Genomic DNA, 42,825 nt, shown 5'->3' on the forward strand with positions numbered 1-42,825 from the left:
GCAATAAAAATTTTCTGAGGGAATTTCCAATTTGGTGTTTCCAAAAATGAAAACCCCCTACCGAAAAGTAGGAGGAATTCAATATTGATGGTTCAAGCAAAGTCTTGAACCATCTACCTCGGCGAATGCCGAGAGGCTATAGCTTATTTTTAAGGAGGAACTAATTCATGACAACATTATTAGAGAAAGCGCGCGCAATCAACAAGATTATCCAAAGGGCAGCCGGGCATCCTGTCGACTTTGAAGAAATGGCCCAAGTCTTAAGTGAAGCTATTGTCGCCAACTGCTACATTATAGGGCGCCGGGGAAAAATTATGGGATACAGCTTTATGCCGGATTTTAATTGTGACACGATGGAAGATATAGTCGTTCATTCCGAGCGCTTCCCTGAAAGTTATAATGAAGGCCTGATGAAAATCACAGAAACAACGTCAAACGCTTCTCAAGTCGCGAATGGATGTGTCTTCAACAACAACGAACGCTGTCATTTCAACAATAAGATTTCAACGATCGTTCCGGTTCTCGGAGGCGGCGAAAGAGTAGGTACTTTGGTATTGGCTAAATTTGATGAAGAGTTTACAGATGAAGACCTTGTTTTGGCTGAATACGGCGGAACGGTGGTCGGGATGGAAATCCTGCGCGTAAAAGCGGAGCGTGCCGAAGAAGAAGCCCGTAAAAAAGCAGCCGTTCAGATTGCGGTTGGAACACTCTCCTATTCTGAACTTGAAGCAGTTGAACATATTTTTTCCGAACTGGGGGGCGGCGATGGATTACTGGTCGCCAGCAAGGTTGCGGATCGCGTGGGGATCACTCGTTCGGTTATTGTCAATGCTCTCCGTAAGTTTGAATCCGCAGGCGTCATTGAATCTAAGTCCCTGGGAATGAAAGGAACCTATATTCGTGTTCTCAATGACTATCTATTGGATGAACTTGACAAAATAAAGCATAACAAGTAAGAAAAAGGGCGGGATGTTTATGCAGGAAGAGGAGCATGAATATCGATATCAACTTAAACCCTTGATTTTACCAGGTATCCTATTTTTAATAGGATACCCTGTTATTCTCTTCATATTAACGGCCGTTTTCAAAATTGCAATGCTTGAACTCTATATTCTGTTAGGACTGTATACTGCGACGTTTTTAAGTCTAATCGCAGTGTGGATTTATGGTCGCAGCAAACATCTGAGGATTGATGAAGAGAGTATTATTTTTTATTCACTAACAGGAGAGCATCAACTGTTTCCGGAGGATATCCGGCGGGTGGCTCTTTATACCCTGCCTAAAGGGAAAGAAATGGTGCGGATTAAGACTAAACGGAATCAGATCTATTATATATCCGAACTTTACTTTCCTTTTCCGGAGCTGATGGCTGAGCTTGAGTATTTCGTTAAAAATCATACGATACGCTCAAACCTGAGTTAATGAATTAACGATCTATATTTGAAAAAATTCAGCGGATTTTCTTGCAAAGAAAAACGGGTTATGGTATTCTACTAAAGGTGTATTACACACGCAGTGGGATTTGCGATTCTGTTCCCTATTAGGGCGAATCGGAAGATGAACCTGCGGAGGAAAAAACAAAGAGAGGAGGTGCAACACAATGGCTGTAATTTCTATGAAACAATTACTAGAAGCCGGTGTTCACTTCGGTCATCAAACACGTCGCTGGAATCCTAAGATGGCTCGTTATATTTTTACGGAGCGCAATGGTATTTATATCATTGACCTGCAAAAAACCGTAAAAAAAGTAGACGAAGCCTACAATTTCGTGCGTAATCTTGCTGCGGATGGGGGAACGATGTTATTCGTCGGAACCAAAAAGCAGGCCCAAGAGTCAGTGAAAGAAGAAGCTGAACGCTGCGGAATGTATTATATCAATGAGCGTTGGCTCGGAGGTATGCTAACAAACTTCCAAACCATTCAAAAACGTGTAACTCGTCTCAAAGAGTTAGAGCGGATGGAAGCCGAAGGAGTATTTGAAATTCTTCCGAAGAAGGAAGTTGCCAATCTTCGTCATGAGATGGAAAAACTTGAGCGCTTCTTAGGCGGAATTAAGACAATGAAGAAACTTCCTGATGCATTGTTCATTGTTGACCCCCGCAAAGAGCGTATTGCAGTTGCCGAAGCACGTCGCTTGAATATTCCTATCGTAGGTATCGTTGATACGAACTGCGATCCGGATGAGATCGATGTTGTCATCCCGGCTAATGATGATGCTATTCGTGCGGTTAAACTTTTAACAGCTAAGATGGCTGATGCAATTATTGAAGCTCAACAAGGCAGCGTCGATGAAGAAGCTCCTGTAGAAGAAGCACCGGTTGAAGAAGTTACTGCTGAATAATTATCCCTCAAAGATTAAGGATAGGGAATAAAAAGAGGGGCAGGGTGAAGAAGGGTTGGCTAAACTTCCCTGATGCTCATCCTGCCCTTTTTTGGTGTCAATGAATTAAATGTACATATAGATGGAGGTTTTATTAATGGCTGAAATAACGGCAGCTCTTGTTAAGGAGCTTCGCGAGCGCACTGGTTCGGGAATGATGGATTGCAAAAAGGCACTGACAGAAGTCGGCGGAGATCTGGAAAAAGCAATTGACTTATTGCGTGAAAAAGGTTTAGCAGCCGCGGCGAAAAAGGAAGGCCGAATTGCTGCGGAAGGAATTGTTTATTCTTATATTCATGGCGGCGGCCGGATTGGGGTTCTCCTTGAAGTAAATTGCGAGACTGACTTTGTTGCCAATACTGAGGATTTCCGACTTTTTGTTCGTGATATTGCCTTGCACATCGCTGCAGCAAAGCCGGAGTACTTAACTAAAGAAGACGTTCCCGAAGATGTTTTGCAACATGAAAAGGACATTCTAAGAGCTCAGGCTCTCAACGAAGGAAAACCCGAAAAAATCATTGAAAAAATGGTTGAAGGACGAATCGGCAAATTCTATAAAGAAACGTGCTTAATGGATCAAGAATTTGTTAAAGATCCTGAGAAAACAATCCATGATCTCGTTGTTGAAAAAACGGCTAAAATCGGTGAGAAGATTGTTATTCGCCGTTTCACTCGCTATGAATTAGGCGAAGGAATCGAAAAGAGACAAGAAGACTTTGCAGCTGAGGTTGCGAAGGAAGTAAGCCGCTAAGGAAAGCGTATAGAGAACACTTAGGTGTTCTCTTTTTCGAATCGCTGCAATTTGCATTAGGAAATTACTAGGCTGATGTAGTATTATATAAGGGAGGTTAATGATGGAGACACCACGATACCACAGAGTTATTCTAAAACTGAGTGGTGAGGCCTTGGCTGGAAGTCAAGGTTTTGGAATTGCTCAAGAGATGCTGGTAACAGTTGCACAACAGGTTGCCGAAATTCGTAGTCTGGGTGTGGAAGTGGCCCTAGTCGTTGGCGGGGGAAACATTTGGCGGGGAATCTCGGGAAGCTCCCAAGGAATGGATCGTGCGACAGCCGATTATATGGGAATGTTGGCGACTGTGATGAACGCACTTGCCCTCCAAGATGCTCTTGAAAAGGTAGGAATGGCAACACGGGTTTTGTCGGCTATTGAAATGAGACAGGTGGCTGAACCGTATATTCGTCGACGGGCGATTCGCCATTTGGAAAAAGGGCGGGTTGTGATTTTCGCCGCAGGTACGGGAAATCCTTTCTTTTCAACAGATACAACGGCGGCGTTAAGAGCAGCGGAAATAGAAGCTGAAGCCATCCTGATGGCGAAGCAGGTCGATGGTGTATATGATTCTGATCCCGTAAAGAATCCTGATGCGGTTAAATTTGATAAGCTGAGTTATTTAGAAGTTTTAAGCCGGGGTTTAAAGGTGATGGATTCTACGGCAACCTCATTATGTATGGATAATAATATTCCTCTCATTGTTTTTAATCTCAAAGAGAAAGGTAACATTTACAAAGCGATCATGGGTGAGCCGATTGGCACTTATGTAGGGAGGGAAATTTAATGATTAACGAGGTCCTAAAGGATGCGGAAGAACGCATGCACAAAGGTGTGGAGTCCCTGCGGAGGGAATATACGGTTATACGTGCGGGGCGGGCTACTCCCAGTCTGTTAGATCGAGTTATGGTTGAGTATTATGGAACACCGACGCCCATCAATCAATTAGCTAATATTTCGGTTCCCGAACCGCGGATGCTTGTTTTACAGCCCTGGGATAGAAGTGTTTTGCCGGCAGTTGAGAAGGCAATAATGAAATCTGATCTCGGCTTAAATCCCTCCAGCGACGGTAATGTTATTCGCTTGATAATTCCGCAGTTAACGGCGGAACGCAGAAACGAATTGGTCAAGACCGTTAAGAAAAAAGCGGAAGATGCAAGAGTCGTGATTCGAAACATACGAAGAGATGTAAATGATCAAATTAAAAAACTGGAAAAAGATCATACCGCCTCCGAAGACGATGCGAAACGTGCTCAAGAAGATGTTCAGAAAATGACAGACAAGTTTATTAAAGAAATTGATCGCATCATGGACACAAAAGAACAGGAAATCATGGAAGTGTAAATATGACCCCCTCATTTGGGGGTCTTTGACCACCCAAAGCCGGCCAAAGGGAGGTGGAGAAGATGTGGCTCAGTTTTAGGAATAATAAAGATAAGTCTATTTCCACAGAGGAAATTGATCTTAAACGTCTGCCGCGCCATATCGCAATCATCATGGATGGAAATGGTCGGTGGGCACAAAAGAGGGGATTTCCGCGCGCAGCGGGACATCGTGCAGGAGTGGAAGCAATTCGCAGCATCGTCAAAACGTGCTCTAATTTGAAAGTTGAAATATTAACGGTTTATGCCTTTTCAACAGAAAACTGGCGAAGACCCCAAGAAGAAGTCAGTATCCTGATGCGTTTACTGACGGAATACTTGCGCAATGAACTCCGTGAGCTTCATGAGAATAATGTCAAAATTATGACGATGGGGGATATTACCCTTTTACCGCTTGAAGCCCAGAAGGAATTATCGAAGGCAACCGATCAAACCCGTCATAACACAGGTTTGATCCTTAACTTAGCTTTAAATTATGGAGGGCGCGCCGAAATTACGCGGGCATTACGCATACTCGGGGAAGAGATCAAGCAAGGAAAGCTAGCCCCGGAGGATATCGATGAGGAACGAATCAGTGCTTCATTATTCACAGCGGGTTTACCTGACCCTGATCTATTGATTCGTACTTCCGGGGAAATGCGTTTGAGTAATTTTATGCTCTGGCAGCTGGCGTACACGGAGATTGTAGTAACCGAGCAGCTATGGCCGGATTTTAATTCCAATTTATTATTGGATGCTATTAAAACATATCAACATCGGGAACGCCGCTTCGGCGGGCTCAAAAAGAAATAAGGGAGTTCTATATGTTAGTTAGAACCATAACCGCTTTAATAGGTGCGCCGCTCCTGCTGGGTTTAACTTACCTTGGCGGATCTTATACGGCACTATTGACCGCGGTAATCGGATTATTGACACTCCATGAATTCCAGGAGATTGCCCGTAAACTGGGAGTGAATATTTGGACGAAGGCAACTTACTTGGGTGCTGTTGTTTGGCTTGTGCTTATAACTTCGGGTCAAAGAGAGTGGCTGTTTCCATTTTTAATTTTTTGGTTACTAATATGTCTGGGACGGATGGGAATTCAATATCCTCAGGTTCGTTTTTCTGAGGTCGGTATGAATTTCCTCAGCATTGTTTATACCGTAATTCTGAGTTCGCATCTTTTAATGCTTCGTTCTTTGGAACAAGGGAGAGCTTGGGCATTTTTAGCGTTCTTTTTGGTATGGGCGACAGATACCTTTGCATATATTATTGGGAGAGCTATAGGAAAGCATCCTCTTGCTCCTCAGGTCAGTCCGAATAAAACGGTTGAAGGTTCTGTCGGCGGACTGGTCGGGGCAGTCTTGACCAGCTTGATTGCCGCACAGGTCATGGATGGAATACCTTGGACCTTCTTTTTGGGACTGGGTTTAATTATAGGTCTTAGTGCTCAAATTGGTGATCTGTTTGAATCGGCTTTAAAACGAAGCGCAGGTGTTAAGGATTCGGGCAAATTACTACCGGGTCACGGCGGCTTTTTAGATCGTTTTGACAGTATGCTTTTTGCTTTTCCAATTGTGTATTACTCAGTTTTGTTTTTTATCGTGAGGTGAATAGTGTTTGAATGATTCCCCGAAAAGTAAGTTCATGACCAACCTAAACCGTTTGGTTGTTGTTACAAGTGTGCTTGTTCTGCTTAAGGCTTTTACATATTTTGTTCAAACGTTTCTGCCTGTCTTTGGGAAGTTTATAAGCACATTGTTCTATGCTTTTTTGCCTTTCATTCTCGCTTTTTTAATTGCTCTTTTAATGGAACCCTTAGTAACGCAGTTAATACGGGGCATGAAAATAAAACGCCCTCTTGCTTCAATAGTTGTTCTTATTCTCGTGATCGTGGCTATTATTCTTTTTGTCACATTGATTGTTGTTAGGCTTTATAATGAGTTATCGGCGCTTGCTATGGCTTTGCCTGATTATAGCTATTTTATGGGTTTATTCAATCAACTGATTGATAATGCGGAGAAATTTGTGGTTATTAATCCTAAAATCCAAGCCACGTTAAATTCCTCAATGGGTACAATATTAAACTCCTTACAAAATGGGGCTGCCACGGCAAGTATAGCACTTTTAAATTTCTTAACAGCTATACCCGGCTTTTTTATCATCGTGGTCATCGCTATTATCGCTACTTACATGATGAGCGCGAGCTTTCCCGGAGTTAAACGTTTCCTTCAGGGACTTGTTCCCAAACGATGGCATATAGGGGCTCAATCCGTGGGTCAAGACCTTGGTTATGCCATTGCCGGTTTTGTTCGGGCGGAGACGATTTTGATTACGATTACCGGTGCCATTTTGACGATTGGCTTAGTGTTGATGGGAAATCCATACGCTTTTACGGTTGGTTTATTATCCGCATTTTTGGATCTGATGCCTATTGTGGGAACAGGTTTAATTTACGTGCCTTGGGCAGTTGTTTTGCTTATTATGGGATCGGTTTCCGAGGCAGTCAAGCTTATGATTGTTTGGATTGTGGCCTTAGTCGTCCGCCAGGCTTTGGAGCCGAAGATTATGTCAAGGGGTATTGGACTTCATCCGCTGCCCACTTTGATTTCAATGTATGTCGGTTTAAAATTGCTGGGAGGGTTTGGTTTGGTGCTGGGTCCCGGCTTGGTTATCTTTTATGAGGCCTTACGCAAAGCGGGAGCTTTTTCAGACCCTAAAAATTAGGACGAAAGTGTGATTAGCGTGAAAACTATAACTGTCCTTGGATCAACAGGATCAATCGGAACACAGACATTAGATGTTGTCCGGGAAAATCCGGATAAACTTCAAGTCTATGCTCTGGTGGCAGGAACTCGTGTCGATGAAATGGAACATCAGGTTCGAGAATTCAAACCTCAAATCGCGGCTATGATGGATGAGAAAGCTGCAGGGGAATTGAAGGCACGTTTGCATGATTTACCGGTCATTGTTGAACAGGGCATGAATGGAATTATGCGTACGGTAACGGCCGATAAACCTGATACCGTCGTTACGGCAATCAGTGGAAGAATTGGCCTTGAGCCCACGCTGGCAGCTATAAAAGAGGGAAAAAATATTGCCTTGGCTAATAAGGAAACGCTCGTTGCCGGCGGGGATCTTGTGATGGATACCGCAAAACGTTTTGGCTGTTCAATTATCCCTGTTGATAGTGAGCATTCGGCTATTTTTCAGTGTTTGGAAGAGCCGAACGGACTTCTTGAGAAAATTCTGATCACGGCATCGGGAGGACCTTTCTTGGGGTGGCCCCCGGAGAAATTAAATGAAGTAACTCCGGAGATGGCCTTAAAACACCCCAATTGGAGCATGGGTGCTAAGATAACAATTGACTCAGCGACAATGATGAATAAGGGTTTAGAAGTCATTGAAGCCCATCATCTGTTTGGTTTGGGCTATGATCAAATTGAAGTATTGATTCATCCCCAGAGTATTGTTCATTCCATGGTGCAATATCAGGATGGAAGTATTCTAGCTCAATTAGGTCGTCCGGACATGCGTCTGCCGATTCAGTATGCTTTAAGCTATCCGGTGCGTTGGCCTAATCGCTTTGAAAGACTGGATCTTAGAGGAAAAACGTTGACTTTTATAGAACCTAATTTACAAGAGATTCCCGCGTTGGCCCTAGCCTATGAAGCGGGAAGACGGGGAGGAACTCTTCCCGCAGTCATGAATGCAGCCAATGAGGTTGCGGTATATGCCTTCCTCGAAAGAAAGATAGGGTATAGGCAAATCGTTCATATTGTAGAAAGCATCTGCGAGGAACATGAAGTGTTGGATGCTGCTGATTTGGAAAGTATAATAGAGGCTGATGACTGGGCTCGTAAGCGTGCTCGCGAACGAATTCAGAACGGTTAAAGCAGGGTGCTCACGTTCTGGGACAGAGAGTAATCAGGAGGGGTAGTTGCGTAATGAATAATGCCTTAGCCATTATTTTTGTTTTTGGGTTGCTCGTGATGATCCATGAATTTGGGCACTATATTGTCGCACGTTTAAATGGGATCAAGGTACTGGAATTTGCGTTCGGTTTTGGTCCGAAAATTATCGGTTATAAGGGTAAGGATACGGAATATAATCTGCGAATCATTCCTTTGGGAGGATATGTTCGATTATATGGAATGGACCAAGAGGTTGATGAAAACGGCGAACGAGTTCTAGCTTATTCAAATGACCCCAAAAGCTTTATGAATAAAAAGGTTTGGCAGAGAATGGCGGTTATTGCCGCAGGCGCAATTATGAACTTCGTCCTGGCCATTGTTCTCTTCATCCTTGTCTTTGCTTATTTCGGCATTCCTTCGGCCGCAAAGGGGAATGCCATTGGTTCGGTTGTCGATGGAAAACCGGCGGCACAGGTTGGAATTCAAGCCGGAGCTAAAATTCTTGCCGTCGATGGTGTCCCTACGCCTGAATGGGCAGATTGTGTGGATGCTATTCATGCCAAGCCGAATCAAAAGATTACCCTTACGGTTGAACAAGGGGGTAAACAAGAAAACTTTTCCCTGCTCACTGAACAAGATAAACAATCCGGCTATGGGATGGTGGGAATTTCTCCAGAAATAATTTATAAGAAAACTTCGCTGTCCAATGCCGTGAAATACGGTTGGGATCAAACAGTCTATTTAACGAAACTTATTGTAATCACGATAGCCCAAATGATTACCGGTAAGACTTCAGCAGAACTGGGAGGGCCGGTTGCCATTGCTCAAGTTATAGGTGAAGGGGCAAAACAGGGATGGGCGGATTTGCTCAGTTTAACAGGCATGCTAAGCGTCCAACTGGGGCTTCTTAATCTTTTCCCCATTCCCGCATTAGATGGCAGCCGGTTAGTATTCCTTTTGATTGAAGGGTTGCGCGGAAAACCGATCAATCCCGAGAAGGAAAACTTTATTCATTTTATCGGTTTTGTTTTATTGTTTGCGCTAATGATTGCGGTGACCTATCAAGACATTGTTAAACTCTTTACTGGCAAAGGGTAGGAGGCAAAAGCTGTGCCAAGAAAACAAACAAAAGCGGTTAAGATTGGAAATGTGACTATCGGCGGAGGGGCACCGATAGTTATCCAATCGATGACCAATACGGACACAAGAGATATTGAGGCGACACTCCGACAAATAGAAGCATTGGCGCGGGCCGGCTGCGAGGTCGTCCGCGTTGCGGTGCTTGATCAGGATGCGGCCTATAGTATTAAAGAAATTACCGCCAAAAGCGTTCTCCCCGTGATTGCCGATATTCATTTTGATTATCGTCTAGCCCTGATTGCGGTTGAACAGGGAATTCACGGTTTGCGGCTAAATCCCGGTAATATAGGGGCCCGCTGGAAGGTCCAAGAGGTCGTTCGTGCGGTTAAGGAACGGGAGATCCCGATTCGTATCGGTGTGAATGCAGGTTCGCTGGATAAGGAAATCCGCGAAAAGTTTCAGGGTATTACAGCCGAAGGCATGGTGGAAAGCGCTTTGAATCATATTCACGTGCTGGAAGACGAGGGATATGATAAAATAAAAGTCTCCTTAAAAGCTTCCGATGTTCCGCTGATGCTTAAAGCTTACCGTTTAATGTCAGAGACAGTAGATTATCCGTTACACGTCGGTGTCACTGAGGCGGGAACGGTTCGCTCGGGTTTAGTGAAATCAGCGGTTGGCATTGGAACCTTGCTGGCCGAGGGAATTGGGGATACGATACGGGTGTCCTTAACAGGGGATCCTGTACAAGAGATACCCGTTGCCTTGCAGATTTTAAGGGTTCTGGGGCTGCGGGAAAGCGGTGTGGATCTGATCAGCTGTCCAACGTGCGGACGGACTCAGGTTAATCTTGCCGAACTCGCCGACCAAGTGGAAACAAAGCTTTCAAGTCTTCCTCCCTTGGACAGGCCCCTGAAAGTTGCGGTGATGGGCTGTGCAGTCAATGGTCCGGGAGAAGCCCGTGAAGCCGATTTTGGAATAGCCGGTGGTAAAGGGATGGGGCTGCTTTTCCGCAAAGGAGAGATTGTTGCCCATTTACCCGAAAATGAATTGTTGCCGGCATTGCTCAAGGAAATTGAAGATTACGTAAGAGATCATGGGAAGGATGAATAATATATGCGTGTTAGCCAAGTTCTGAATCCTACACTGCGGGAAGTCCCGGCTGAGGCTGAAGTGGTCAGCCAGAAGCTGATGCTTCGTGCGGGTTTGATCCGTAAAGCAGGTGCGGGGGTTTATACGTATTTGCCTTTAGGCTTAAGAATCCTTAAGAAGATTGAACAGATTGTCAGAGAAGAAATGGATGCTAAAGGGGGACAAGAGGTTTTGCTGCCCATCATCCAGCCTGCCGAGCTTTGGCGGGAAACGGGACGGTGGGATGTTTATGGCCCTGAAATGTTCCGATTAGTGGATCGTCATGAGCGTGAATTTTGTTTAGGACCGACCCATGAAGAGATTGTAACAGATTTAGTACGCGGAGAAGTTCGCTCCTATAAACAATTACCGTTACTTCTCTATCAAATCCAAAATAAGTATCGTGATGAACGGCGCCCTCGGTTTGGTTTAATGCGGGGACGGGAATTTGTCATGAAGGACTTATATTCTTTTGATATTGATGAGGCAGGTCTTAATGTAAGTTATAAAAAAATGTATGATGCCTATACGCGCATTTTCACACGCTGCGGGCTGACTTTCCGGCCTGTTGAAGCAGATGCGGGCGCTATTGGCGGGAGCGGCGGAACTCACGAATTTATGGTACTTGCTGAATCCGGGGAGGCTGCTGTTGTCTATTGTCCGGAATGTGATTACGCAGCCAATGTTGAGAAAGCGGAGTGCCGTCCCCAACCTATGGAGAGCGATCCTGTCACCGAAAACTATAGCTTGGTTGAAACCCCTCAGATGAAAACCATCGAACAGGTTTCCGATTTTCTGGGATTAAAACAGCACGAACTCGTGAAATCCCTGTTATACCAAGGCGATGATCAGATCTTCCTCGTGCTGGTGCGGGGTGATCGTGAGATCAATGAAATTAAGCTCAATAATATGCTCGGGCCATTTCTCAACCTACAGCTTGCAGAGCCCGAGGTTGTTCGTCAAACATTAGGCTGCGAACCGGGTTTTGTAGGACCGATCAATGTTCCCGGCAATTTAAAAGTTGTTGCTGACTTGGAAGTCCCGCTGATGAAAAAAGCGGCCTGCGGTGCAAATCAAGCGGAACATCATTACTTCAATGTCCTTCCGGAACGCGATTTCCGGATCGATCAGGTTTTTGATCTGCGCATGATTGTAGCCGGGGAAAAATGCCCCAAATGCGGAGGCGAATTAAAAGAAGCACGCGGAATTGAAGTGGGTCAAGTCTTTAAACTGGGAACAAAGTACTCAAAAGCGCTTAATGCAAACTTTGTCGATGAGAACGGCCAGGAAAAACCTTGTGTTATGGGATGCTACGGTGTTGGTGTCAGCCGGACAATGGCTGCGGCGATTGAACAAAACAATGACAAGGACGGAATTATTTGGCCAATCCCGATTGCGCCTTACCAAGTTATCGTTGTTCCCGTGAGCATGAAAGATAAGCAAGTTGTCGAAACCGCGGAAAAAATATATGAAGAACTCCGTCAGACAGGCGTAGAAGTGATTATCGATGACCGTGACGAGCGCCCCGGCGTTAAGTTTAAAGATGCTGATCTCGTGGGTTATCCTCTTCGCGTGACGATTGGCAGCAAGACGCTTGCCCAGGGCCAAGTTGAACTTCGCCTGCGTAAATCAGGCGAGATGGAGCTTGTGAACGTTGAGGAACTGACGAGCCGAGTTAAAGGAATTATTGCGGATGCGTTAAAATACTAAACATTTTAGGAACTATTGTTTAGGTCTATGGATGGGAGGAATTTAAGTGTCAAGACCTGTTTTGCTGGGGGAGGTCCCATTTTTGAGTCAACTTCCCCTTGATCGGCAGGAACCATTCCGTCCCTATTTCTCAACAATTGAATTAAAGCAGGTGGAGGTTCTTCCTCAAGAAAGGAAATGGATCCTTCACCTTTCTTCATCCCAGTTCATTCAACATGATTTTTTAGATGATTTCACCTGTTTTCTCAAGGAATTTGTACCAGAGGTTGATGAAATTAATTGTTCGGTTGAATATGAATCAGCCATCCAAAATATTGAGGAACTCTGCCAAAGACATTGGCCGGAGATTGCTCACGATCTTGCGGAAATGTTGCCCGTTTTCAAAGGTTGGCTTGGAGAGGGTTCTTCGTATCAGGCGCGGGGTGAAGAATTAAAGATATTTGTTCCCAATGCTTTGGGAATCGAGTATTTCAATACGAAAAAGGGGACGTTAGAACGGTATTTTATGACGAAATTCGGTTTGAAGTGCTCTTTATGCTGTGAAATGAAGGAAAGTTCCGCCAGTGAGGATATCCTTGCGCAGACGGTGGAAGAAGAACAGAGAATTCTTCAACAGATGCTGACCCAACCTAAGGAAAATGCTAAGGGGAAAGCGGAGCAAAAAGAAACCGATTTGATCTTAGGCAAAGAATTCAATGGTGAAACTATCCCGCTTCATGAAGTCCAGGATGAGGAACGGCAGATTATTGTAGCCGGTGAAGTCTTTGGAATAGAATATCGGCAGCTGAAATCCGGACGGCAGCTTTTAACGTTTAACTTGGCGGATAAGACAGATTCGATTTCCGCAAAGGTCTTCTTGAACGAGGGTGTGGAGAGCCTTAACCTCAAGGAAGGTAAATGGTTTAAAATTCGCGGCTCAGTGCAGTTTGATAAGTATTCTTCTGACTTAACCCTAATGCCCAAGGATATTGTGCGTACGAAGCCCGTAATCCGGATAGATGAAGCTGCAGAAAAGCGGGTCGAGCTTCATTTGCATACAAGGATGTCAACGATGGATGGCATGTCTACGGCCGAAGAACTCGTTGGCCGTGCTAAAGCCTGGGGTCATGAAGCTATTGCAATTACCGACCATGGTGTTGTTCAAGCTTTTCCGGAAGCGGCAGATGCGGGGTTAAAATATGGAATTAAGGTCATTCTTGGTGTTGAAGGCTATTTGCTGGATGATGCGCCGGGGCCATTGCCCTTAAAGCAGCGTAAGGCTCGGCATATTATTATCCTTGCTAAAAATTACACAGGACTAAAAAACCTCTATAAGCTAATCACTGTTTCCCACCTTGAGCATTTTTATCGGCGTCCGCGCATTCCCCGTTCAAAAATCACCGAATTTCGGGAAGGCTTGATTGTCGGTTCTGCCTGTGAAGCAGGCGAATTGATTCAGGGAATTTTGGCAAAGAAGTCTTGGGACGAATTAAAAGAAATTGCCGCATTTTATGATTACCTCGAAATTCAGCCGATAGGGAATAATGCGTTTATGCTGCGTACAAATCAAGTGGAGAATGAAGAAGGGCTAAGGGAGATCAACCGTACGGTTTGGCGGTTAGGACAGGAACTCGATTTACCTGTAGTTGCCACAGGTGATGTTCATTTTTTGGATCCTGAGGATGAATACTATCGGCGAATTCTCATGGCAGGTAAAGGGTTTGAAGATGCTGACCAGCAAGCCCCTTTATTCTTTCGTACGACCGAGGAAATGCTTGAGGAGTTCTCCTATCTGGGTGAAAAAGAAGCCCTAGATGCTGTAGTTCATGCTCCTCAAAAGATTGCCAATCAAGTTGAGGTGCTGAAGCCTTTTCCGGATGATTTGCATTCACCTACGATTCAGGGGGCTGAGGAAAAAATTGAAAGCATGACTTGGCAAAGAGCGAAGGAACTCTATGGTGAAAAACTTCCGGAAGTTGTTAAAAATCGTTTGGATAAGGAACTTAAGTCGATTATCGGCAATGGGTTCGCCGTGCTCTATCTGATTGCCCACTTGCTTGTGAAGAAGTCCAACGAGGACGGTTATCTGGTAGGCTCTCGAGGATCGGTAGGATCTTCACTCGTAGCGACGATGACCGGAATTACTGAGGTAAATTCCTTGCCGCCGCATTACCGTTGTGTAAATCCGGAGTGCTTGCATTCAATATGGATTGAAGACGGAAGTGTCGGGTGCGGTATAGACCTGCCTGATAAGAATTGCCCTAAATGTGGTCAACTTATGGCTAAAGACGGGCATGATATTCCGTTTGAAACATTTTTAGGCTTCAAAGGAGATAAGGTACCTGATATCGATTTAAACTTCTCCGGTGATTATCAACCCCGTGCCCATAAATATACAGAGGAAATTTTCGGGGAAGGCTATGTTTTCCGTGCGGGAACGATTGCAACAGTGGCGGAAAAAACGGCTTTTGGCTATGTCAAAAACTATCTTGAAGAGCGAAAGATACGGGTTCGGCCGGCGGAAATGTCGCGTTTAATACGAGGCTGCACCGGAGTTAAACGAACGACAGGACAACATCCGGGCGGAGTCATGGTTGTGCCTAAGGAATGTGATGTTTATGATTTTACCCCCTTGCAGCATCCGGCGGACGATCCTAACTCCGGTATCATAACAACGCATTTTGATTATCACTCTATTTCGGGACGCCTTGTAAAGTTGGATATCCTGGGCCATGATGATCCTACGGTAATCAGGATGCTTGAGGATTTAACAGGGATCGATGCCCAAAAGATTCCCCTCGATGATTCGGAGACGATGTCCTTGTTCTGCTCACCTAAAGCTTTAGGGGTTACCGAGGAGCAAATTCGCTCAAAAAGCGGAACATATGGTATACCGGAATTTGGTACAAAATTTACCCGCCAAATGCTTGAGGATATTCAACCCAAGACCTTCTCAGACCTTGTTCGTATATCCGGGTTTTCTCATGGTACAGATGTCTGGCTGGGAAATGCTCAAGAGCTGATACGAAACGGGACAGCGGAAATGTCCGAGCTCATTGGCTGTCGCGATGATATCATGGTGTATTTGATTCATAAAGGTCTTGAACCGGGATGGGCGTTTAAAATTATGGAAAGTGTACGGAAAGGGAAAGGACTCAAGCCGGATGATATTGAGGAAATGAAGGCTCATGATGTTCCTGACTGGTATGTTGAATCCTGTTTAAAAATCAAGTATATGTTCCCTAAGGCTCATGCTGTAGCTTATGTGACGATGGCTTTTCGGATTGCTTGGTTTAAGGTTCATTGTCCGGAGGCCTATTATGCGACCTACTTTTCCATTCGCGCGGATGAATTCGATGTTGATTTAATGGTTCAAGGCGCCGATGCTTGTCGGCGGAAGATGGATGAAATAGAAGCAAAGGGCAATGATGTTTCTGTGAAAGAAAAAGGTCTGATGACTATTCTCGAACTGGTTTTAGAAATGTGGTGCCGAGGAATTACCTTGCGCAAAGTTGATCTTTGGGAGTCAGATGCCACTAAATTCAAGATTACGCCAACGGGGATTCTTCCTCCTTTTGCCTCCTTACAGGGGTTGGGCGAAAGTGCTGCACGAAGTCTTGTTGCGCTTCGGGAGAAAGGAAATATCAAGTCAATCGAAGATCTGCGTTCACTAGCCAAGCTAAGCAAAACAGTAATTGAAATTCTTCAAAATCACGGCTGCTTAAAAGAACTTCCCGAACAAAACCAACTTAGCTTGTTTTAGCCTGTATTAACCATTATTTTCTACCGAGAGTGTTGCTAACGATTAAAGGATATGCTATATTTAAAGTAAGAATTTTAGAAACGAAGTGAGGAGTGGGTTTTGGACCCACTCTTTCATTTGCACTGTCAGAAAGAATAATGAAAGAATAACTTTACAATTCCTTCGCAAGACTATGAATAGCAAGGGCCAAAAATAAAGGAGAGATACACATGGGACAGCCAATTGAGCAGAAAGTTGAAGTTTTAGTTACACCCATTATTCAAGAACTGGGACTTGAACTGGTAGCCGTTGAATACATAAAAGAAGGCGTGCATTGGTACCTCCGACTTTATATTGATAAAGAGGAAGGAGTCGACCTAGATGATTGTACAAATGTAAGTCATGCTGTCAGTGATCTCTTAGACAAAAATGACCCAATACCGCAGGCATACATGTTAGAAGTATCTTCTCCGGGACTGGAGCGCCCGTTAAAAAAGGATGAGGATTTTATTCGTTTTCAAGGGAAGCTGGTTCATATCCGCACGAAAGAGGCCTTTCAAGGCTATCAGGAATTTACCGGCTACCTAGCGGGAATCGATAATGAAGCCATTATTCTCGAATATGAAAAAGAGAAGGTACAACTTCCTAAAAATATTATTGAAAAAGCTAATATAGCGTTAGAGTTTTAGGGGAGGAAAAGTTAATAATGAATATGGAGTTCATTGAAGCTATACATGAACTGGAAAAAGAACGAGGAATTTCAGCAGATGTGCTATTTGAAACGATTGAAGCCGCACTTATTTCCGCCTATAAAAAGAACTTTGCATCCTTACAAAATGTAAGGGTCAGCATTGACAGGACGACAGGTGAATTCAAAGTTTATTCAAGGAAAAATGTTGTCGAAGAGATTGAAGACGAGCGTACTCAGGTTACATTAGAGGAAGCCCGTAAAATTGATCCTAATTATAACATTGATGACATTGTTGAATATGAAGTTACTCCTCGCGATTTTGGACGGATTGCAGCGCAAACAGCGAAACAGGTGGTCGTCCAAAGAATTCGTGAAGCCGAACGCGGTATGATTTATGACGAATATATTAACCGTGAAGGTGACATCGTTACTGGTGTTGTTCAACGATACGACCAGAAAAACGTTATCGTGGATCTTGGAAAGGTTGAAGCGATTTTAGCCGCACAGGAACAAATTCCCGGAGAAACATATCAGGCCTTCGAACGGATTAAAACCTATGTCGTCGAAGTCAAGAAGACAACCAAAGGACCACAGATTATGCTCTCGAGAACGCATCCCGGACTTATTAAACGTCTTTTTGAATTGGAAGTTCCGGAAATCCATGATGGGTTTGTTGAGATTAAAGGCGTATCTCGTGAAGCAGGTGCCCGTTCGAAGATTGCTGTTTATTCACGTGATCCTAATGTTGACCCGGTAGGTGCCTGCGTCGGGCCAAAGGGAAGCAGGGTACAAACGATTGTCAACGAACTTAAAGGAGAAAAAATTGACATTGTTAACTACTCGCCTGAACCGGAGGAGTTTGTGGCGAATGCCCTGTCACCGGCAAAGGTCATCGGTGTTTATCCTAAACCCAATGAGAAGGTAGCTCTTGTGGTGGTTCCCGATTATCAGCTTTCTCTGGCCATAGGTAAAGAAGGCCAAAATGCGCGTTTAGCCGCTAAATTGACGAACTGGAAGATTGATATTAAATCCGAATCGCAAGCCTTAGCCCAAAATTTAATTCCGGAAAGTGCCGATGAAGAATCCGTGGAATATGATGAGTACGACGAATATGATGAAAACTACGATGAAAACTATGATGAGTACGACGAATACGATGAGTATAATGAATATGAACAAAATGCCGAGGAATATGATGAGTTCTCTGATTACAGCGACGAATCCGCTGAGTATGATGAGGGTGTAGGTTATGACGCAAATGCCGGTTATGAAGAAGATGAGTCGGGAATAAACGATCATAGTGAAATCAATGAAACAAGCGAAACAAATCACACCCGTGCTTCTAAAGAAGGCAAAAAGAAAAAGGGAAAGCGGTGAGCAGATGAAGGCGCGAAAAGTCCCGATGCGGATGTGCTTAGGCTGCCAAGAAATGAAACCTAAAAAAGAGCTCGTTCGAATTGTGCGAACACCGGAGGGAGCAGTGGAACTTGATCCCACAGGTAAACAGAACGGGCGGGGAGCATATATTTGTCCACAGATCGAGTGCTTTAAAACGGCTGTTAAAGGACATCGGTTTCAAAAAGCACTGGACATCGAGCTTTCTCCCGAGTTAATTCAAGAATTAGAAGGGAAGCTGGCCGGTTCGTGATAGAACGGATTTATTCACTATTGGGCTTAGCCCGCAGGGCAGGAAAAATCACTTCGGGGGAATCTCAAGTTGAAGCTATGTTAAAAAAGGGCAAAGGGAATCTCTTGATTTTGGCGGAAGATGCACCGGGAACGCATAAAAAATACACACAGTGGGCCGGGGATTTACATATACCGGTTCTTGTCTTCGGGGAAAAACAAGAGTTGGGAAAAGCAATTGGCTTATCTCAACGCTCGACTGTTTTGGTCATGGATCAGGGATTTGCTAAAGCGATCTTAAAGGTAAGGAGCTGACGGCCTGGAATAAATATCGGGCGCTGAATATGTGGGGGTGGTTGTATTGAGTATTCGTGTTCACGAATTGGCAAAAGAATTAAATTTAAGTAGTAAGGATGTTATGACAAGATTAGAAAGTATGGGAATAGAAATTAAAAATCATTTAAGTGCTGTAGAAAAAGGCGATGCAGATCGTCTCCGTGCTCAAATTACACAGTTAAAGGGTAAAGAAGTGCCCCACACGGCAGCCCCAGGGGAAAACAAAAACGAAGCTCCTAAACCCCATTCGGGAATAGGAGATCATCCCCAAGGTTTACGTCCGGAAATGGGTAATCGTCCACAAGGCCCACGTCCGGAAATGAGTAATCGTCCACAAGGTCCACGCCCGGGAATGGGAGAACGTCCGCAAGGGCCGCGTCCGGGAGTGGGAGAACGCCCGCATGGCCCACGTCCGGGAACGGGAGATCGTCCGCATGGTTCACGTCCGGGAATGGGAGAACGTCCGCAAGGGCCGCGTCCGGGAATGGGAGAACGTCCGCAAGGGCCGCGTCCGGGAATGGGGGATCGTCCGCAAGGGCCGCGTCCGGGAATGGGAGAACGTCCGCAAGGTCCACGCCCGGGAATGGGAGAACGTCCGCATGGCCCGCGTCCGGGAATGGGGGATCGTCCGCATGGTCCGCGTCCGGGAATGGGAGAACGTCCGCAAGGGCCGCGTCCGGGAATGGGAGAACGTCCGCAAGGGCCGCGTCCGGGAATGGGAGATCGTCCGTATGGTCCGCGTCCGGGTATGGGAGATCGTCCGCAAGGGCCGCGTCCGGGAATGGGGGATCGTCCGCATGGCCCACGTCCGGGAATGGGGGAACGTCCGCATGGCCCGCGTCCGGGAATGGGAGAACGTCCGTATGGCCCACGTCCGGGTATGGGAGATCGTCCGCAGGGCCCTCGCCAATCGGCACGTCCTCAACCTGCACCGGGAGCGGTATCCCTCGAACCGCCTAAGCGGCAAAACCCTGTTAAGAAAAAATCTCAAGATCGTTCATTTGAACGGAAGAAAGAAATTGAGAAAGATATACGAAATTATCCACATCAGCATAAACGGAATAACCGTCATGAGCAGAAGGAGGTTCGGGATACCACTCCAAAGCATATTGTTATCCCCGAGTCGCTCACTGTCCAAGATCTGGCCTCGATAATGAGCCGAAAATCAGGCGAACTGATCAAAAAGCTGATGAATTTAGGCGTCATGGCTACGATAAACCAAGAAATTGATGCTGAAACCGCGACGATTTTGGCTAATGAGATGGGTGTAAGTGTAGAAGTTAAAATTGAGAAACCTTTAACAGAGGTCGAAGAAATTGTCGATGATCCGGCAGATCTAGTTTTACGGCCCCCTGTTGTTACGGTAATGGGACACGTTGACCATGGAAAGACTTCCCTGCTGGATGCCATTCGCGCAACGAACGTTATCGCTTCCGAAGCCGGCGGGATTACCCAACACATCGGTGCTTACCAAGTTGAAATTAAAGGGCAAAAGATTACGTTCCTTGATACACCGGGGCATGAAGCTTTCACAGCGATGCGGGCTCGTGGTGCTCAAGTTACAGATATTGCCGTTCTTGTTGTTGCCGCAGATGACGGTGTAATGCCCCAGACCATTGAGGCAATTAACCATGCCAAAGCGGCAGAGGTTCCGATCATTGTAGCTATCAATAAGATCGATAAGGAAGCCGCGCAACCCGATCGGGTGAAACAAGAATTGACCGAATATGGTCTAGTCGTTGAGGAATGGGGAGGCGATACGATCGCCGTACCTGTATCCGCAAAGGGAAGGCAAAATATTGGTCAACTGCTTGAGATGATCTTGCTTGTTGCCGAGATGCGTGAACTAAAGGCAAACCCAAATCGGCCTGCTACTGGTACGGTAATTGAAGCTGAACTTGACAAAGGAAAGGGTCCCGTGGCCACGGTCTTGGTTTCCAAGGGAACATTGAATGTCGGGGACAGCATCTTAGCAGGTTCCGTTTTCGGAAAAGTACGGGCTATGGTTGATGATAAAGGAAGACGCGTAAAAAAAGCAGGGCCATCTACACCTGTCGAAGTACAAGGACTTAATGAAGTACCGGCAGCAGGTGATATATTTGATGTCGTTGTTGATGAGAAACATGCACGTCAAATCGCTGAAGCGCGCGCCAATGTGAGAAAAGCCGAAGAAGCCCGGCAAATGTCCAAAGTTAGCCTTGAAGACTTGTTTGATCGAATTAAAGAAGGAGAAGTTAAAGAGCTTAACGTTATTATCAAAGCCGACGTTCAAGGCTCGGTTGAGGCCCTAAAACAATCCCTTCTTAAATTGTCCACGAGTGAGGTTCGGGTTAATGCGATTCATGGCGGCGTTGGAGCAATAACCGAGACAGATATTATGTTAGCCGCCGCTTCAAATGCCATCATTATAGGATTTAATGTCAGACCCGACTCTAACACGAAAGCTACGGCAGAGTTAGAAGGCGTAGATATTCGTCTCTATCGTGTTATTTATGATGCGATTGAGGATATTAAAGCGGCTATGTCCGGGATGCTTGATCCGGACTTTAAGGAGCTTGTTCAAGGCCGGGCTGAAGTCCGCCAAGTCTTCAAGGTACCGAAAGTGGGCAGTGTTGCAGGAAGTTATGTTACAGAAGGTAAAATCACACGAACCTCAAAAGTCCGCGTGATTCGTGATGGTGTGGTTGTCCATGAAGGTAATCTAGAGTCCCTCAGACGATTTAAAGATGATGTCAAAGAAGTGCTGGAAGGGTATGAGTGTGGAATTGGCGTGGAAAACTTTAATGATATAAAAGAGGGCGACGTTATTGAAGGTTATATCATGGAAGAGGTAAAACGCGAACTATAATTCAAACCCGGAGGAATGACCTATGGCAAAACATCGAGCAAGCCGTTTGGGCGAGGCCTTAAAAGAAGAAATATCACAAATGATCCGCGAGGAACTAAAAGATCCTCGAATCGGTTTTGTAACAGTGACAAGTGTAGAGGTTGCTGAGGATTTAGGACATGCCAAGGTTTTTGTCAGTGTTCTGGGTGATTCTCAACAAAGCAAGGAGTCTCTGGAAGCACTTAATCGTGCAGCCGGTTTCATCCGCAACGAAATCGGGAGAAGGATTCGTCTTAGATATACTCCGGAGATAACGTTTAAATACGATTCGTCGATCGAACATGGTGCTCATATCGCTGAGCTCTTGCGCGAGGTTCATACCGAAAAAACCGAGGACGAGGATGATTCTCATGGCGAATGATATGTCAAATCCCATTGCAGATGAATTACGAAAAGCGCCGGAAGTGGCGCTTTTCTCCCATATTTCCCCCGATGGTGATTGCTTGGGTTCTATGCTGGCCTTAGGGTTAGCCTTGAAAAGGATTGGAAAAAGAGTAAAACTGTATAATCCGGATGAAATCCCCCATAATTTAGATTTCTTACCGGGGGTTCAGGAAGTTCAAAAAGACCTTCCCGAAAGTCTTCCGCAAACCCTTTGCTTTGTTGATTGTACAGACTTACAGCGTACCAATCTTGTGGCAGATCAATTCCCGGAAAACGTTGTTATTCTTAATGTTGATCATCATATTTCGAATCATAACTTTGGAACGCTTAACTGGGTGGACCCTAAGGCGAGCGCCAGCGGAGAGATCATAATGGCTCTTATTGAAGAACTGGGAGTCCCGCTGGATCATGACATTGCGACCAATCTTTATACAGCGCTGGTTACTGATACAGGTTCGTTTCAATACAGCAATACAACGGCAAAGACGCATCTTTTAGCGGCTAAGCTGATGGACGCGGGGATTGATCTTCTTCAAATCCATCACCTTATCTTTGATCAGAAACCATTAGCTCAAGTTAAGCTTTTGAGCAAAGGGTTGAGCGAACTTGAGCTTTATAGCGAAGGCCGGCTGGCCGTGATTACGCTTCATCAAGAAGACTTCGAAGAAACGGGTGCGAAGGAAAATCTGAGTGAAGGTGTTATTAACAACGCGCGGTGTATCGAAGGTGTTGAGGTCGCTGTTCTTTTTAAAGAAATAGAAAAGCAAAAAATACGGATCGGCTTGCGATCCAATCTTTGGTTTAATGTCAATGAATTAGCCGCACGTTTTGGCGGTGGGGGGCATAAAAGAGCTGCCGGCTGTACGATGGAGGTCTCGCTGGAAGAGGCAAGGAAATCTGTGATTCGTACTATTGAGGAGGAATTAAGCATTGGACGGGGTCATTAATGTTCATAAACCCGTTGGAATGACTTCTTCCGATGTCGTAGTCTTGCTGCGGAAAAGCCTAAAGACGCGTAAGGTGGGACATACCGGAACATTAGATCCTGAGGTAAATGGGGTGTTACCCATTTGTGTGGGTAAAGCAACCCGGTTAGCAGAATATCTCACAGATCAGGGTAAATCGTATCGAGCCGAGATTACATTTGGAATTGTGACAGATACGCAGGACGCGCAAGGTCAAATTTTGCGTTCGACTAAGGCTTTGGTAAAAGAGCAGGATTTTTTGCGGATTATTCCTCAATTTTTAGGTTCCATTCAGCAAATCCCTCCGATGTATTCGGCTATACGCCACGAGGGAAAGCATCTCTATGATTTAGCAAGGCAGGGAATTGAAGTTGAACGGCCACCGCGTACCATTACGGTTCAAAGATTGGAACTGCTTTCATGGCAGGCGGGTGAATATCCCAAGGCCGTTTTTGAAGTGGATTGTTCTAAAGGAACCTACATAAGAACTTTATGCCAGGATATAGGCGATGCTATAGGGTGTGGTGCCCATATGTCAAAATTAGTCCGTCTGCGCTCAGGACCGTTTAGACTTGAGGAAAGCTGGACTTTAGAGCAAATCAATGAAGCCCTGGAACAAGGCAAAGATGATTTTCTCATTCCCCTTAATCGTATTTTGGACTTGCCGAAGGTTGTTCTAACTCCGCAGCGGGCTGAGGCATTTCGGCATGGCCTGCCGACATCACAAAGGGGTTTAGGCGCTGTAAAGCTTCCTGAATCGGGACAAGTCCAAGTCTTTACTGACCATGAATTTATCGGGATTGGCAAATGTATTGACCAATCTCTTTATCCGTATAAAGTTTTTTAATAACCCGGTCGTGTAATTAGAGGAGGTATTAACGGAGTGCAGGTTATCCGACAGTTACCTGAAAAACCGTATAAAGCGAGTGTGCTCGCTCTAGGCAATTTTGATGGTGTACACCTGGGACATCGGCGCTTGCTGGAGAGTGGATTAGAGATAGCCCGGAAAAGAGGAATCGAATTAGATGTACTGCTTTTCGAACCTCATCCTTTGAAACTTCTTTTCCCGGAAAAAATGATTGGGTTATTAACAACCTCGGAAAAACGGTTGGAACTCCTAGAAGAGTTAGGGGTGGACAATGTTTTTCTTCTTCCTTTCACCCATCAAATGGCTGATACAACACCTGAAAAGTTTGTATCGGATATTCTTCTTCAACTCGGGATACAGTATGTCGTCGTTGGCTTCAATTATTCTTTTGGCTGTAAAGGGAGCGGGACGCCGAAAGATTTGCAGCATTTTGGCGAAAAGTTTGGCTTCGGTGTCAGCGTGCTTCAGGCCCAAACCATGGCCGGCAAAGTGATTTCTTCCAGCAGCGTACGCAAAGCTTTGCTTGAAGGGAATATCCGGCAGGCACAAATTATGCTGGACCGATATCCCAGTTTAGAAGGAAAAGTTGTTAAAGGCGAACAACGAGGCAGAACGTTGGGGTATCCAACGGCAAACCTTAAATTCCATGAGGATATTCTTATTCCAAAGCGAGGAGCGTATGCCGTCTGGACTGAGCTGAATGGATCAAAAATCTTTGGCATGATGAATATCGGGATGAAACCCACTTTTCATGACGAGTATGTGACCACAGCTGAGGTTCATTTTTTTGACTTTCAAGGCGATCTTTATGATCAAACGTTAAATATTGAGATAGTTGAGCGGCTGCGCGATGAACGAAAATTCTCAAGTGCGGCAGAGCTATTGGAACAACTACAAAAGGACGCTTTGCAAACGAAAAGAATCCTCGAACAGGAAACGGCAGATAACAGGCTTTACAAATCCTTAAATTTCCGGTAAAATAATTTAGAATCTTAATGAACCGCTGACTCGGATGGCCGTACTCCGGCGGCATCTGGGCTGCAGGCGTTTTGAAAAAATGGAGGTTTGACAAAAATGTTAACAGCTGAAAAGAAAAAAGAAATTATTACAAAGTACCAACAACATGAAGGTGACACCGGTTCACCGGAAGTTCAAATCGCGCTTCTGACTGAGCGGATTGCTTATTTGACAGAGCATTTCAAAACCCATAAAAAAGACCATCATTCTCGTCGCGGCCTTTTAAAAATGGTTGGACAGCGTCGTGCCCTTCTCAATTATTTGAAAGAACTTGATTTTAATCGTTATCGTAAAATCCTTACTGATCTTGGATTACGCCACTAATTAATGGTGGATTATTACGGAGAAAGATGAGAAGCAGAGATATTCTGCTTCTCATCTTTATTATTATTAAGGATTGGCCTTCAAAACTGTATTTCTCACGAATTTAATGCGATTTGCTAGATTTTTTATCCAAAATGCAGGAAATAATAATAACATGTCGAAGTGGAAACAAGTTAAGAAGATGGATAGAATTAAGGAGGTTCCATAGTGCAAGATGGAGTATTAGAACGGTCGATTCAGGTCGGGGGAAGGACCCTGATGTTTCAGACCGGAAAGATTGGAAAGCAGGCCGGAGGTGCGGTCTTTTGTCAGTATGGAGAAACCGTGGTTTCAGCTTTTGCAACAGGAAGTTCCGAACCAAGGGAAGGAATTGATTTCTTTCCGCTGACGGTTGAGTTTGAAGAACGTTTATATGCTGCGGGGAAAATTCCCGGCGGATTTATTAAACGGGAAGGGCGTGCCAGTGAAAAGGCTATTTTATCATCACGGCTTATCGACCGCCCCATTCGTCCGTTATTTCCGGAAGGGTATCGCAATGATGTGCAAGTTATAGCTATGGTCATGTCAGTTGATCAGGACTGTGCTTCAGATATTACAGGTATTAATGCTGCATCGGCAGCCTTAACCATTTCTAATATCCCTTTTGAAGGGCCGGTAGCAGCTGTTACCGTGGGCCTGGTTGATGATGAATTCTGCATAAATCCTACGGTTGAGCAGGCGGAAAAAAGCCGCATGCATTTAACGGTTGCAGGAACTAAAGATGCAGTGATGATGGTTGAAGCGGGCGCTCAGGAAGTCCCGGAAGACCAAATGCTTGAAGCCATTATGTTTGGACATCAAGAAGTACAGAAAATTTGCGAATTTATTGAGCAGTTCCGTGCTGAGGCTTTAGAGATGGGACTTGCTAAAGATAAACAGGAAGTTCAAGTGGATCAAATCCCCGCTCACATCGTGGAAGCTGTAAACACATATGCTTTCGAAAAAATGGATCAAGCCGTTCGTACGGAAGAAAAGAAAGCACGTGAAGTGGCTGTCAAAGCGGTTAAGGATGAGACTTTGGAGCATTTTGCCGAGGAGTTCCCCGAAGAAATCAATTATGTCGATCGTGCTCTTGAAAATTTAGTGCATAGAATTGTACGCCGCTTAATTACCGTTGAACATATCCGTCCCGATGGACGTGCCCTGGACGAAATCAGACCGATTACGATCGAGGTGGGAATACTCCCCCGAACCCATGGTACGGGGCTCTTTACCCGCGGTCAAACTCAGGTTCTGACTGTGGCAACGTTGGGAGCGAGCGGTGACGAACAAATTCTGGATGGGCTGGGACTTGAAAAGTCAAAACGCTATATTCACCATTATAATTTCCCGCCCTTCAGCGTGGGTGAAACTCGACCGATGAGAGGACCGGGGCGTCGTGAAATAGGACATGGGGCCTTGGCAGAGCGTGCTCTCCTTCCGGTTATTCCGGATGAAACAGAGTTTCCTTATACGATCCGGCTTGTTTCGGAAGTATTGGAATCCAACGGCTCAAGTTCTATGGCTTCAGTTTGCGGCAGTACACTTGCCTTGATGGATGCCGGGGTTCCCATTAAATCACCCGTTGCGGGGATTGCGATGGGGCTGATCAGCGAAGAAAACCAAATCGCGATTCTTACTGATATTCAAGGACTTGAAGACCATGATGGGGATATGGACTTTAAGGTTGCCGGAACACGTGAAGGTGTTACCGCACTGCAGATGGATATTAAGATCAAAGGCGTTTCCCGCGAAATCCTCGACAAAGCACTGCAGCAAGCCAAAAAAGGAAGAATGTTTATTCTTGGTAAGATCTTAAACGTGATTGACAAACCAAGAACTCAACTTTCGCCGTTTGCCCCCCGGATCATTACAACGTCAATTCATCCGGATAAGATTCGCGATGTCATTGGACCAGGCGGGAAGACAATTAAGAAGATTATTGACGAGACCGGGGTCAAAATTGATATCGAAGATGATGGGCGTGTATTTATCTCAGCGATCGATGGTGAAGCCGGGGAAAAGGCACTTAAGATCATTGAGGCTTTAACACAGGATGTTGAAGTCGGAAGGATTTACAATGGCCGTGTGACCCGCATAATGGACTTCGGCGCTTTTGTCGAAGTTATCCCCGGTGTCCTGGGATTAAGTGGGAAAGAGGGGCTTGTTCATATTTCTCAACTGGCACATACCCGGGTTGAAAAGGTTGAGGATGTTGTCAAAGTCGGAGATCAGATTCTCGTTAAAGCAACGGGAATTGATAAGCAAGGCCGGCTCAATCTTTCCCGAAAGGAAGCCATTCCCAATCCTAACCCTAACCCTAACCCTAACTCTAACTCTAACCCTGGTGCCGGGACAAATAATAACCATCAGGGAAATCATTTTAACAGAAATAGATAACCGCAAACGAACCCTAACTTCTGCATCGGCCTCCCCTTGCATACATCTTAATGTAAGGGGGTAGGCCGATGTATCTGTACTTTAAACTTTCGCGCAGAACAATAAAAATATTAGCGATAAGCTGTTTATTGCTTTTAGGAGTCTTTTTTAAGCAAAGAATCGCCGCAACTTTAGCGGCGGGACCGCAACCGATCGATCAGGTCAAAACCGAGGAAAAAGTGATCGCTATTACGGTCAATGTGGATTGGGGAGAAGAGTATATCCCAGGCATACTTGATGCATTGGATCAGGGACAAGCAAAAGCAACGTTCTTTTTAACCGGCCGTTGGGCAAGCAAAAATCCGGAATTAGTCAAGGAAATTTTGGCCCGTGGACACCAAATCGAAAATCACGGTTACTCCCATCCGCATCCTGATCGGTTATCCGTAGCTCAAAATGAGGAAGAAATCGTGAAGACGGAAAAAATAATTCAGGATATAACAGGGCAAAAGTCAAAGTACTATGCTCCTCCTTATGGCGAAAAAGGATCATCAGGCTTGAAGGCGGCGCAAAATCTGGGCTATCAAACGATCTTGTGGACCTTAGATACGGTCGATTGGCGACCGGACAGTACTCCTGAAATAATAACCCAGCGGATCTTAAATCCTGCGGTCCGTTTCGGGATAAAACCCAAAAAAGAAGGGGCTATAATTTTAATGCATCCCAAAGAAAATACGGTAAAGGCCCTTCCCAGAATTTTAAACGGATTAAACAGTGAGGGCTTTAAAATGATAAAGTTATCGGAACTGATAACATTGCAGCCTGTCGGAAATACTACCTCATAGCATATAATGTGAGGTGGTATAATGTTCAGTCTAAAGCTTAAGCAAGTCTGTTGGTTTGCTTTGCTTGTTACTATACTGGAAGTTCAGCCGGTACAAGCCATAAATCCATCTTATCCTACTGTAACGGCAGATGCGGCTGTGCTTATGGATGCGGCTACAGGGGATGTTCTTTTTGATAAGCAAGCTCATAAAAAGCGGGCTCCCGCAAGCACTACAAAAATGATGACCGCGATCTTAGGGCTTGAGCTGGGAAAACCCGATGAAATTGTAACGGTCAGCCCTAAGGCTGCAGCCGTGGGGGAATCCACAATCCATCTTGATCCCGGTGAAAAGTCCACACTCTATGAGATGATTACGGGTGCCTTGATCAAATCGGGAAATGATGCGTGTGTAGCCATTGGTGAACAAATTGCGGGGAGTGAGGACCAATTTATCGAGATGATGAATAAAAAGGCCTTTTCACTCGGGGCGAAGGATACCCATTTTGAAAATACGAATGGTTTACCCCATAAAAATCACTATTCTACGGCCTATGATTTAGCCTTGATCGCCCGATATGGATTGAGTCTTCCCGCATTTTCTTCGATTATAAGGCAAAAAGAGACGGAAATACATTTTCTGGAACCTGATTTTTTGATGGATTTACGCAATACCAATAAACTTCTCTGGAATTATCCTTATGCCGATGGGGTTAAAACAGGGACAACAAATGCGGCGGGAAAATGTCTGGTGGCATCGGCAACAAAGGACGGACGCCAATTAATTGCGGTTGTGCTTCATGCGCCTAATCGCTTTGGAGATGCGCAGAAACTTTTCGAATGGGGATTTGAGCAAACGGAAAATGTCTCAGTGGTCAAGGCGGGGGAAAAGGTCGGAGTATTTCCATTGAATCAGTCACAAACGCTTGAAGCTCTGGCCCAATATTCCGTAAACATTAGTGCGTTAAAAATAGAAAAAGATAAAATTGAAACAAAAATTACATGGACGCGTTCGACAGATTTACCGATCTATGCCGGTGAAGAGCTCGGAGTTCTTGAAGTTTGGCTTAAGGGACAGAAAATAACAAGCGTGCCTTTGATTGCAGAACGAGAGATGAGAAACGTTAATCCGTTTCTTCGCTGATATTAAAGATATGCTTTATACTTAGACTGCTGAGGGGATGTGAAAACAGTGTACAAAAAGACTGTTTTGCCAAATGGTGTACGAATTATTACCGAAGAGATTGATTATGTTCGTTCTGTTTCGATCGGATTATGGGTAGGGGCGGGTTCTCGCGATGAGCGTGAGGAGTATGAAGGAATATCACATTTTATTGAACATATGCTTTTTAAAGGCACAAAAAAACGAACCGCACGAGATTTAGCAGAGTCCTTAGAAAGTGTGGGCGGACAGCTTAATGCCTTTACAACCAAAGAATATACGTGTTTTTATGCCAAAGTTTTGGATGAAGATATGGATCTGGCCATTGATGTTTTGAGCGATATGTTTTTCAATTCCTTATTTGATGAAAAAGAAATTGAAAAGGAAAAAAAGGTTGTCATTGAAGAAATTAAGATGTATGAAGATTCCCCGGATGAACTGATTCATGATCTTTTCTCCGAGTATGTTTGGAATGATCATCCCTTAGGTAAACCGATATTAGGCACAGTAGAAAGTATTCATGGTTTAAGCCGGGAAAAAATCATGGACTATCTCGGGCATCATTATGCACCGGAAAATTTAGTCATTGCCGTTGCCGGGAAAATTAACCATGAAGATGTTATTAATAAATTAGCCCCGATCTATGGTGAATTTAAACGAGGCGGAATCCGCATTCTTGAAGGAACACCAAAGGGACAAAGAATTTATCGCTACAACACCAAGGATACCGAGCAAATGCATCTTGTTATGGGAGTACCCGGACTCGGACAGGACGATGAGGATATTTATCCGATGCATATTATCAATAATGTCCTCGGGGGAGGGCTGAGCTCTCGATTGTTCCAAGAGGTAAGAGAACAAAGAGGACTGGCTTACTCTGTTTATTCATACCATTCGACCTATGTTGATGCCGGAATGTTCGCAATCTATGCAGGCACAACCCCTGATAATACGCAGGAGGTTGTTGAATGTATTCTTAACGAGATTCAAAAGATGAAAGCGCATGGCATAACCGCAGACGAATTAGTAAAAACGGTAGCCCAAGTGAAGGGAAGTCTTTACCTCGGACTCGAATCCGTAAGCAGTCGGATGAGCCGTTTAGGTAAAACCGAATTGAGTTATAATCGGGTTATTTCTCCCGAAGAGATGGTTGAAAAACTTGAGAAGGTAACCTTGGAAGATGTTAAAAGGGTCATGAACCGTCTTTGGGTTAAAGACAAACTCAGCATCGTCATGATGGGGCCAAAGGGGCATGACCTTGAATTAGATCAATTATTTGACAAAGCGAATTGGCATTAACCTTAAATGTGGGGGAGAAATATGGATTGTATTCCGGTTAAAATTAAAAACATGAGACCCAAACACGAACTTGTCGTACCGGAATATGCGACTCCGGGTGCGGCAGGAGTGGATTTACATGCAATTTTGGAGCAGGATTTAGAACTTCTTCCGGGCCAGACGGCAAGGATTCCCACGGGGATCGGAATCGAACTGCCTCAGCCTGATATTGTTGCTTTAGTATTTGCGAGAAGCGGATTGGCGTCAAAGTATGGTTTAACTCTGATCAATGGTGTCGGTGTAATTGACTCGGACTATCGCGGTGAAATTCAAGTGGCCATGATTAATCTGGGCCATGATCCTTTTACACTTCATTCCGGCGATCGTATTGCGCAAATGGTTTTTATGCCGGTTTATTTAGTTCAATTCCTTCCTGTGCAGGAACTTGCGGAAAGCGAACGCGGAGAGGACGGATTTGGATCAACGGGAAGGTAATTTAGACAATCGACTCGATTCGTTTTAATAAGTTCTAGGGATGTTTTCCTTGTCATACTATCCCATAGAGGGGTGGTTAAGGATGCAGGCCTTAGGGCTTTTTTGTTTGGGTTTAGGAATCTTAGCCTCGGTTAGGGCGCGGGCCTATCTCCTGATGTGGCGTTCTGAACCGAAGGAAAGCCTGCTTTCAAAGGCGCTTACTCAGCTGGTGGGTACGGCAGGAGGAATTTATCTTTCTTTTGAATTATTGTTTTCCTTCCTAAAGATTCCCGAAACGTGGTGGAGTGAAAACAATTTCATCGTTGAACCGCTTGCCTTAGTTTCTTTAATATTGGCCATTATTCAGCCTTTTGTGATTCAGATCTGGCTTAAAATACGCAAATAAGGGGAGGAAGTAGATATGCTTCTTAGTGATTTGGCAGGAAAAGAAATCATTAATCTATTTGATGGGGCCAAACTTGGTCAAATTGGGGATGCTGATCTGACGATTTCCTCGGGGGGAGCGATTGAAGCGATTATTTTAACATCGCGTTCAGGCTTTGGCGGCTTTTGGGGTAACATAGGGGATAAAGAAAGGGACACTCTCGTTATTCCGTGGCAAGCCGTTAAAAAGATAGGCTCGGAAGTAATTATTGTTGATATAGATAAATAAAACAGAACGAATTAATAAATATTCAATTTGACACGACTTTAACAATTTACTACAATAAAAAGAAACTTAGACGAACCCCGCCTTGCTGTTTTGGCAACGGGGTTTTGCCATATCCTCGTGGATAATAAATGGAGGCGTTATAAATTGAAAAAAATACGCGTATATGTTTCCGGCGCCGGCGGTAAAATGGGCCAAGAAGTAGTCAAAACCATTCTTAAGCAGGAAGATATGCAATTAGTAGGGGCATCGGATACGCGTCAAGCGGGAATGGATGTTGGCTATGCGATTGGTACACCGAGACTCGGAATTGATATGTCCGGTCCGTTGGATGCTGAGATGCTGCGCACAAGTCAGGCGGATATCCTGGTTGATTTTACGAACCCTCAATCCGTTTTAAAAAATGCCAAACTGGCAATCGCTGAGGGTGTTGTACCCGTTATTGGCACAACAGGTCTCGACGAAACCGATCTGGCCGAAATTCGGGAACTTGTGGATCGGGAAAAATCAGGGGCTTTTATCGCACCGAATTTTGCAATTGGCGCTATTCTTATGATGCGGTTTGCGCAAGAAACAGCAAAATACTTTCCTAATGTAGAAATCATTGAGCTTCATCATGACCAGAAATTAGATGCGCCTTCGGGGACCGCACTAAAAACAGCGGAATGGATTTCTGAGGTTCGTAAACCTACGGTCCAAGGACATCCTAATGAATATGAAAAAGTTCAAGGTGCACGCGGTGCGGATGTGGATGGAATGCATATTCATTCGGTTCGCTTACCCGGTCTTATCGCTCATCAGGAAGTCCTTTTCGGAGGGTTAGGACAAACCTTAACGATTCGTCATGATGCTTATTCGCGCGAAACTTATATGCCCGGTGTTATGCTGGCCATACGAAAGGCTCTGGGGCTTACTTCGCTGGTCATTGGACTCGATAATTTCCTTGAATAGGAAATTTCCTCAGGGAACCGCATTCATCTCTCCCTCATATACTGGTTAGTAGTCATGGGACATCAGTCTCAAAGGGGGCATAAAGATGAGTGCGAGTCTGAAAGGAATTCGACTGGCCGTGATCGGAGGGGATGATCGAGAACTTTTTCTAATTCCTGAATTAGAAAAATTAGGGGCCTACATAGTCGGAGTCGGCTTTGAAAAAGCGGCACCGATAAATGGCCTAAATCATGCATCATCCCTGATTGAAGCGGTAAAACAAGCGGATGTTCTGCTTTTCCCAATGTATGGTACCGATGAACGAGGCGTTATCAAAGCGAAGTATGCAAATTATCCAATAGTCCTGGATAGGGAAGTCCTTCAAGCAATCTCCCCACATGTACCGCTGATTATCGGCTGGGCCCGACCGGCTCTAAAGTCTGCAGCAGAAATGATGGGAATTCGGGTTATCGAAACTGCATTTCTTGATGAAGTTGCCATTCTTAACTCAATACCTTCTGCCGAAGGGGCTATTTCAATGGCGATGGATTCCTCCGTGATTACAATTCATGGAAGCCAGAGCTTTGTCTTGGGTCTCGGCCGTAACGGATGGACAATTGCTCGAACATTAAAGGGGATGGGTGCTCAGGTTACAGGGGTAGCTCGCAAACCGGCTGATATAGCTCGGGCAACGGAGATGGGCATCAATGCCCTTCATTTCTCAGACCTTGAAAAGGAAATTGGCCGGGCGGATTTTATATTTAATACGGTTCCTCAACTAATTCTGGATAAGGTCTTGTTAGAGCAAGTTTCCAAAGATGCGGTTATCGTTGATATTGCCTCGATTCCCGGAGGAACGGATTTTGAATACGCGCAGCTGCTCGGAATTAAAGCCATGCTGGCTCCGGGACTGCCGGGAATAGTTGCTCCGAAATCGGCTGCTAAAATTCTGGCTCAAGTCTACCCTCAGCTTATTCTTCGTCACTTAAACACGATAATGAACACTTCTATAAGACTTGAAGTGGAGGTGCGAAGGAATGAGATTTAACGGGTTGAAAGTTGGAATGGCAATCACGGGTTCTCATTGTACATTGCATGAAATTACAGGGGTTTTACAACGTTTAGTCGATGAAGGCGCAGATGTTACCCCGATTATCTCTTACTCTGTCAATAGTATGGATACACGTTTTGGTAAAGCTGAAGATTGGAAAAGAAAGTTTTCCGAAATTACGAAAAAGGATCTGATTTCTACAATCCCGACTGCGGAACCGATTGGACCTCAGAAAAAATTCGATTGTTTAGTGATAGCTCCGTGTACGGGAAACACCCTTGCCAAATTAGCCGCCGGAATTACGGATACACCGGTGCTCATGGCGGCGAAAGCCCATCTGCGCAATCAACGCCCTTTAGTGATTGCTATTTCCACTAATGATGGATTAGGACTTAATGCTCGAAATATTGGAACTTTATTAGCAACAAAAAATATTTATTTTGTTCCATTTGGGCAGGATAGCCCGGTTAATAAATCGAATTCATTAGTAGCGCATATGGATATGGTTCCCGATACCGTTCTGTTAGCGTGCGAGGGAAAACAAATTCAGCCCATATTAGTGGATTATCATTGATTGTTTAAGGCAGGGTCGATTATTTATAGGTGCCATGCTTTTCAATAAGCACGGCACCCTTTTCAATAATTTTGAACATAAATATTCTAAGGAGGGGCTTACATGCCAAATGTTGCTATTGTTGGTGCTACAGGAGCCGTAGGACAAGAGTTTTTAAAAATCTTTGCCGAGAGGAATTTTCCGGTTGACGAATTACGCCTTTTGGCGACAAAACGTTCGGCCGGTAAAAAGATAACGTGGCAAGGACGTGAATTTGAGGTGGAAGAAACGACCCCTCAAAGTTTCAAAAATATAGATATCGCTTTATTTGCGGGTGGATCGGCAAGTACGGTATTTGCCGAAGCGGCTGTTCGTAGTGGCGCCGTCGTTATTGATAACAGTAGCGCATTTCGGCTTGATCCGGAAGTCCCGCTTATCGTGCCGGAAGTGAATCCGGAAGATGTAAAGTGGCATAAAGGAATTATTGCCAACCCGAATTGTTCAACCATCATTGCCAATGTGGCCTTAAAGCCCATTTTCGATCTGGCCGGAATTAAACGTATCGTGGTCTCTACTTATCAAGCGGTTTCGGGCGCCGGACGTGAAGGAATTGAGGAACTTGAAGCCCAAATGAAAGCGATGGCCAATGGTGAAGAGGTTGTAAGCGAAGTTTTCCCTTACCAAATTGCCTCCAACTTGATTCCGAGAATTGACGTTTTCCAGGAAGGTGATTACACTAAGGAAGAATGGAAAATGGTCAAAGAAACACGTAAAATATTCCATGTACCTGATATGGCCATTACAGCCACAACGGTTAGGGTGCCGGTGTTCCGCAGTCATTCTGAGTCAATTAATATTGAAACACAGCGGAAGGTCAGTGCTGCCGAGGTTAAAGAAGCCTTGAGCAAAGCGCCCGGAGTAAAGGTCATTGATGATTCGGCAAAAGATCAGTACCCGATGCCTTTCTATACTTCGGATACGGATGAAGTTTATGTAGGCCGGATTCGAGAAGATTATTCGATCGCCAACGGACTGAACATCTGGGTCGTCGGTGATCAGATCCGTAAAGGGGCAGCTACGAACGCCGTACAGATTGCGGAACTGCTTCTTTAGAAACACCTTATATTGGGGTTGTGTAAGAACAAATATGGAGTGAGTGGGGGAGTTCGGATGCGAGTCTTAGTTCAAAAATTTGGCGGGACTTCTTTAGCAACGGCCGAACGGCGCTCTCAAGTGACGGCTAAGATTTCGGAAGCGATAAGAGAAGGTTTCTCACCGGTTGTAGTTGTATCAGCGATTGGCAGAACGGGAGATCCATACGCGACTGATACATTTATAAACATGGTTAAAGGAATTTCAACTGAATTGCCACAGAGGGAACTCGATCTTTTGATAAGTTGCGGGGAAGTAATATCGGGGACTGTGATGGTGAGCACCCTCAAGAGTTTAGGCTTTGATGCGGTACTTTTGACCGGGGGTCAGGCAGGAATTATTACGAATAACAACTTCGGTGATGCTCGAATCATTCGAGTTGAACCCAAAAAGATTGTCGAGCACTTAAAAGAGGGTAAAGTTGTTGTTGTTACAGGATTTCAAGGGATCACGGAAGATGGACAAGTTACAACCCTTGGACGCGGAGGAAGTGATACGACCGCTTCAGCCCTGGGCGTTGCTTTGAATGCCGAAGCCATTGATATTTATACTGATGTCGAGGGAATTATGACAGCTGATCCTCGTATTGTTGAAGATGCCCGCATTATAGATGTCGTTACTTATAATGAAATTTGCCAATTAGCGCATCAGGGAGCTAAGGTGATTCATCCTAGGGCAGTCGAGATTGCGATGCAGCGCAATATTCCCCTAAGAATAAAATGTGCCTTCTCCGATGCGCCGGGTACTTTAGTGACAAGCCTTCAAGCGGATATGAGCGTTGGCACAGATATTACGGGGGATCGAACGATAACGGGAATAGCACATACTCCTAAGGTCACTCAAATTTGTATACCTACCCTGAACCTACCGGATATCTTACTTGCCAATAAACAAATATTTAGGGGAATGGCACTCGCCGATATTAGTGTGGACTTTATCAGTGTTCAGCCGGAGGCCATATTATACACGGTAAGAGATGATGAGGCTGATAAAGCGGTTAAAATTCTGGAAAATATGGGTTTTAACCCCTCAGTTGTTCCAAGTTGTGCAAAAGTGTCCATAGTCGGAGCGGGAATTCATGGAGTACCGGGAGTAATGGCAGATATGGCAGAGGCTTTATCCGATGCCGGTGTTCGTATTTTGCAGTCGGCAGACTCCCATACCACAATATGGGTTCTTGTCGATCAGGAAAATATGGTTAAAGCAGTTCAAGCCTTGCATAAGAAATTTAAACTGGGGGCTTAATATAAGAGGGAGTTGAGAAAAATGGACTTTGGTAAAATTTTAACGGCTATGGTTACTCCTATGAAAGACAATTCGGATGTGGATTTTGAAGAAGCCGGCCGCTTGGCCAAATATTTAGCCGAACACGGCTCGGACGGCATTGTTGTCGCGGGTACAACCGGAGAATCGCCAACTTTGAGTACAGATGAAAAACTGGAATTATTCCGAGTTGTAAAAGAGGCTGTGGGTAAGGATGTTATTGTGATTGCCGGCATTGGTTCGAACTCGACCGCAAATAGTGTTGCGTTAGCCCAGAAAGCGGCAAAAACGGGTGTCGATGGCTTAATGGCGGTTGTCCCTTATTACAACAAACCATCTCAAGAGGGATTATACCAACATTTTCGGGTGATCGCCGAAGCATCGGAACTTCCTCTGATGCTTTACAATATTCCGGGTAGAACATCAATCAATTTACTCCCCGAAACGGTTCTTCGTTTAAGTAAAGTTCCGAATATCGTGGCTTTAAAAGAAGCCGTCGGCATGATGGATCAAGTAAGTGAACTGAAACGAATACTTCCTGAAGATTTTATGGTCTACAGCGGAGATGATTCGCTCACACTGCCTATGCTTGCCCTCGGCTGCAGCGGGATAATCAGCGTTGCCTCGCATGTCGTGGGGGATGAAATGAAGAAAATGGTTGATGCTTGGTTTGAAGGAGATACGAAAAAAGCGTTGCAATGGCACCTTAAACTTATGCCGATTTTCAAGGGAATTTTTATTACCGCAAATCCGGTGCCTGTTAAATACTTAGTCAATACGCTTGGAATTAAAGCAGGAAAAGTACGTTTACCTCTTGTAGATGCCAATCCCGAAGAAAAAGAGTTTTTAACAAACCTTCTTAAGAGGGTAAAAGAAGGATAAATTTTAACCGATAAAGTAAAATTTATCTTTATGATGGTATATAAAAAAACTGTTGTCATCAGTGACGACAGTTTTTTTATGATTTTTTTGTGAACATTATCTAGTAAATTATTAAAATATTTGCTAAAATGGAAAATGTCATTACCAGTTAAAGGCTATGCATCTAAAGAATGTAATCCTTGACACAACAAAGTAGGAGGTGAAACAGTAGTTTTCACGTGTCAGAAGAAGTTAGGGGGAAAAGAATGTGAAAAGAGTAAAACAGTTTGTCCTTGCTTTAGCATTCACAACATTAGCGGGAGGTGTTCTTGCGGGTTGTGGTAGCCAGCCTGCTACAGCACCGGAACAATCTAAAGAAACGGCTAATATGCAGGAAGCTACATATGTTGGCACAGATACCTGTAAAGTCTGTCATGCCGAAGAAGCCGCATCAGTAGCCAACACGGGTCATGGTCATGCTTTTAAACCACTTTCTGATTTTCCGACTTCACAGCCCTTAGGTGAAATCACAGTTTATGACTCAAGCAATACGGAAAAGGCTGTTTCTACGAAAATTGATATGTCCAAGGCCAAAGTCTACGGTGTAATGATGAATGATTATATTGTTGTTGAAGTTCCCAAAGAAGCGGGATTTAAAGATTCAATATATCGTGTAGCCAAGGTGGAAAAAGACGGGGATAAATATACTATTGCCGCCGCCAGCCAAAAAGATATGGATAAAGACGGAAAAGGGGATTGGATGGCTTCGAATTTCACTTGTGGTTCATGCCATGCACCCGGAATTACAACGAATCCCGATGAACCGGGAATTTCTTGTGAGTCTTGTCATGGTCCCGGAAGTATACACGTTTCTGCCGAGGATAAAAAGGGAACAATGGATGTTTCGGACAAGTCTTGTCTCACCTGTCACCCGCTTGAACCGGCAAAAGATGCAAAAGGCAATTACACGGTTCAAAATCATTATGGTACACGGGACTTCTTCGCAAGTGCCCATGCTGAATCCAATATTAATTGTCTTAAATGCCATTCTACCCACAAAGCCAATGCAAATGGACAACTCCTGAAAAAGGATAATCCTTCTGATGTTTGCACTACCTGCCATGCAGGTGAGAAGTTTGATATAACTCAGATGATGTGGAAGAATAAAACCGATGCCTATGGCCATATTAGTGCGGATCATAGTTTTGGAGCGATAAAATATGAGGATCTGGGTGATGACCCGGCAACTAAACCGATTGAAATTAAGAACCAACGTATAATCGATATTATTAATCAGAAATTTCCGAATCTAAAATAATCCCTAGGATAAGCGGGAATAAATAAATCAAATTGTGGGGCTGTCGCAAAACAGCCCCTTTTTTGCGCGCCCATAATTATGGACTATTGCAATAACCCTTGTTTTATATAATATTTAACAAAGTGGATTTTGTAAGAGAATTCAGTGATCTTGCTAGTTTCGCATAAAAGAGTTATAATGATAATTAGATTAATTGTGCGGCTAGTTTCAAATTGATGCGTCGAAATACTGGCAAACACCAGGGGCGTTGTGTTTGTTGCAGTATTTCTAAATTTCGTTGTCTATGATTGCGTCTTATGAAACGTGACTACCCAAATGGGCACAATATCGCAATTCGAAAGTAAATATATAGTGGAGGTGTAAATAATTGCCAAAGGAACATAAGGTTCAGATTATACCTTTGGGTGGCTTAGGTGAGATCGGTAAAAATATGACTGTGGTTCGTTATGATAATCAAATGGTCCTAATTGATGCCGGCCTTGCATTTCCTGATGACGAAATGCTCGGCATTGACGTTGTTATTCCGGATTATTCATATTTAATCGAGCATAAGGAGATGCTTCAGGGGATATTATTGACGCATGGTCATGAAGACCATATCGGAGCTTTACCCTATCTCCTGAAAGATTTAGATATTCCCATTTTTGCCACACGGTTAACGTTGGGACTCATCCAGTCAAAACTCAAGGAAAGTAATTTGAACTATATCAATGCTACAGTCGTTGAACCTCGAGATATTATCAAACTGGGGATCTTTAGAATTGAATTTATCCGCGTCAGCCATAGTATTCCCGATGCTGTGGGGATAGCTGTTCATACCCCGCTCGGTACGATTGTTCACACAGGCGATTTTAAACTTGATCATACTCCTGTTTCCGGCGAAATTATGGATATTCATAAGTTCTCTGAGCTGGGGGACAAAGGGGTACTTTGTTTAATGTCGGACAGCACCAATGTTGAGCGTACGGGTATAACGATGTCAGAACGAAATGTTGGACATACGTTTGAAGAAGTATTTAGTTGCGCTAAAGAGCGCATTATTATTGCTAGCTTTGCATCTAATGTACATCGGATTCAACAAGCAATTTCTGCGGCTTATAAGACAAACCGTAAAGTGGCCGTGGTTGGACGAAGTATGGTAAATGTTGTAGCTATTGCCTCTGAATTAGGGTACCTGGATATTCCTGAGGGAACTTTAGTGGATGTTGATGAAATTGTAAATCTTCCCGGTAATCAGGCCTGTATTTTGACAACAGGAAGCCAGGGTGAGCCGATGGCAGCTTTATCGCGTATGGCTATGAATGAACATCGCAGTGTCAGTATTCAGCCGGGAGATACGGTCATTATTTCAGCTAGCCCAATTCCCGGAAACGAAAAGTCGGTTGCCCGCACAATTGATCGTCTTTACAAACTCGGGGCAAATGTGATCTATGGTTCAACTAATGGGGTCCACGTGTCTGGCCACGCAAGTCAGGAAGACTTAAAATTGATGCTGAACATGGTTCGCCCGCAGTATTTTATTCCGGTCCACGGAGAGTACCGAATGCTGGTGCAGCACATGTATCTTGCGGAACAATTAGGAATGGCAAGAGAAAATATCTTTTTAGCTGAAAACGGCAGCGTTATCGAGTTTACGCGTCATGGCGCCAGCATGACGGGAAAAGTACAAGCCGGTAAAGTTTTAATTGATGGTTTAGGTGTTGGGGATGTTGGCAATATCGTTCTACGTGACCGTAAACAGTTATCCCAAGACGGAATTCTGATTGTCGTTATGACGATCAGTCGTTCAACTCGTGCTATAGTCGCCGGGCCTGATATTGTAACGCGTGGCTTCGTTTATGTTCGTGAATCTGAATCAATGCTTGTTGACGCAAAAGAAAAAGTTCGTCAAACCATGGATCGTTTAAAGGAAAGTCACGTAACTGAATGGGCTGTATTAAAAGGACAAGTACGGGATACGCTGAGTAAACACTTTTATGAAAAGACGCGTCGCCGTCCAATGATTTTGCCGATTATTCAAGAAGTTGAATGATAATAAGCAATAGAAATAAGTAGATAACAAATCATTTAATATTAGGGAAAGAGAGGTGTTGCCTCTCTTTCTTGTATTATTAGCATACGAAGGCAATGGACGGTCAAGTGCCGCTGAAGCCAAACAAGTGCGAGACTATCGGGACGGCAAGAAGCGGCCGTCTGCGCTAGAAGCTCGGCGCAAGCCAAGCATTCCTTTCAAGCATTTCTTTATAGAAGAAGTTTATATTTTACGGGTTTATATTATATATTTTACAATATAGTAAATATAAAAATAGGTGTTGACATTAAGTCTTAGCCTATGGTATTCTAATTGAGCGCTGAGGGACGGATATCCTAAAGCCGGCTAAGATGCTGGCAAGCGCCCGGAGGATAAAATTAACAGTTGACTCGAGAGAGGAGAAATGTTAATCTAAAACTCCCCGCCGATGAGCTTTGAGGGAAACCGATAAAGTTTTAAACAAAGTTCGGAAGCGAAAAAAGTACTTGACTCGCAAGAGTCGATCTGCTAAAATAAATAACTGTCGCGGGTAGCTGCGGCAAACCAAAAACCAAGTTTAGTCTTATGGTCTTTGAAAACTAAACAACAAGGAACAGCCAATGACTCGTCAATGAGTAAAAGACAATTTGAGCAATCAAATTTTCTTCATAAATTTATGGAGAGTTTGATCCTGGCTCAGGACGAACGCTGGCGGCGTGCCTAACACATGCAAGTCGAACGGAGAACTCGAAAAGCTTGCTTTAAGAGTTTTTAGTGGCGGACGGGTGAGTAACGCGTGGGTAACCTGCCCATTAACCCGGGACAACCCTTGGAAACGAGGGCTAATACCGGATACGCTTAAGGGATGGCATCATCGCTTAAGGAAAGATGGCCTCTGAACATGCTATCGATAATGGATGGACCCGCGTCTGATTAGCTAGTTGGTGGGGTAACGGCTTACCAAGGCGACGATCAGTAGCCGGCCTGAGAGGGTGAACGGCCACACTGGGACTGAGACACGGCCCAGACTCCTACGGGAGGCAGCAGTGGGGAATCTTCCGCAATGGACGAAAGTCTGACGGAGCAACGCCGCGTGTACGACGAAGGCCTTCGGGTTGTAAAGTACTGTCTTCAGGGACGAACGGTAGGTATGAAAATATTGTATGTACATGACGGTACCTGAGGAGGAAGCCCCGGCTAACTACGTGCCAGCAGCCGCGGTAATACGTAGGGGGCAAGCGTTGTCCGGAATCATTGGGCGTAAAGGGCGCGTAGGCGGATCATTAAGTCTGGTGTGAAAACTTGGGGCTCAACCCCAAGCCTGCATCGGAAACTGGTGATCTTGAGGACAGGAGAGGAAAGTGGAATTCCACGTGTAGCGGTGAAATGCGTAGAGATGTGGAGGAACACCAGTGGCGAAGGCGACTTTCTGGACTGTAACTGACGCTGAGGCGCGAAAGCGTGGGGAGCGAACAGGATTAGATACCCTGGTAGTCCACGCCGTAAACGATGAGTGCTAGGTGTAGAGGGTATCGACCCCTTCTGTGCCGCAGTTAACACAATAAGCACTCCGCCTGGGGAGTACGGCCGCAAGGTTGAAACTCAAAGGAATTGACGGGGGCCCGCACAAGCGGTGGAGCATGTGGTTTAATTCGACGCAACGCGAAGAACCTTACCAAGGCTTGACATCCTCAGAA

General features: G+C 44.7%; 38 protein-coding genes, 1 rRNA gene and 1 pseudogene. All 40 read left to right on the top strand.

Going from position 1 to position 42,825, the window contains the following annotated elements:
* Nucleotides 1-167: 167 nt before the first annotated feature.
* Nucleotides 168-956: a GTP-sensing pleiotropic transcriptional regulator CodY gene (gene codY / locus VB077_RS07645; RefSeq protein ID WP_323414635.1), complete on the top strand. Its 789-nt coding sequence runs from the start codon at nt 168-170 to the stop codon at nt 954-956.
* Between the two features lie 19 nt (nt 957-975).
* Nucleotides 976-1,422 carry a hypothetical protein gene (locus VB077_RS07650; RefSeq protein WP_323414636.1) on the top strand — a complete coding sequence of 149 codons (447 nt, stop codon included), beginning with the start codon at nt 976-978 and terminating at the stop codon, nt 1,420-1,422.
* A gap of 178 nt (nt 1,423-1,600) precedes the next feature.
* Nucleotides 1,601-2,341: a 30S ribosomal protein S2 gene (gene rpsB, locus VB077_RS07655; protein WP_323414637.1), complete on the top strand. Its 741-nt coding sequence runs from the start codon at nt 1,601-1,603 to the stop codon at nt 2,339-2,341.
* A gap of 136 nt (nt 2,342-2,477) precedes the next feature.
* Nucleotides 2,478-3,131 carry a translation elongation factor Ts gene (tsf, locus tag VB077_RS07660; RefSeq protein WP_323414638.1) on the top strand — a complete coding sequence of 218 codons (654 nt, stop codon included), beginning with the start codon at nt 2,478-2,480 and terminating at the stop codon, nt 3,129-3,131.
* A 103-nt stretch (nt 3,132-3,234) separates the two neighbouring features.
* Nucleotides 3,235-3,957 carry a UMP kinase gene (pyrH, locus tag VB077_RS07665; protein WP_323414639.1) on the top strand — a complete coding sequence of 241 codons (723 nt, stop codon included), beginning with the start codon at nt 3,235-3,237 and terminating at the stop codon, nt 3,955-3,957.
* Complete coding sequence (frr, locus tag VB077_RS07670) at nt 3,957-4,514, top strand: ribosome recycling factor (protein WP_323414640.1); 558 nt, start codon at nt 3,957-3,959, stop codon at nt 4,512-4,514. The genes pyrH and frr overlap by 1 nt, the downstream gene beginning before the upstream one ends.
* A gap of 62 nt (nt 4,515-4,576) precedes the next feature.
* The gene (locus tag VB077_RS07675; RefSeq protein WP_323414641.1) at nt 4,577-5,344 is read left to right on the top strand and encodes an isoprenyl transferase; all 768 of its coding nucleotides are present in this window, start codon (nt 4,577-4,579) and stop codon (nt 5,342-5,344) included.
* A gap of 11 nt (nt 5,345-5,355) precedes the next feature.
* Entirely contained in the window at nt 5,356-6,144 is a 789-nt protein-coding gene (locus VB077_RS07680) for a phosphatidate cytidylyltransferase (RefSeq protein WP_323414642.1), read from the top strand.
* A gap of 7 nt (nt 6,145-6,151) precedes the next feature.
* Nucleotides 6,152-7,258: a sporulation integral membrane protein YtvI gene (ytvI, locus tag VB077_RS07685; RefSeq protein ID WP_416337045.1), complete on the top strand. Its 1,107-nt coding sequence runs from the start codon at nt 6,152-6,154 to the stop codon at nt 7,256-7,258.
* Between the two features lie 18 nt (nt 7,259-7,276).
* Nucleotides 7,277-8,425 carry a 1-deoxy-D-xylulose-5-phosphate reductoisomerase gene (locus VB077_RS07690; RefSeq protein ID WP_323414643.1) on the top strand — a complete coding sequence of 383 codons (1,149 nt, stop codon included), beginning with the start codon at nt 7,277-7,279 and terminating at the stop codon, nt 8,423-8,425.
* Nucleotides 8,426-8,478: 53 nt separating this feature from the next.
* Nucleotides 8,479-9,543: an RIP metalloprotease RseP gene (rseP, locus tag VB077_RS07695; protein WP_323414644.1), complete on the top strand. Its 1,065-nt coding sequence runs from the start codon at nt 8,479-8,481 to the stop codon at nt 9,541-9,543.
* Nucleotides 9,544-9,555: 12 nt separating this feature from the next.
* The gene (gene ispG / locus VB077_RS07700; protein ID WP_323414645.1) at nt 9,556-10,638 is read left to right on the top strand and encodes a flavodoxin-dependent (E)-4-hydroxy-3-methylbut-2-enyl-diphosphate synthase; all 1,083 of its coding nucleotides are present in this window, start codon (nt 9,556-9,558) and stop codon (nt 10,636-10,638) included.
* 3 nt (nt 10,639-10,641) lie between these two features.
* Nucleotides 10,642-12,366, top strand: coding sequence for a proline--tRNA ligase (locus tag VB077_RS07705; protein WP_323414646.1), 1,725 nt, complete (start codon nt 10,642-10,644; stop codon nt 12,364-12,366).
* Nucleotides 12,367-12,412: 46 nt separating this feature from the next.
* Complete coding sequence (locus tag VB077_RS07710) at nt 12,413-16,108, top strand: PolC-type DNA polymerase III (protein WP_323414647.1); 3,696 nt, start codon at nt 12,413-12,415, stop codon at nt 16,106-16,108.
* A 209-nt stretch (nt 16,109-16,317) separates the two neighbouring features.
* On the top strand, nt 16,318-16,776 hold the full coding sequence (rimP, locus tag VB077_RS07715) for a ribosome maturation factor RimP (RefSeq protein ID WP_323414648.1): 459 nt from the start codon (nt 16,318-16,320) through the stop codon (nt 16,774-16,776).
* A 17-nt stretch (nt 16,777-16,793) separates the two neighbouring features.
* A complete protein-coding gene (nusA, locus tag VB077_RS07720) occupies nt 16,794-18,155 on the top strand; it encodes a transcription termination factor NusA (RefSeq protein WP_323414649.1) in 1,362 nt (453 codons plus the stop codon).
* A gap of 4 nt (nt 18,156-18,159) precedes the next feature.
* Complete coding sequence (gene rnpM, locus VB077_RS07725) at nt 18,160-18,426, top strand: RNase P modulator RnpM (protein WP_323414650.1); 267 nt, start codon at nt 18,160-18,162, stop codon at nt 18,424-18,426.
* Nucleotides 18,423-18,719, top strand: coding sequence for a L7Ae/L30e/S12e/Gadd45 family ribosomal protein (locus VB077_RS07730; protein WP_323414651.1), 297 nt, complete (start codon nt 18,423-18,425; stop codon nt 18,717-18,719). Before rnpM ends, VB077_RS07730 begins: the two co-directional genes overlap by 4 nt.
* Before the next feature lie 46 nt (nt 18,720-18,765).
* Nucleotides 18,766-21,588, top strand: a complete 2,823-nt coding sequence (gene infB, locus VB077_RS07735; RefSeq protein ID WP_323414652.1) for a translation initiation factor IF-2 — start codon at nt 18,766-18,768, stop codon at nt 21,586-21,588.
* Between the two features lie 22 nt (nt 21,589-21,610).
* On the top strand, nt 21,611-21,988 hold the full coding sequence (gene rbfA / locus VB077_RS07740) for a 30S ribosome-binding factor RbfA (protein WP_323414653.1): 378 nt from the start codon (nt 21,611-21,613) through the stop codon (nt 21,986-21,988).
* Nucleotides 21,978-22,958: a bifunctional oligoribonuclease/PAP phosphatase NrnA gene (locus tag VB077_RS07745; protein ID WP_323414654.1), complete on the top strand. Its 981-nt coding sequence runs from the start codon at nt 21,978-21,980 to the stop codon at nt 22,956-22,958. Before rbfA ends, VB077_RS07745 begins: the two co-directional genes overlap by 11 nt.
* Complete coding sequence (truB, locus tag VB077_RS07750) at nt 22,942-23,823, top strand: tRNA pseudouridine(55) synthase TruB (RefSeq protein ID WP_323414655.1); 882 nt, start codon at nt 22,942-22,944, stop codon at nt 23,821-23,823. The genes VB077_RS07745 and truB overlap by 17 nt, the downstream gene beginning before the upstream one ends.
* Nucleotides 23,824-23,859: 36 nt before the next feature.
* Nucleotides 23,860-24,822: a bifunctional riboflavin kinase/FAD synthetase gene (locus VB077_RS07755; RefSeq protein ID WP_323414656.1), complete on the top strand. Its 963-nt coding sequence runs from the start codon at nt 23,860-23,862 to the stop codon at nt 24,820-24,822.
* A gap of 96 nt (nt 24,823-24,918) precedes the next feature.
* A complete protein-coding gene (gene rpsO / locus VB077_RS07760; RefSeq protein WP_323414657.1) occupies nt 24,919-25,185 on the top strand; it encodes a 30S ribosomal protein S15 in 267 nt (88 codons plus the stop codon).
* A gap of 207 nt (nt 25,186-25,392) precedes the next feature.
* A complete protein-coding gene (locus tag VB077_RS07765; protein ID WP_323414658.1) occupies nt 25,393-27,603 on the top strand; it encodes a polyribonucleotide nucleotidyltransferase in 2,211 nt (736 codons plus the stop codon).
* A gap of 68 nt (nt 27,604-27,671) precedes the next feature.
* The gene (locus tag VB077_RS07770) at nt 27,672-28,427 is read left to right on the top strand and encodes a polysaccharide deacetylase family protein (protein WP_323414659.1); all 756 of its coding nucleotides are present in this window, start codon (nt 27,672-27,674) and stop codon (nt 28,425-28,427) included.
* 21 nt (nt 28,428-28,448) lie between these two features.
* Nucleotides 28,449-29,549, top strand: a complete 1,101-nt coding sequence (locus tag VB077_RS07775; protein ID WP_323414660.1) for a D-alanyl-D-alanine carboxypeptidase family protein — start codon at nt 28,449-28,451, stop codon at nt 29,547-29,549.
* 48 nt (nt 29,550-29,597) lie between these two features.
* Nucleotides 29,598-30,866, top strand: coding sequence for a pitrilysin family protein (locus VB077_RS07780; RefSeq protein ID WP_323414661.1), 1,269 nt, complete (start codon nt 29,598-29,600; stop codon nt 30,864-30,866).
* A gap of 21 nt (nt 30,867-30,887) precedes the next feature.
* Nucleotides 30,888-31,340: a dUTP diphosphatase gene (dut, locus tag VB077_RS07785; RefSeq protein WP_323414662.1), complete on the top strand. Its 453-nt coding sequence runs from the start codon at nt 30,888-30,890 to the stop codon at nt 31,338-31,340.
* An 82-nt stretch (nt 31,341-31,422) separates the two neighbouring features.
* Nucleotides 31,423-31,725 (top strand): hypothetical protein, encoded by a 303-nt coding sequence (locus VB077_RS07790; protein WP_323414663.1) that lies wholly within the window; start codon nt 31,423-31,425, stop codon nt 31,723-31,725.
* A 15-nt stretch (nt 31,726-31,740) separates the two neighbouring features.
* Nucleotides 31,741-32,023 (top strand): annotated as a pseudogene (locus tag VB077_RS07795) (YlmC/YmxH family sporulation protein).
* 113 nt (nt 32,024-32,136) lie between these two features.
* Entirely contained in the window at nt 32,137-32,940 is an 804-nt protein-coding gene (gene dapB / locus VB077_RS07800) for a 4-hydroxy-tetrahydrodipicolinate reductase (RefSeq protein ID WP_323414665.1), read from the top strand.
* An 85-nt stretch (nt 32,941-33,025) separates the two neighbouring features.
* Nucleotides 33,026-33,967: a dipicolinate synthase subunit DpsA gene (gene dpsA, locus VB077_RS07805; RefSeq protein ID WP_323414666.1), complete on the top strand. Its 942-nt coding sequence runs from the start codon at nt 33,026-33,028 to the stop codon at nt 33,965-33,967.
* A complete protein-coding gene (locus VB077_RS07810) occupies nt 33,957-34,544 on the top strand; it encodes a dipicolinate synthase subunit B (protein WP_323414667.1) in 588 nt (195 codons plus the stop codon). The genes dpsA and VB077_RS07810 overlap by 11 nt, the downstream gene beginning before the upstream one ends.
* 102 nt (nt 34,545-34,646) lie before the next feature.
* Nucleotides 34,647-35,636 carry an aspartate-semialdehyde dehydrogenase gene (locus tag VB077_RS07815; protein ID WP_323414668.1) on the top strand — a complete coding sequence of 330 codons (990 nt, stop codon included), beginning with the start codon at nt 34,647-34,649 and terminating at the stop codon, nt 35,634-35,636.
* A gap of 57 nt (nt 35,637-35,693) precedes the next feature.
* The gene (dapG, locus tag VB077_RS07820; RefSeq protein WP_323414669.1) at nt 35,694-36,920 is read left to right on the top strand and encodes an aspartate kinase; all 1,227 of its coding nucleotides are present in this window, start codon (nt 35,694-35,696) and stop codon (nt 36,918-36,920) included.
* 21 nt (nt 36,921-36,941) lie between these two features.
* Complete coding sequence (dapA, locus tag VB077_RS07825; RefSeq protein ID WP_323414670.1) at nt 36,942-37,820, top strand: 4-hydroxy-tetrahydrodipicolinate synthase; 879 nt, start codon at nt 36,942-36,944, stop codon at nt 37,818-37,820.
* A gap of 247 nt (nt 37,821-38,067) precedes the next feature.
* Nucleotides 38,068-39,117 (top strand): cytochrome c3 family protein, encoded by a 1,050-nt coding sequence (locus VB077_RS07830; RefSeq protein WP_323414671.1) that lies wholly within the window; start codon nt 38,068-38,070, stop codon nt 39,115-39,117.
* A gap of 367 nt (nt 39,118-39,484) precedes the next feature.
* Complete coding sequence (locus tag VB077_RS07835; RefSeq protein ID WP_323414672.1) at nt 39,485-41,149, top strand: ribonuclease J; 1,665 nt, start codon at nt 39,485-39,487, stop codon at nt 41,147-41,149.
* A 652-nt stretch (nt 41,150-41,801) separates the two neighbouring features.
* Nucleotides 41,802-42,825 (top strand): 16S ribosomal RNA (locus VB077_RS07840); the annotation flags it as partial.

This window comes from Desulfitobacterium sp. (assembly GCF_034927245.1).
Lineage (GTDB): Bacteria > Bacillota > Desulfitobacteriia > Desulfitobacteriales > Desulfitobacteriaceae > Desulfitobacterium_A.

Excerpts from the sequence above, each read along its gene's own strand:
- VB077_RS07675 (WP_323414641.1), top strand. The coding sequence starts at position 4,577 with ATGTGGCTCAGTTTTAGGAATAATAAAGATAAGTCTATTTCCACAGAG.
- rseP (WP_323414644.1), top strand. The coding sequence starts at position 8,479 with ATGAATAATGCCTTAGCCATTATTTTTGTTTTTGGGTTGCTCGTGATG.
- nusA (WP_323414649.1), top strand. The coding sequence starts at position 16,794 with ATGAATATGGAGTTCATTGAAGCTATACATGAACTGGAAAAAGAACGA.
- codY (WP_323414635.1), top strand. The coding sequence starts at position 168 with ATGACAACATTATTAGAGAAAGCGCGCGCAATCAACAAGATTATCCAA.
- dpsA (WP_323414666.1), top strand. The coding sequence starts at position 33,026 with ATGAGTGCGAGTCTGAAAGGAATTCGACTGGCCGTGATCGGAGGGGAT.
- VB077_RS07705 (WP_323414646.1), top strand. The coding sequence starts at position 10,642 with ATGCGTGTTAGCCAAGTTCTGAATCCTACACTGCGGGAAGTCCCGGCT.
- rimP (WP_323414648.1), top strand. The coding sequence starts at position 16,318 with ATGGGACAGCCAATTGAGCAGAAAGTTGAAGTTTTAGTTACACCCATT.
- rpsB (WP_323414637.1), top strand. The coding sequence starts at position 1,601 with ATGGCTGTAATTTCTATGAAACAATTACTAGAAGCCGGTGTTCACTTC.
- VB077_RS07810 (WP_323414667.1), top strand. The coding sequence starts at position 33,957 with ATGAGATTTAACGGGTTGAAAGTTGGAATGGCAATCACGGGTTCTCAT.
- VB077_RS07790 (WP_323414663.1), top strand. The coding sequence starts at position 31,423 with ATGCAGGCCTTAGGGCTTTTTTGTTTGGGTTTAGGAATCTTAGCCTCG.
- VB077_RS07680 (WP_323414642.1), top strand. The coding sequence starts at position 5,356 with ATGTTAGTTAGAACCATAACCGCTTTAATAGGTGCGCCGCTCCTGCTG.
- VB077_RS07650 (WP_323414636.1), top strand. The coding sequence starts at position 976 with ATGCAGGAAGAGGAGCATGAATATCGATATCAACTTAAACCCTTGATT.
- tsf (WP_323414638.1), top strand. The coding sequence starts at position 2,478 with ATGGCTGAAATAACGGCAGCTCTTGTTAAGGAGCTTCGCGAGCGCACT.
- VB077_RS07775 (WP_323414660.1), top strand. The coding sequence starts at position 28,449 with ATGTTCAGTCTAAAGCTTAAGCAAGTCTGTTGGTTTGCTTTGCTTGTT.
- rnpM (WP_323414650.1), top strand. The coding sequence starts at position 18,160 with ATGAAGGCGCGAAAAGTCCCGATGCGGATGTGCTTAGGCTGCCAAGAA.
- dut (WP_323414662.1), top strand. The coding sequence starts at position 30,888 with ATGGATTGTATTCCGGTTAAAATTAAAAACATGAGACCCAAACACGAA.
- VB077_RS07745 (WP_323414654.1), top strand. The coding sequence starts at position 21,978 with ATGGCGAATGATATGTCAAATCCCATTGCAGATGAATTACGAAAAGCG.
- rbfA (WP_323414653.1), top strand. The coding sequence starts at position 21,611 with ATGGCAAAACATCGAGCAAGCCGTTTGGGCGAGGCCTTAAAAGAAGAA.
- frr (WP_323414640.1), top strand. The coding sequence starts at position 3,957 with ATGATTAACGAGGTCCTAAAGGATGCGGAAGAACGCATGCACAAAGGT.
- VB077_RS07815 (WP_323414668.1), top strand. The coding sequence starts at position 34,647 with ATGCCAAATGTTGCTATTGTTGGTGCTACAGGAGCCGTAGGACAAGAG.
- dapG (WP_323414669.1), top strand. The coding sequence starts at position 35,694 with ATGCGAGTCTTAGTTCAAAAATTTGGCGGGACTTCTTTAGCAACGGCC.
- pyrH (WP_323414639.1), top strand. The coding sequence starts at position 3,235 with ATGGAGACACCACGATACCACAGAGTTATTCTAAAACTGAGTGGTGAG.
- dapA (WP_323414670.1), top strand. The coding sequence starts at position 36,942 with ATGGACTTTGGTAAAATTTTAACGGCTATGGTTACTCCTATGAAAGAC.
- rpsO (WP_323414657.1), top strand. The coding sequence starts at position 24,919 with ATGTTAACAGCTGAAAAGAAAAAAGAAATTATTACAAAGTACCAACAA.
- VB077_RS07770 (WP_323414659.1), top strand. The coding sequence starts at position 27,672 with ATGTATCTGTACTTTAAACTTTCGCGCAGAACAATAAAAATATTAGCG.